Here is a 57,671-nt window from a genome sequence, read left to right as displayed (position 1 = left end):
CGTTTAACTTTAATGTTAACAACTGCTTTAACTATTGCTATAGCAATTAAATTTGTAGGCGCATTATTAATCACTTCTTTATTAGTTATACCTCCTGCGACTGCGCAACATTTTTCAAATTCTCCAGAAAAAATGGTGATTATTGGAATCTTAATAAGCATTTTTTCTGTTACAGGAGGAATATTTTTATCGATGTTTTTTAATGTTCCAGCAAGTCCATCTATTGTATTATTTTCATCTTTTCTTTATTTATTAAGTACTATAAAAATTTTTTTTTCTAAAAAATTTTAATATTTATTTTTAGTAGTATTTATACCTAATTCACTTAAATTTTCGCTTTTTATTATGCTTGGTGCGCTAGTCATGAGGCATGATCCAGACGTTGTTTTTGGAAAAGCAATCACATCTCTAATATTATTAGTTTGTCTTAATAACATTATTATTCGATCTAATCCTAAGGCTATACCTGCATGAGGTGGAGCACCATATTTAAATGCTTCGATTAAAAATCCAAATTTTTCTTTTTGATCTTTTTTACTTAGACCAATAATATTAAAAATTTTTTCTTGCATTTTAAAATCATGAATTCTAACTGATCCTCCTCCAATTTCATATCCATTTATTACTAAATCGTAACTATCGGACATGGCATGATCTAAATCATTAAACATTTTTTTTTCGTGATCTTTTTTAAAAGCGGTAAAGGGATGATGAACTGAAGAAAAATTACCAATTTTATCCTTTTTAAACATAGGGAAATTTATAACCCATAATGGTTTCCAAATATTTTTTTGAAATATTTTAAAATCATCTCCTAATTTTATACGAAGCATACCAAGAGCATGATTCACAACATTTTCTATATCAGCTATGATAAATAAGATATCTCCATTTTTAGCGTTAGTTTGTTTTATAATTTTATTTAATATTGCTTGATTTAAAATGTGGTTGATTGAACTTTGAATACCTTCTTGGCCTATTTCAATTTTTTTAATTTTTATATAAAATAATTTTTTTGCACCAAATTTATTTACATAACTACAGTATTGTTCAATTTTTTTTCGGCTGATTTTTTCACCACTAGGAAAACATAATAAAGCTATTCTGTTTTTTTTTGATAAGTTTAACTTAAAAAATTCTAAAAATTTTTTTTTATTAAAAATATTAAATATATCAATTATTTTTAGAGGGTTACGTAAATCAGGTTTATCTGACCCATATTGATGAATTGCTTGATTATAAGATAATATAGGAAATTTATTTAAATTATAATTGAGTATTTTCAACCAAATTTTTTTTATTAATTGTTCTATAATTTTTCGAATGTTTTTTGAATTTGTGAATGATGCTTCAATATCAATTTGTGTAAATTCAGGTTGTCGATCAGATCTTAAATCTTCATCTCGAAAACATTTTACTATTTGATAATATTTATCAACTCCAGAAACCATTAATAATTGTTTAAATAATTGTGGCGATTGTGGTAAAGCATAAAATTTTCCAGGATAGTTTCGGCTTGGTACTAAATAATCTCTCGCTCCTTCTGGAGTAGATTTAGTCAGCAATGGCGTTTCTATATCTAAAAAATTTTTTTTTGTCATAAAAGTTCTTATTAAATAAGTCACTTTATTTCTAATTTTTAAATTTTCAAGTAAATTAAATTGTCGAAGATCTAAATATCGATACTTTAATTTTAAATCATCACTGTTATTACTTGAATAATCTAATGGTAATGGTTGTGAAATATTAAAAATATTTATTTTTTGGGCTAATATTTCTATTTCTCCAGTATTTAGATTTGGATTTTTATTATTTAAATCTCTTTTTTGAACAATTCCTGTTACTTGCACACATGATTCATTTTTTAAACTTAATGCTTGATTAAAAAGAGTAAGATTTTTTCGTTCAAAAATAACTTGTACAATGCCTGTATTATCTCTGATATCTATAAAAATAAATTGACCAAAATTTCTTATTTTATTTACCCATCCAGATATAACTACGGACTTATATAAATCTATTATTTTAATATTTCCACAATATTTAGTACGCATAAATTCTCTGTAAAATTTATCTTGAATGATATTTTGTTAAAATATGATATTTTTTAAAAATATTTGTTATAGTATTAGTTTTATGGTGTTTTATAAAATTAATTTTTAGAAGAGATGATGAAAAAATTTCAATTTATAATTTTTAGAGAATTATTGTAGTTTTTAAAAAATAATAAATTTTAAAAATTCATATAAATTAACGACTTCTAAAAATAATTCTTCCTTTTGTTAAATCATATGGTGTTAATTCAATAGTGACTTTATCACCTGTAAGTATTCTAATATAATTTTTTCGCATTTTTCCTGAAATATGCGCAGTAATAATATGTTTATTTTCTAATTCTACACGAAACATTGTATTTGGCAATGTATCGATTACTATTCCTTGCATTTCAATATTATCTTCTTTAGACATTTTTTTCTCTAAAATAATAAAAAATTTATATTTAAATTATAACTGATACTAGTCATTTTGACTAGTATGTTTTATGAATATGATAAAGCATGATTTTTAATTAAAAATATTCAAATAACGTTCGCTATCTATCGCTGCCATGCAACCACTGGCGGCAGATGTAATTGCTTGTTTATATACATGATCTGAAACATCACCTGCCGCGAAAATACCAGGGATACTTGTTTGTGTATAATTACCATGCTGTTCTTTTTTGATTTTAATATAACCATTTTCTATTTCTAATTTATTTACAAAAATATCTGTATTAGGAACATGTCCTATTGCAACAAACAACCCAGATACAATGATTTTTTTTTGAATATGTTTTGTAGATTTAATATTGTTAATTATTAAATGTGTAACGCCTAAGATATTTCCGAATATTTCTTGTATAGTATGATTCAAATAAAGTATAACTTTTCCATTTTTTACGAATTCTAATAATCGATTGACTAATATTTTTTCTGCCTTGAAATTGTTTTTACGATGTATTAAATGTATTTTTTTTGCAAAATTTGACAAGTATAATGTTTCTTCTATTGCAGTGTTACCCCCTCCAACTACTGCAATTTCTTTATCTTTATAAAAAAAACCATCGCATATAGCACAAGTAGAGACACCTTTTCCTTTAAATTTCGCTTCTGAATCTAATCCTAAATAGCGAGGATTTGAACCAGTCGCAATAATTACTGAATTAGCTGTGTATTGTTTTTTTTCGCCTAACAAAAAAAATGGATTTTTATTAAATTCTACCGAAATTATTTTATCAGATATAATTTCTGTTTTATATTTGACTGCATGTTCATACATACGATGCATTAATTCTGAACCAGTAATTTGATGTTTATCTCCTGGCCAGTTTTCAATTTCATTAGTATTCATTAACTGACCTCCTTTATTATCTCCAGTAATTAATAGAGGATTCAAGTTTGCTCTTGATGCATATATAGCAGCAGTATATCCTGCCGGTCCTGATCCTAAAATAATGACTTTAGTATGTTTTACAGTTTTCATGTTGTTCCTTTTCATAACAAAAACTTTAAATTTATCATTACAATGATTTTTGTTGCTTTGTAAACTATAATATATTAATTGATATAAAATTTTGTTATTTAATTTTAGTTAATCTAATATTTAAGTAAATATTATATATTAATATAGAAATTATAATTCAAAAATTACTATATAAAATAGTATAGTATATAAAATATATATAAAAATTGTTAGTTATCAAACATCATTAAACAATAGCCAAAATGTTATCATTTTAATTTAAAAGATATAAAATTATGTTAAATCCTTATTTATTACGAAAAGAACTATTTTTAGTTGCAGAAAAATTATCTAAAAAAGGTTTTAAGTTAGATGTTTCATTAATATCTGAAATGGAAAATAAAAGAAAAAAATTACAAGTTCAAACTGAACATTTACAATATCAACATAAGTTGTTATCAAATTTATTCAGAAAATCAAAAATTTCTAAAGAAAATAATGAAAATTTAAAAAATAAAATTATTAAATCTAACCGAAATTTAGATATATTAAAAAATCAATTTAATTTTTTAAAAGAAAAAATTTATAACCTTGCTCTTTCTATACCTAATATTCCGTCTGATGATGTACCAGAAGGATCTACTCCTAATCATAATAAAGAAATAAAATATTGGGGTGATAAAAAAAAATATAATTTTGTTGTTCGAGATCATGTAGAAATAGGTAATAAACTTAATCAAATGGATTGGAAATCTGCAGTGAATATATCAGGATCAAGATTTGTTGTTATGAAAGGAAATATTGCGCTTTTGCATAGAGCATTAAGCCAATTTATGTTAGATGTTCATACTACTCATCATGGATATGTAGAAACATATGTTCCATACTTGGTAAATCATGATGCATTATATGGAACGGGGCAATTACCTAAATTTAGTGATGATTTATTCCATATTAATACTGTGAATAAAAAAAAATATATTTTAATACCAACAGCAGAAGTGCCTTTAACTAATTTGTTTCGGAACCAGATATTAGATGAAAAAAATTTGCCTATTATGTTAACTGCTTATACTCCTTGTTTCAGGTCCGAAGCTTCTTCCTATGGGCGTGATGTTAAAGGTTTAATTCGTTTACATCAATTTGATAAAGTAGAATTAGTTCAAATTGTTAAACCCGAGTTATCTATGGAAACATTAGAAATCTTGACTAATCATGCGGAAAAAATTTTACAACTTTTAGAGCTTCCATATAGAAAAGTTTTATTATGCGCGGGAGAAATGAGTTTTGCTTCAACTAAAACATATGATTTAGAAGTATGGTTTCCTTCTCAAAATAAATATCGAGAAATTTCATCTTGTTCAAATATGGGTGATTTTCAAGCTCGTCGTATGAAAACTCGATATCGAAAAAAAGTTGAAAAAAATAATCATTTTGTACATACGTTAAATGGTTCTGGTTTAGCTATCAGTAGAACACTTGCGGCAATATTAGAAAATTATCAAGAAGAAGATGGTCGGGTAAAAATTCCAAAAATATTACAAACAAAATATATGAAAGATATGCAGTTTATCAGCTAATTATATGTAACAATAAATTATTGGTGTGCAACAATGAATTTAATTTATAATTTTAGTGCTGGGCCAGCTATGATACCTGAAACTGTTCTGTGTAAAGCTAAAAAAGAACTAAAAAATTGGAAAAATTTAGGATGTTCTGTTATGGAGATTAGTCATCGAACTGAAAATTTTTGTCAAGTTGTTAGAGAAGCAGAAAAAGATTTAAAAGATTTATTGAATATATCAGATGCTTATAAAATATTATTTTGCCAAGGAGGAGCTAGAGGTCAATTTTCCGCAATTCCTATGAATTTATTGGGTAAGTTTTCAAAGGCTGATTATATTAATAGCGGTTATTGGTCTAATTCTGCATTTTTAGAATCACAAAAATATTGTAATTCTGAAAATATATTTATTAGAAAAGTAAAGAATCAAAGAACCTATCTTTTAAAACCTGATCAATGGAATATTAATGATGATTCTGCATATGTTCATTATTGCCCTAATGAAACTATAGATGGATTATCATTATATGAAGAACCTAATTTTAAAAATAAAATAATCATTGGAGATTTTTCATCATTTATTTTATCTCGTTCAGTTGATATTAACAAATATGGGGTTATTTACGCTAGTGCTCAAAAAAACATTGGTCCTTCGGGTATTACTATTATTATTATTAGAAAAGATTTAATAGGATATGCTTCTAAATTATGTCCATCTATTTTAAATTATCATATTATAAACCAACATAATTCAATGTTTAACACACCACCTACATTTTCTTGGTATTTGTCAGGTTTAGTTTTTAAGTGGCTTAAAAAACAAGGTGGGGTAAAAGAAATTGAAAAATTAAATAAAGAAAAATCAGATATGTTATATCAGATTATAGACAACAGTAATTTTTATATTAATAATATTAATAAAGAAAACCGATCTCAGATGAACGTGGTATTTCATTTATTTGATTCAAAGTTAAATTCAATTTTTTTAAAAGAATCAGAAAATTTTGGTTTATATGCTTTAAAAGGACATTTTATAGTTGGTGGTATACGTGCTTCAATTTACAATGCTATGCCACTTGAAGGCGTGAAAAAATTAGCAAAATTTATGTTATTTTTTGAAAAAAAATACGGATAAAAAATTATATTTTATTTTCTATTTTAAAAGAGTGTATGTGTATTATGCAAAAATTTTTACAAATGAAACCAGTGTCTTATATAGATGGTGTAATTAATTTACCTGGATCAAAAAGTATATCAAATAGAGCGTTATTATTATCATCCTTAGCTAATGGTGTAACCACTCTTCATAATTTGTTAGATAGTGAAGATACTCAATATATGTTATCTGCGTTAAAAAAAATAGGTATTTTTTATTCTTTATCAGATGGAAATAAAATTTGTCATATTACAGGTAATCATCAGTCATTTAAAGTCTCTAATTCTATTTCATTATTTCTAGGTAATGCAGGAACAGCTATGAGACCGCTTCTTTCTGTATTTTCATTATATAAAAATGATGTGATATTAACTGGAAATAATAGAATGAATGAAAGACCTATTAAACATCTTGTGAATGCTTTACAACAGGGTGGCGCAATTATCGAATATAAAAATAATTTAGGTTATCCTCCAATTTTGATTAAAGGTGGTTTTATAGGTGGTTCAATTATATTAAATGGAACTATTTCTAGTCAATTTTTAACATCATTATTAATAGTTGCTCCTTTGGCCATAAAAAATACAACTATATTTATAAAAGGAAATTTAGTTTCTAAACCATATATAGATATCACAATAAATTTAATAAAATTATTTGGTGTATATATCAAGCATGATACGTATTCCGTTTTTTATATTGAAGGTAATCAGGAATATCAAACACCAGGTAATTATACAATTGAAGGAGATGCTTCTTCAGCCTCTTATTTTTTAGCTGCTTCCGCAATAAAAGGTGGATCTGTTAAAGTTATTGGGGTAGGAAAAAAAAGCATTCAAGGTGATGTAAAATTTGCTAGTGTTCTTGAAAAAATGGGAGCAATTATTAATTGGGGAGATTCTTTTATAATATCTACTAAAAACACATTAACAGCAATAGATTTGGATATGAATGATATTCCTGATGCAGCAATGACTGTTGCTATAGTAGCTTTATTTTCTAAAGGAACGACTATTATAAGAAATATATACAATTGGAGAGTTAAAGAAACAGATCGATTATCTGCTATGACAAATGAATTAAAAAAAGTAGGCGCAATAGTTAAAGAAGGAAAAGATTTTTTATCTATTACTCCTCCTAATAATTTCAATTTTTCTGAAATTAATACGTACAACGATCATCGTATGGCAATGTGTTTTTCGTTGTTATGTTTATCTGATGTAGGTGTTAAAATAATGGATCCAAATTGTGTAATTAAAACTTATCCAGAATATTTTCAAGATTTTTTGACAATTTGTAAAAATTAATAATACACATTTTTCGTTGAAAAAATATTTAATAAATAAAATTTTTTATTTAAAGTAGATTATATAAAAATATGAAAAAAAATATTCCTGTAATTACAATTGATGGCCCTAGTGGGGTTGGAAAAAGTACTTTATGTAATATCATAGCAAACAAATTAAATTGGTATATTCTAGAATCTGGTGTAATATATAGATTATTAGCAGTAATGATATTAAAAAAAAATATTCCTATTATTGAAAAAAATATAGTTTGTTTTTTAAAAAATTTAGATTTTTCTTTATTAAAAAAAAAATAAAATTTCTAAAGTAATTCATTGTCAAATAGTTGGAGAAATAGCTTCTAAATTAGCTACTTATCCTAAAATTAGAAAATTTTTACTTTATCAACAAAGATATTTTCGTAAATTTCCTGGTTTAATAGCAGAAGGAAGAGATATGGGCACTGTAGTATTTCCAGACGCTATTATTAAATTTTTTTTAAATGCTAATTTAGAAACTCGTGTATATCGAAGAATACAACAGCTTAAAAAAATAGGATTATCCATTAATTATCAAGAATTATTTCAACAATTAAAAAATCGTGATGAACGTGATCAAAATCGATTAATTTCTCCTTTATACCCGTCAAAAGATGCTATAATATTAAATTCTACTAATATGAAACTTTCTGAAGTAATTGAATATTCTATGAAAGAAATTAAAAAAAAAATAGTTATATGATTTCTATAAATTTAAAATCTAAATACTAAAAAATCAACTCTATAATAAGGATTATTATAAGATATATCAAACAAGCTCATTTTAGCATGAAGTTAAAATGAACATTAATAAAAATTTTTTAATATTATTAATATGAATGAATCTTTTGCTCAATTATTTGAAGAATCACTAAAAGAAATTAAAACACGTCCTGGTTCTATTATTCGGGGAGTTATTGTTGCCATAGAAAAAGATACAATTTTAGTTGATGCTGGTCTTAAATCTGAATCTGCAATACCATTAGAACAATTTAAAAATTCTCAAGGTTTAGTTGATGTAAAAGTTGGAGATTATGTTGATGTTGCTTTAGATGCTATCGAAGATGGATTTGGAGAAACACTTTTATCTCGTGAGAAAGCAAAAAGACATGAAGCTTGGTTAGTTTTAGAACAAGCACATGAGACATCTAAGACGGTAACTGGTATTATTAATGGCAAGGTGAAAGGTGGTTTTACTGTTGAATTAAATGATATACGAGCATTTTTACCCGGTTCCTTAGTAGATATTAGACCTATTCGAGAAACTATTCATCTTGAAGGAAAAGAATTAGAATTTAAGGTAATAAAATTAGATCAAAAAAGAAATAATGTAGTTGTTTCACGTAGAGCTGTTATTGAATCAGAAAACAGTGCTGAAAGAAATCAGTTGCTGGAAAACTTGCAAGAAGGAATAAAAATTAAAGGCATTGTAAAAAATCTTACAGATTATGGAGCTTTTGTAGATTTAGGAGGTGTAGATGGATTGTTGCACATAACAGACATGGCGTGGAAAAGAGTAAAACATCCTAGCGAAGTAGTAAATGTTGGTGATGAGATTTATGTTAAAATTTTGAAATTTGATAAAGAAAAAACACGTGTATCTTTAGGGCTAAAACAATTAGGCGAAGATCCATGGATAGCTATTTCTACACGTTATCCTGAGGGTGTTAAATTAAGTGGTCGTGTCACAAATCTTACAGATTATGGTTGTTTTGTTGAAATTGAAGAGGGTGTAGAAGGTTTGGTGCATGTGTCAGAAATGGATTGGACTAACAAAAATATTCATCCTTCTAAAGTGGTTGTTGTGAATGATATAGTAGATGTTATAGTTTTAGATATTGATGAAGATCGACGTCGAATTTCACTTGGATTAAAACAATGCAAAATTAATCCGTGGCAGGAGTTTTCTGAAACTCATAAAAAAGGAGTTCATGTTGCTGGTAAAATCAAATCTATTACAGATTTTGGTATTTTTATCGGTTTAAAAGGAGGTATTGATGGATTAGTTCATTTATCTGATATCTCTTGGAAAATTTCCGGCGAAGAAGCAGTAAAAAATTATAAAAAAGGTGATGAAATTTCAGCGGTAGTGTTACAAGTGGATGCAGAAAGAGAACGTATTTCGTTAGGTATTAAACAATTGGAAGAAGATCCTTTTAATACATATATCGCGAATTTTAAAAAAGGAATGGTAGTTAATGGAAAAATTAAATCTGTTGATAATAAACAAGTTATTTTAAACTTATCAGAAGGTATTGATGGAAATATTAAATTTTCAGATTCTTCTATGCAATATGCGGAATTTATTGAAACATTTAAAATTAATGATAATATTTTAGTAAAAATATCTAATTTTGATCGAAAAAATAGAAATGTTAATTTGAATATTCATATTGCAGATAATAATGACAATAAAAAAGATATAAAAAATAAATCAAATAATAAACAAAATGATGAAAAATTTTCTAATGTAATGACTGAGGCTTTTAAAGCTGCTCAAAATACTGAATAATTAATTAAAAAAGTGCATAATACGTTTATAATAGTTAATTGTATAAAGTAAATGAATTTTTAAAATAGAGGATATATGACAAAGTCAGAATTATTCGAAAGAATTGCAAAAAAAAAATTCATATTGAAAATAAAGTAATAGAACTTGCTATAAAGGAAATTCTAGAACAGATGTCTTGTGCTTTAGCTAATGGAAATCGCATTGAAATTCGAGGATTTGGAAGCTTTTCTTTGCATTATAGAACTTCTCGTATAGGTCGGAATCCTAAAACTGGAGAAATAGTTCAATTGAGTGGAAAACACGTGCCTTACTTTAAACCAGGTAAGCAATTAAGAAATCGAGCTAATATATATAAATAAAATATTTAATATTCTATTTTTAGAAACTAAGTCAATATATTATAAAAAACTTAGTTTCTATAATGTATTATATTTAATATCATTTAAATATTCTTAAAGAACACTAAAATGAAAAAAAAAATTATTGTAGCAAATTGGAAATTAAACGGTAATATTCAAACTATTTCTAATTTTTTAGAGTATGTAAAATTAAAAATTTCGCTTTATTTAAAATGTAATACTGTTGTAATTGCTCCTTCAACAATATATCTTGAAAGAGTGTATAGAGATATAAAAGATATTAATATTTTTCTTGGTGCTCAAAATGTAGATGTAAATAAACAAGGTGCTTTTACAGGTGAAACATCTATATTAATGTTAAAAGACATCGGCGTTAAATATGTTATTGTTGGTCATTCTGAAAGACGATATTTCCATGGTGAAAATAACAAATTAATTACACAAAAATTTGGTTTAATTAAAGAGTTGAATTTAATTCCTATTTTATGCATAGGAGAAAGTGAAACCGAAAAAAAACAAAATAAAACCAAAGAAATTTTAAGAAATCAATTAAATATGATTCTTGAAAAATTTGGAGAAAAAGCGTTCGAAAATACGATTATAGCATATGAGCCTATTTGGGCTATTGGAACTGGCGTCTCAGCAGACCCTATATACGTTCAATTAATACATAAATTTATAAAAGATTATATTAATGAATGTAATATAAAGAATCAACAAAACATAATTATTCAATATGGTGGTTCTGTTAATTCTAAGAATGCTAAAAGTTTTTTAGAACAACCTGATATTGATGGTTTATTAGTTGGTAGTGCTTCTTTAATATATGAGGAATTTTTTAACATTCTTGAAATAGCAAATAATATTTCATTAAAATAGTTAATTATCTATAAATTTTTTATAAATCCAACCACCTAAATTTATACCTAAAATTGGTGCAATAGTAGGTATTAAAAAATATGGGAAATAATTATTATTTGAAGTATAAAAAGCTATTTTTTTCCATCCTGTTAAACTTAAAAATATTCTAGGACCTAAATCATGCGCAGGATTTAAAGTAATATTATATGACGCACCTAAAGATACATGAAGAATTGTAACTAATATCCCTATTAAACATGGATTAAATTTTTTTTGAATAACACAAAAATAATTTTTTTTGTTAATTCCCATAAGTATAATAATAAAAATTATTGAAATAATAATTTGTATTATTAAATCATTTATAAAAGTATAATTTTTTTTAGGATAAACACAAAAAATTGAAGCTAATTCAATACTTTCTTTGGTTCCTCTTAAAATGTTGTATTTACGCTCAAAAGCTATCAATTTATTATAGTATATATAATATATTAATATTGTAAAAAAAAAAGAACCAGAGACTTGAGAAATAATATAAGGAATTACTTTTTTTTTATTAAATTTATAAAATAACCAAAAAAAAATAGTAATAGCCGGATTTAAATGAGCACCGGATATTGAAAAACTCAAATAAATTGAGAAAGAAACTGCACACCCCCACATAATACTTGTTTCATATTGATTAAAATGAATATTTGTTAATTTTGAGGCGGCTAAACATCCAACTCCTAAAAATATTATTAAACCTGTTCCTAAAAATTCAACGATGCATTGTTGAAATATATTTTTTTTACTACATATGTTCATTATTTAAATACCTATATAATTTTATTATTAAAAAATTTTAAGTAAATAATAAAATTTAACATTTAGAGCGCCGGAAGAACCGGCACTAATTTTATATTAATAAAGTTTTTTAGCGGTAATTAACCAATCTTTTTTAAAAGTGCGCTTCATATTTTTCAACGCATTTGTTATATCGTTAAATACCATTTTTTCATTTTGTACGCCTACGCATTTACCCTGATAACCTTTCATTAATAACTCTACAGAATAAGCACCCATTCTAGACGCTAGTATACGATCATATACTACTGGGGCGCCGCCTCTTTGAATATGACCTAATATAGTTGCTCTAGTTTCACGATGAGTTTTCTTTTCAATATATTTAGCTAATTCTTCTACATCACATATATATTCTGTAATTGCAACTATTGCGTGTTTTTTTCCTTTTTCAATTCCTGCTTTTATTTCTAATACTAATTCTTCTTTAGAATATTTTATTTCTGGAAGAACGATAAACTCACAACCACCTGCAATAGCAGCGGCTAATGTCAAATCTCCACAGTATCTTCCCATAACTTCCACAATAGAAATACGTTGGTGAGATGAAGATGTATCCCTTAGTCTATCGATAGCTTCAACGACTGTTTCTAAAGCAGTAAAATAACCAATTGTATAGTCAGTTCCGGCTACATCATTATCTATTGTACCTGGAATGCTAATACATGGCATACCCATTTTGGTTAATTTTTGAGCCCCTATATAAGATCCATCACCTCCAATAACAACAAGTGCATCTATTTTTCTTTGTTTTAAATTGTTAATAGCTATATTTCGTACTTCATTTTTACAAAAATCAGAAAATCTAGCAGAACCAAGAAAGGTGCCACCTCGATTAATCATATCCGATACACTATATCTATCCAGTTTTATCATTCGATTTTGATACAATCCTAAATATCCATCATAAATTCCAAATATTTCTAATTTTTTACTTAATGCTGTTCTTACTACTCCCCTAATTGCTGCGTTCATACCAGGAGCATCGCCACCACTGGTTAATACTCCAATTCTTTTAATCATAATCATCTCGTTTTTAACTACTATAAAAAACTATTTTTTATATGTTTAATATTTTAAAATACATTTTTATTAAATATTTTTAAATAATATATTAATTTTATATTGAAATTGAGAATTAAAAACATTAAAAAATTTTAACTAAATTTTATTATATAGTTTAAATATATATTTTTTTTCAAAGGTATATCTTCTCTGTGTGGGATAAGAGATAAAATATTTTATATATTTATTGGTTTTACGTCGAAAATGTATTTTAAATAATTTATTTTAAATAATACCATTTAGTAGGAATGTATTTCTCATTGAATTCTAAAATAATTGGAACAGCAGTTGGAATTTCTAATTCTATGATTTTTTTATCATTGATTTTATTTAAATATTTCATTAATGCTCTTAATGAATTTCCATGAGCTACAATGAGTATATTTTTTTTTTCTTTTAATTGCGGATAAATAAACTGATCCCAATAAGGAATAACTCTTTGTATTGTTTTTTCTAAACTTTCTCCTCTAGGAAGTTTATTAGTATCAATATTAGCATAACGTATATCATTGCCTGGAAAACGTTTATCTTTGATATCTATTATAGGAGGGTTAACGTGAAAACTTCGTCTCCATAAAAGAACTTGTTCATGACCATACTTTTGAAGTATTTCATTTTTATTAAATCCTTCCAACATACCATAGTGTCTTTCGTTTAAACGCCATGATTTTTTAACTGGTATCCAAGGTTGATTTAATATTTTTAAAATATATTGCAAAGTATATATTGCTCTTTTTAACATCGAAGTATGTGCATAATTAAAAAAAAATTTTTCTTTTTTTAATAAAAAACCTGCGTTTTTAGCTTCAATTTTTCCGTTTTGACTGAGTTCTGCGTCATGCCATCCAGTAAATTTATTTAATTTGTTCCATTCACTTTCACCATGTCTAATTAAGACTACTTTGTTCATTATTTAGTCCTTGATGTTTTATGCTAAAATATATACATAAGATATATGTTTTATAAAAATATTTTAATCAATTTTTATTAGTATGTCATTATTTCTTTAAAATAAAATATATTTTATGTTTAAAATATGAAATATAATACTGAAGATAAAAAACATTTAAATAAAATATATGAATAAAAGTACAGTGTAGTATTTTTAAATACTGTACTTTTAATATAATAAAGCTTTAAATTTTCTTAAATATTAATTAAAATCCGATTAAAATCTTCTAATATATTTTTTATTGTATTTAAAAAACTTACAGATTCTTTTCCATCAATTAAACGATGATCATAAGATAATGCTAAATACATCATTGGAAGAATTTTAATTTTTCCATTTACTGCCATTGGTCGTTCTTTGATAGCATGCATTCCTAATATAGCAGATTGAGGTGGATTTATAATGGGCGTAGACATTAAAGATCCAAAAATACCACCATTAGTTATAGTAAATTGCCCTCCAATTAATTCTTCTAATTTTATTTTGTTATTTAAACTTTTTATAGAAAATTCTTTTATTTTTTTTTCTATATCTGCCATAGACATTTTATCGGCATCTTTTAAAACTGGTGTGATTAAACCTCTCGGTGTTGAAACAGCAATGCTAATATTAAAATTTTTATAAAATATAATATCTGTTTTGTCAATGGTAGCGTTGATTTCTGGAAAAGCTTTTAATGCTTCTACTACTGCTTTTACAAAAAAAGACATAAATCCAATACGTACATTGTATTTTTGTTCAAAAGCTTCATTATATTTTTGTCGAAAAGAAATAATTGATTCCATATTTACTTCATTAAAAGTAGTAAGCATAGCAGTATTGTTTTTTGTTTCTAATAATCTTTCTGCTATTTTTTGACGCAATCTAGTCATTTTAACTCTATATTCATTACTTGAATTGCTCAAAATATTATTTGAATCATAATTTTTTGTAATGTTTTTTTCGATATCTTGTTTCCTAAATATAGCATTGAGTTTTCTAGGTGCAATAGAGTATTGATCAATATTGTTAATTTTTGCAAATCGTCTAGCTGAAGGAGTCAAATGACTTTTCGAATATTTATTTGAGGTAATATTAATATATTTATTTTTATTAGGAATTTTGATTTGATTTATGGAAGTGATATTTTCTTTTATTGTTGTATCTATTTTTTTTTTTTCAATGTTATTTGATTTAGTAATATTGCCTATTATTTGGTTCGATTTAACAATGGCACCTTCATTTTCTGAAATAATATTTAATATCCCATTACATGGAGATGATATCTCTAACATTATTTTATCTGTTTCAAGATCAACTATATTTTCATCACAATATACTATATCTCCTCTTTTTTTATGCCATTTTGCTATTGTTGCATCGCTGACAGATTCTGGTAGATCTGGAACAAGAATATTAATTATGTTCATTTTTATTCCTATTATTTAAGTAATTTTTAAATTTAACGCATTTTTTATTAATTTTTTTTGTTCTTTCTTATGTAGTTGAATATGACCTACTGCAGAAGATGCAGAAGACGCGCGACCAACATAATTAAATTTTGAAGACGATGGTAAAATTTGAGATAAATAATTTTTTATATAAAACCATGCTCCTTGATTTAATGGTTCTTCTTGACACCAAATAAAATCTTTAACATAAAAATATTTTTTTAATATATTTGATATTTCATTAGTTGGAAAGGGATATAGTTGTTCGATACGAATTATTGAAACGTTTGTAATATTATGTGTGTCTTGATATTCTAAAAGATCGTAATATATTTTACCAGAACAAAAAATAATACGTTTAATTTTCTTTAAATCATCATTAGTATTATCTATTATTTTTTTAAAATTATTATTTATTATATCTTGTAAAGAAGATGACGCCATAGGATGTCGTAAAAGAGATTTAGGAGTAAAAATAACTAATGGTTTATAAATATTTTCAAAAATTTGTCTTCTTAATAAATGAAATATTTGTGAAGATGTAGTAGGTATACATATTTGCATGTTATTTTGTGCGCAAAGTTGAAGAAATCGTTCAATTCTACCTGAAGAATGCTCCGGTCCTTGTCCTTCATATCCATGAGGTAAAAAAATTACTAAATTAGATATTCTATTCCATTTTTGCTCACTAGAACTAATAAATTGATCAATGACAATTTGAGCTCCATTAACAAAATCTCCAAATTGCGCCTCCCAGATAGTTAAAGTATTTGAAGGATATAAAGAATATCCATATTCAAATGCTAAAACGGCTTCTTCTGATAAAACAGAATCCCAAATTTCAAATTTTCCTTGATTATTTTGAATATTTTTCAATGGTATATAAATAGATCCGTTATTTTGATCATAAATACAAGAATGACGGTGAAAAAATGTTCCTCTTCGAACGTCTTCACCTGAAATACGACATGAAATACCTTCATTAAGTATTGTTGCATATGCTAAAGATTCGGCTGCACCCCAGTCGAATAGTTTATTTCCTTTAGACATTTCGATTCTATCTTGATAAATTTTTTTAACTCTTCTATGTATTTTGATAGATTGAGGAATAGTATTAATACAATATAACAACTGTTCAATTTCTTTGAAATTTAATTTTTTTGATTTTTTTTCTATTTTAAAATGAGGAATTTTTTCATGTGGAAAGTATATAACTTCTTTTATACAAAAAATTTCTTGTCCTGTTTCTAATTTAGAAGAATATTTTTGTATTATGTGATGTATATCATTTGGGGTAATTAATTTTTTATTGATTAATGAAGTAGAGTATATGTCAGTAACAGTAGAATGATTTTGAATTTTTTTATACATAATAGGCTGCGTTACGAAGGGGTCATCTACCTCATTATGACCATGTCTTCTGTAACATACTAAATCTATAAATACGTCTTTATTAAATGTTTTTTTAAAATCTAAAGCTAGTTGAGTTACAAAAATAGAAGATTCTATATCATCAGCATTTACATGAAAAATAGGTGCTTGAATTAATTTTGCAATATCAGTACAATTTTTACTAGACCGAAGATGTCTAGGATTGGACGTAGTAAAACCAATTTGGTTATTGATTACAATATGAACAGTACCACCTACTTCATAACCTTCAGTTTTAGACATATTTAATGTTTCTTGTACAACGCCTTGACCAATAATTGAAGCATCTCCATGAATACTAATAGATAAAACTTGGTTTTTTAGATGTTTTGATTTATCTATAGAGGCTCGTGTTATACCAAGAATTACTGGATTAATTATTTCTAAATGCGATGGGTTGTATTCTAATTTTAAATTAATTACTTTATTTTGATATTTAATTTTTGAGAATCCACCCATATGATATTTAACATCTCCACTTTGTTCCGTACATATGTTATTTTTCCCAGAAAATTCATCAAATAATATTTGAGGATTTTTATTCAATACATTAACTAATACGTTTAATCTACCTCTATGCGCCATACCTATAATAATATCCAAAATATCATTTTTCTTTGAATAACGTATTATTTCATGTAATATTGTAATAAGTGTTTCAGCCCCTTCTAAAGAAAAACGTTTTGCACTAGAAAATTTTTTACCTAAATATTTTTCTAAAGTTTCTGCATAAATTATTTCTTTTAAAAATTGTATTTTTTTTTCTTTTGATATTAAGTTTTCTTTAAAATATAATTCTATATATTCTGTGATCCATCTTTTTTGATATATATTATCAATATACATATATTCAAAACCTACGGAACTACAATATTTATCATTGAGTTTGTTATATAAATCTATTACTTTTATTTTATAACTCGAATTTTTTTGAAAATTAATTTTTATTGTTTTTTGCAATTCATCTTTGTTAAATTTGTAAAAAAAAAGTTCTAAATATGGATATTTTTTTTGATTTTTTAGTTGAATAGGATCTATTAAAGCTTTTTTATAACCTTTCTTTTTAAAAAAATTAATCATTTGATTAATTTTGTAATCGAACTGATTATTATTTTTTTTATTTGATTCTGTATATTCTTTTTCTTTGTTGTTTGTCGATATTTGATTTAAACAATCATTTTTTTTTATGATTTTTTTGTCATAAATGGATAAATTTATAAATTCTTCTTGCCACGTAGGATTAACGGATGACGGATTTTTTAAAAATTCTTGATATATATACTCAATATATTTTTGATTATTTGAAAATAACCAAGAAGAATAAAATAAATCTTTTATCGTATTTTTATTCATAATTTTTATCTAAAATTTTAACAAATTATTTATTTAACTTAAATAATACTTTATGATAATTACGCAGGATTATAAATATCAATAAAAGCAACATCTAAATTATATGTTTTATGTAACCACTTACCTAAAGATTTGATTCCATCTCTTTCACTACAATAGTGTCCAATAGAAAAAAAATGGATACCTAATTCTTTGGCAATATATATTGTTTCTTCAGACACTTCACCGGTTAAAAAAGCATCAATTCCATATTTATATGCTTGTTTAATAAAATTTTGACCTTTCCCACTGCACCATGCTATGTGCTGAATATAATCTGGAGCGTTTTTATAAAAATGCGTAGGTTTTTTTTTAAAAGTTTTTTCTATCGTTTTTGAAAACTCAAAACCACTTATTTTAGATGGCAAATCACCCCATAAAACGTATGGTAGGATTTCACCTTTTATAGAAATATTTAATTTTTTAGCAATTTGTACATTGTTACCTAATTCTGGATGAATATCTAATGGTAAATGCCAGCTATATAAATTGATATTATGAGTAAGTATAGTTTTTAACCTATTTTTTTGTATATTATGAATATATTTTGATTCTTTACCCCAAAAAAGCCCATGATGAACAATAATAGTATTAGCTTGATAATGTAAAGCTGCATCTAATAAATCTTGACAAATACTAACGCCTGTAATAATTTTGTTAATTATTTTATCTCCTTCTACTTGCAATCCATTCGGTACTATATCTTCACTCTGATTATTGAATAATTTATTATTAATAATTTTTTCTAAAATAAAATTTTCCATATATTTAATCTTTGTTTTTGTTATAAAATGATTTAGCTAATTTATATTCTAATAAAAATTTTTGTTTGCTATTTTGATAGTTTACAATTGGTTTTGGATAATCTATTTGACACTTACTTTTAATTATCCATTCATATGGATTATGAATATAATTATTTGGTACTATTTTAAGTGAAGGTAAATATTTTTTTATAAAAGCACCTGATTTATCAAAAATTTCAGATTGACGTGACGGATGAAAAACACGTATATAAGATGTCGAATCACTACCAATTGAAGCAGACCATTGCCATCCTCCATTATTTAATGCATAATCGCCATCAATTAAATGAGACATAAAATATTTTTCACCATATCTCCAATTGATTAAAAGATTTTTTACTAAAAAACTTGCTGTAATCATTCTTAATCTATTATGCATCCATCCTATTTGATATAATTGCTTCATAGCTGCATCTACAATCGGAAAACCAGTTTCTCCATTTTTCCAAGAATTCAAATAATTTATATTATTTGACCAATTTATTTTTTTTTCCCATTTAAATAATGATTGAGATTTACTAAGCATAGGAAAATTAATTAGTAAATGATAATAAAATTCACGCCATATTATTTCATTTATCCAAGGCGTATGAAGTGTATCAATCAAAGGTTTTTTTTTATATTTTTTAAATAGAATTTGTAAACAATATCTTATAGATATTATTCCAAGAGATAAATATGGAGAAAGCATACTTGTGCCATTCAAAGATGGAAAGTTTCTTTTTACCAAATAATCTTCAATTTTATAAGTGTAAAAAAATTTTAGTTTTTTGATAGCTTCTTTTTCTCCAATAGGAAATAAATTTTGATTAAAATTTATATGAAAATTTTTAGAAAAATATATTCGATCTATATTATTTTTATTACACAAAATTCTTTTTTTAGGAATAGGAAAACATATAGGAACATTTTCTGATAAATAATTTATTATTGTATGTTTAAAAAAATAAAATTTTTTATAAGGTTGACCATTTTTATTTTTTATTTTATTAGGATTTATTAAAAGATTGTCGTGAAAACCTTTTATAGAAATACCTTGCATAGATAATTTTTGTGTTATTAAATAATCTCTATCTTTTTCATTCGATTCATATTGGTAATTATAAAATAAACTATTAACTTTATGTTTTCCGCAAAAATAAAATAAATATTCTATAGAACTTAAAAAATCAGTGCATTCATAATAATATAAAATAATATTTAATTTTAATAATTCTTTTTTTAGGGATATTAAATTTTGATAAATAAAAGATATTTTTTTAACAGAAACAAAGTGTTTTTTCCATTGTTTTGGAGTAGAAATAAATAAACATATCACTTCATCTATATTAGATAAACATGCATTATGTAAAGCTGTATTATCATGTATTCGAAGATCATTTCGAAACCACATTAGATTTTTATTCATTATTTTTACTTTTAAATTTTTATATTTATAATACACAACATATTGTAATTTTTATTGAAAATTTTAATTGTTTTTTTAAAATCAATATATTAATAAATGATAGATGAAACATTTTTAAAATTTATTCATTATAATTGAAATTCAAATAAATTTATAAAAATTTTAATAAATTTAATATATGTCATTTGATAATTTTTTTAAAAATAGTTTTGAATTTATATATTTATATTAAAATTGATTTTTAAAAAAATTTTAAAATAAGCCTTATTTGAATATATGGAGAAAAATATGGAAAAAATAGGTATTTTTTTTGGTAGCGATACTGGTAATACAGAAAAAATAGCAAAAAAAATGCATCAAGAAATTGGTAAAAATAACTCTGTTTTATATGATATTAGCAATTCTTCTAAAAAAGATATAGAAAGTTTTAATAATTTAATTTTTGGAATACCTACTTGGTATTATGGCGAAGTACAATGTGATTGGGATGATTTTTTACCTATTTTAAAAAAAATAAATTTTTTAAACAAAAAAATCGCTCTTTTTGGATGTGGCGACCAAGAAGATTACAGTGAATATTTTTGTGATGCATTAAGTGTAGTATATAAAATTATCAAACAAAATAAAGCACAAATAATTGGTGAATGGTCGACAAAAGGATATGATTTTACTACTTCTAAAGCTTTATTAAATAAAGATTATTTTATAGGTTTAACTTTAGATGAAGATCGTCAATCAGATCAAACGAAAGATCGTATAAAAAAATGGATAAAAAATATTATCTTAAAATTTTATTAAAAATTATCAATATTTTTTAGAAAATTTAAAGTTTATTTATCATTTATGAGATAAAACAATATTATTATTAAAATAAATTTACTCGATTTATCACAAGAAAAAATAAAAAATATCGTATAATTTTTTATAAAAAAATATTTTATTTAAAATATTTAATTTAAGCTTAAATTTTAAAAATACTAATTTATTAAAAATTTTTTATTTAATTTAAAAAAATATGTAATTAAACAATTTTTATTGAAATCATTTAATTCAAATAAGATAAGGAAATTGGTATATCTAGTTTTTTATTTTGAATAGATAATAAAATATTTAAATATAATCATAATAAACAATAACTAATTTTTAAACAAAATAATTCAATTCATAATATTTTTAACAGAAATGTATTTAAATACAATTGTTTTATAACTGATCAATTTAATAGTTTTAATGAATATAACACATTTCATAAAAACACATTAAAATAGCTTTTAATAATACGAATATTATATCTTAAAATATTAGAAAAAATCTAAAATAACTCGTATAGGAGGTTTTTATAAGTGATAATATTTTTTTTATTAAATTAACTAAGGTAATAAAAAAATCATTGTTGCTATTTTATAGATTTTCAGCACGCAGTATTAAGTAAAAACTTAATACTGCTATTTCATAAATTATAAATATAATATTATTTTTCAGCAACTAATGTAACCAAATCTAAAACTTTACTAGAATAACCAGTTTCATTATCATACCAAGAAATTAGTTTAGCGAAATTTTTATTTAATGATAAACTTGCTTTAATGTCAAATATTGAAGTTAATTCCTCTCCATTAAAATCTGAAGATACTGCATCATTTTCTGTATATCCTAAAATTCCCTTCATTTCTTCTGTTGATGCCTTCTTAATTACAGAACATATTTCTTCATATGTTGCTGATTTTTCATAACGAACTGTTAAATCTACAACAGATACATTAGGTGTAGGAATGCGAAATGCTATACCTGTTAGTTTTCCATTTAAATTTGGTAAAACTTTCCCTACGGCAAGAGCTGCACCAGTTGAAGAAGGAATGATATTTTGAAAAACTCCCCTTCCTCCTCTCCAATCTTTATTCGAAGGTCCATCAACAACTTTTTGAGTAGCAGTAGCTGCGTGAACAGTAGTCATCAAGCCTTCAATAATATTAAAATTATCATCTATTACTTTTGATAAAGGAGCTAAACAATTAGTTGTACAAGATGCATTAGATACAATTTTTTCACCTTTATATTTATCAAAATTAGCTCCTCTAACAAACATTGGAATATTATCTTTCGATGGGCCAGTTATTACAACTTTTTTAGAGCCAGCTAAAATATGTTGATAAGCGGTTTCTTCAGTTAAAAAAAGACCTGTAGATTCAATTACTACATCAATTGATAAATTATCCCACATTAATTTTTTAGGATCTTTTATTGCAGTGATTCTAATAGTTTTTCCATTAACAATAATACTCTGATTTTGTACTTCAATTTTTTGTTTAAAAATACCATGTGTAGAATCATATTTTAACATGTAAGCTATATATTTAGGATCCATCAAATCATTTATTGCTACAATTTCAATGTTTTTACGTTTTTGGGCTAACCGAAATAAAACACGCCCAATACGACCAAATCCATTTATTCCTACTTTAATAGTCATAATTTCACCGTTTTTTTATGAATAAATTAATGTTACATTTACAAAAATTTTAATTAAAAATGTTGCTGAATAATTTTACAAAACTAAAATTTTTTTAACATCTTACTAGGATCTATTTTTGAAGCGTAATATGCTGGATACCAATTTGTAATAATTCCTATTATTATAGTACTAATAAAAATGATAATTATATCTGATAAATTTAGCTGTAATAATAAAAAATTATGATAATAAATATTGTTTACTAATAAGTTATTACTAAAATTTTTTTCTAAAAAAAACATAATTTTTTCACTGTTTAAAACAGTTATAATTCCAGATATTAAACCAATTAAACTTCCTATAAAAATAGAACGAAATCCATAATATAAAAAAATTAATTGGATTAACATATTATTTGCACCTATACTACGTAAAATAGAAATATCTTTTATTTTTTTAGAAATAGATAGTAAAGAGATGGATATAACACCAAATGTAGAAATAATTATTAGTAAAAACAATAGAACATATATTATCATTTTAATTTTTTTAATATCATCATATATATATTTATAATCTTTTATCCAAGTATATAAAAAAATAGGAATGTTAATTTTTTTAGCTACATCTAAAATAATTTTGTTAGCCTCTAAAGGAGTAGACATGTATAATTCAATAGTATTAATATTATTTTCTATATTAAAATTATTTTTAAAAAAAGAAAAAGGAATTAATCCTATATTATCGTTTGAAATACCATTAGAATGAAATATAGACTTAATTTGAAAAGAAAAAATTTTTATTTTATTTAACTGAAAGGAAAACTTATTATCCAAAATAATTAGATTAATCCAATCTCCTTTTTTGGCTAATAAATCTTTACACAAAGAAGAAGAAAGAATTATTTGATTTTTTTTAAAATTATTTAACTTTAATAACTGATTATTTTGTGCTTGAAAAGAAAAATATTTTTTTATATATTTTATTTTTTTAAAGCTTTTAATATTTAAAAATTTAATTTTATTTTTTTTTAATAACACTCCATTCATTAAAATATATGGTTCGGAATAATCAATTCCTGATATACAATTAATTTGTTTTATAATTTTTTTCCAATAAAAAAATGGATGATTTGTTGATTTTATAATACCATGAGGCAAAGATGATAAAATATTTTTATTAATTAATATTTTAAAACCATTTAAAGCACTAATACTTATTATTAATATAAAAACGCTAATAGAAACTCCTATTTTAGACAAAATAGAAATTAAAAACATTGTGTGATTCTTATTATTTTGAAAATACAATCGTTTTGAAATAAAAAAAGGTAAAAAATTCATTTAATGTTTTTATATTTTAGCTGACCATTTTTTATTTCAAATAAAACATCTACTTTTTTTGAAAAAAAAAGATCATGCGTTACAATTAAAAAAGAAGTATTTAAATTACTATTTAGTTCAAATATTAAATCAAAAATTTTTTTTGAATGATAAGAGTCTAAATGACTAGTGGGTTCATCCGCTATTATTAACTTTGGTTTATTAATAAAAGCGCGAGCAATAGCTACGCGTTGTCTTTCGCCGCCAGACAGCTCAGATGGATATTTATAAATTTTTTTTTCTAAATTTACTTTTATTAACATTTCATGTGCGTCTTCTTTTGCTTGTTCAATGTTTTTATTATTAATAAGTAATGGCATAGCAACATTTTCTAGAATATTAAAATCTAAAAGTAAATGATGAAATTGATATATAAATCCTAAATTTAAATTTCTTAATTTAGCTATTTGATTAGATGAAAGTGAATTTAACGGTATACCATCAAATACAATAGTGCCAGAAGTAGGTTTTTCTAAACCACTAATTAAGTGTAAAAAAGTACTTTTTCCCGATCCTGATTTTCCAACAATAACTGCGATATGACTTTTGTTGAGATAAAATGATGTTTCTTTTAGAATATGAACGTTTTTTATACCATCTTGATAAGATTTAGTTAGATTGATACACTTTAAAATTATGTTATTCATTAGATAAAATTTTAGAAGGTGTTAATTTAGTAATATTCCAAGCGGGATATAATGTAGATAAAACAGAAATTAATATAAATGTAATATTAACTAAAAAAATTTGAAATGGAAAAATGTTTATTTGAATATCAGTATTATTAAAAACCGAATGTATTAACGAATTTAAAATATTTTTTTGAAAAATTAATACAAAACTAATTAGCATTCCAAATAAATTTCCAACAATAGCGGTGCTAGCTCCTAATGTAATAAAAATTAACATAATTTTTTTACGACACAATCCTTGTGTTTTTAAGATTGCAATAATGTTTTGTTTTTCTACTATACTTACTGTTAAAGTAATAACTACATTAATTCCTACAACTAATAAAATTGAAATTAAAAAAAATAATATAATATATTTTTCAGTATTAAACGCTCTAAATAATTCATTGTGTTTTAGTTTCCAATCTAAAAAAAGTAAATTATTTTTGTTTATTTGCATTGTATTTATATCAAAAGAAAATGGGTTTTTTAACCAAATTCTCCAACCAGTAATATAATTTTGATGGTAATTTAAAAAATTTAAAGCAACTTTACTATGCATTAATATTTGATAATTATCAATTTCATTTTTGGTATAAAATATATTAGTTACTTTAAATGTTTGGTTATTTAAAAGATTTTTCAAAAAATGTTTTTTATTACTAGGAAAAACGATTAATTTAATTATATCGTTAATGTTAATATTTAATTTTTCTGCTAATTTTTTTCCAATAATAATATTATTTTCGTTAGATTTGAACATGTGTAAATTATTCAGGACATTATAGTCTTTAAAAACATTATAATTTTTTTCTTTAAAAGAAATAATTTCACCTATAGTTATGTTTTCTTTATTTTGAATGAAAACTTTACTACTAATAAAACTAGATATTTTTTGAATATTTTTTGATTTTAAAATATTTTTAGGAAATTTTTTTTCATTAATACAATAATCTCGATTAGTAATAATTATATGAGGTATAAATGATAAAATATTTTTTTTAAATTCATTTTGAAATCCATTAAATAAGGCTACTGTAATAATAATAGACGCTACGCCAATACTAATACCTATAATAGATAAAAAAGTAATAATTTTTTTAAAACTTGTTAAACGAGAATTCCATAAATAACGTAAACCAATAAATATATATACAGGCTTATACATTAATAATATCTTTTATAGTTGAAATATTTTGTAATATTTTTTCATTAATAAATCAATTTTTAATAAAAAATAAATCAATTAAATAAAAATTATATTTTATCATAATTAAAAAACATTTTTAAATATAAAAAAGTATTAAAATTTAAATAATGTGTTGAATGATAAAATATTTTTTTTAAAATCAACTAATTATGATGTGTTTATTTTAAAAATTTTAATATTATTATTATTTTAATTTATAAAAATAAATTACATTTTATGTTTTAAAATATTTTTAATATTAAAGAAATTTAATCTTTACAACCATTTTCATTGAAAATTATTTATTAAAAATATTTTAATTATTATTTATAACGCATTGATTAATAAATATAATTTTAAAAATTTTTAAAATTTTACAAATATATTTTATTAAAAAAAGCAATAATTTTAAAATAATTAAATTCAATTTTAATTAAAAAATTTTCATTTTATTTTAAAAATATTCTACTATGAAAATATTCTTACAAAATATAGAAAACGAAAGTTCTTTTAATTATAAATATAAAGAATTACCCAATTTTTTTAAAAAAAATACAACGGAAAAGAATTTTAATAAAATTTTTTCTTTTTTATATAATTTTTCAGGAAAAGTTATTTTTTTTATAACAAAAAAAGAATGTTTAATAACAATTTTAAAATTTTTAAATTTAAGAAATATTTATCCTAAATATATAAAAAGTTTTTATGATATTAATAATAAGAATAATTTTTTTTATATTATAGGGAATTTATATAATAGTTTTATAGATACTAAAAAAAATTTTTTATTTGTTTCTACACAAGAAATATTTAACATTTTAAATAATACAAATATTTCATCAAATAATAATAAATGTTTATATCAATTAAAAATCAATGATCTTATTATACATATACAACACGGAATTGGAAAATACAAAGGATTAACTACAATAAAAACTGCAAGTTTTGAATCTGAATATCTAATAATTTTATATGCAGAAGAAAATAAATTATATGTTCCTATTTCATATTTACATCTTGTTTCTCCATATGTTGGAAACTTAGAAAAAAACATTGCTTTAGATAAATTGGGAAATGACAGATGGGATAAAGAAAAAGGAAAGATTACTAAAAATTTATGTGATTATGCCGCAGCTTTATTAAAAATTTATGCCAATAGATTATCTCAAAAAGGTTTTTCATTTAAAATAAATGAAAAAGAATATGATCTTTTTTGCAAAAATTTTCCGTTTAAAACAACTTCAGATCAAGAACTTGCTATAAAATCTGTTTTAAATGATATGTATAAAAATATTCCTATGGATAGATTGATTTGTGGTGATGTAGGTGTTGGAAAAACAGAAGTAGCTATGCGTGCAGCTTTTATATGTATATCAAATCAAAAACAAGTTGTTGTTTTAGTCCCGACAACATTATTAGCAGAACAACATTTTAATAATTTTTTAAAACGATTTTATAATTGGTCTTTAAATATAGAGATATTATCTAGATTTAGAAATGAAAAAGAAAAAGAAAAAATTTTAAAAAATATTGAAATTGGAAAAATTAATATATTAATAGGTACTCATAAAATTTTATTTGAAAATATTCAATGGTATAATCTAGGTCTATTAATTATCGATGAAGAACATCGATTTGGTGTAGTTCATAAAGAAATAATTAAAAAAAAATATTCTCATATTGATATATTAACTTTAACTGCCACACCAATTCCTCGTACATTAAATATGGCGATGAGTGGTATAAAAGACTTATCTATTATATCCAATCCTCCCGAAGAAAGAAAAAAAATACAAACTTTTATAGAAGAATATAATCCTAATTTAATAAAAAAAGCAATTTCAAAAGAAATCTCTCGAGGTGGACAAGTATATTATGTATACAATAAGGTTCGAGGAATTTATGATATAGCTTCTAGATTATTTAATTTAGTTCCTTATGCAAAAATCAAAGTTGGTCATGGTAAAATGAATCATATTGAGTTACAAAGTATAATGAATGAATTTTATCAAAATCGTTTTAATATATTAGTTTGTACAACCATTATAGAAAGTGGAATTGATATACCTAAAGCAAATACTATTATTGTTGAGAATTCAGATCATTTTGGATTATCTCAATTACATCAACTTAGAGGTAGAATTGGACGGTCTAATCATCAAGGATATGCTTTTTTTATCGTTAACAATTTAAAAAAAATTACATTAGATGCAAAAAAAAGACTAGATGCAATTGCTCTTACAAATAATTTTGGAAGCGGATTTAATTTATCTAATAGAGATTTAGAAATAAGAGGAATAGGAGAATTACTTGGAAAAGAGCAGAGTGGACATATAAATGGTATAGGAATTAATTTATATATGAAGCTATTAAATAAAACTATTAAACTTTTTCAAAAAGGAGAAAAAACAATATTATTAGAAAATTTAATTAAAAAATCAAATATTGAACTTCATGCACCTTCGTTATTACCAAATAATTATATCTCAGATATAAATCAAAGATTATTTTTTTACGAAAAAATTGAAAATGCTATTAGTGAAAAAGAAATTAAAAAAATATATTTTGAAATTTTAAGTCAATTTGGAAAATTGCCAATATTTGCGGAAAATTTATTTTTAATTGCTAAAATCAAATTATTAGCAAAAAAAATTTGTATTTCACATATTAAATCTAATCGAAATATAGGAATTATAAAATTTAATAAAAATAGCTTAATTAATATGAAATATTTACTTTCAATTTTTCAAAAAGAACCTCATCTTTGGAAAATGATTAATTCAACTAAAATAAAATTTGTTCATAATTTTCAAAATGATTTTTTACGTTTAAATTGGATTTTTCATTTATTAAAAAATTTAAAACTTTCAGACAATTAAAATCGATTTAAAAAAATTCAAGATTTAATTATAAATACAATATTTATTGTATATTTAAATATATATAGAAAGGAAATATATGAAACAAATTGTTTATATTGCTAATTCCATGAGTCAAGATATAGAAATTTGGGATTTGTATCAAAATGGAAATATGCAACTCATTCAAAAAATTGAAACTGATGGTCAAGTACAACCAATAAATTTAATTAAAGATAAAAATTTATTATATGCTGGTGTTCGTCCTGACAACCGTATACTTGTATATACTATAGAAGAAAATGGAATGTTGAAAAAAAACAGCCAAATCTACATCCCCGGAAGCCCTAATTATATTTCTTTTTGCTCTCATAAAAAATTTTTGTTTTGTAGTTCATACCATCATAACTCTTTAAGTGTTATACCTTTAAATAAATATGGAATACCTCAGGATCCAATACAAATTATCTATAATATTAAGGGTTGTCATAGTGCATTATTTAATACTAAATATAACATGTTATTTATAACTTCATTGAAAGAAGATTGTATTTATTTATATTATTTAACAAAATATGGTATATTGAAAAGTACAGAACAAAAATTTATTCAAACTAAAATTAATTCTGGTCCACGTCATATTGTATTTCATCCTAATAATCAAGATTTTATTTATACTATAAATGAATTAAATGGTACTGTAGATGTTTGGAAAATATATATTCATCAAAATGAGGCAAAGGTAAAAAATATACAAAATATTTCCATAATAAATAATGTGATGTGTAATACATATTGGTCTGCTGATATTCATCTGACATCATGCGGTAGTTTTTTATATGTTTCTGATAGAACATTAAATTCTATTTCGTTATTTCACGTCAATCAAATCGATGGTACAATTGTATTTATTAATATTTATTTTACAGAAACACAACCTCGAACATTTTGTATTGATGAAGATAACAAATATATGATAGTAGCCGGTCAAAAATCTAATAAATTTAGTTTATATAGTATTCATAAAAAAAATGGAGATTTGAAAAAAATTCATACGTATTCTACGGGAAAAGAACCATTATGGACAATGATCTGTAAAATTTAAATAAGTTTAAATAAATAAAGTATTTTCATTCAAAGACTGTGTAATAACTTTGATAAGTTTTTTTAAATTATTTATACTGATGATATATGGTGGGACAATATAAATTAATTTTTTAAAAGGTCTTATCCAAACACCATTTTTTACAAAAAATTTTTGTATCCGCTCTAAATTAACGTGTTGTTTACATTCAACTACACCTATAGCACCTAAAACACGAACATCAATAACCCTAGGATGATGAAGTAAAGGTAATAAATTTTTAAATAGTTCTTTTTCAATATTAATAATTTGTTTTTTCCATTCGTTTTTTTCTAATATTTTTATATTAGCATAAGCCACAGAGCACGCGAGTGGATTACCCATATAAGTTGGTCCATGCATAAAACAGCCAATATCACTATTACTGATAACATCAGCAATGTTTCGAGAGGTGATAGTTGCTGCTAATGTTATTGTTCCACCAGTCATTGCTTTTCCTATACATAATATATCAGGAGTGACATTGGCATGTTGAAATGCAAAAAATTTTCCAGTTCTACCAAATCCTGTGGCAATCTCATCAAAAACTAATGGAATTTTATACAATTTACATAATTTTTCAACTTTTTTTAGAAACATAGGATGATAAAACTTCATACCTCCAACACCTTGAACTATCGGCTCTAATATTACGCCAGCTATATTGAATCTATTTTTTTCTATGATTTTTTGAAACGATATAATATCATTAGAATTCCATTCTTCATTAAAATTGGAAATAGGAGGATTTGCAAATAAATTTTTTGGCAAAAATTGATTATATATTTTATGTATGGAATTTTCTGGATCGGAAATAGACATAGCACCAAAAGTATCACCATGATATGAATTTTTAATAGTTAATATCTGAGTTCTATTTTCCCCTAAGGATTGCCAATATTGTATTAACATTTTTATTGCTACTTCAATAGCTATTGAACCAGAATCCGATAGAAAAACACAATCTAATTTTTCTGGAGTTAATTGAATTAATTTTCTACATAATAGAATAGCAGGCGGATGACTTATACCTCCAAACATAACATGAGACATTTTTTTTATTTGTTTTTTTAAAGCTTTATTTAGTATAGGATGATTGTATCCATGTATGGCAGACCACCATGAAGACATTCCATCTATTATGTTTTTTCCATTTTTTAATTTTAAATATACTCCTTTTGCTGATATTACAGGATGACAAAAAAGTGGATTAATAATAGAAGAATATGGATGCCAAATATGTTTATGATCAAATAATATATCAGATTGACTCATTATAATTTATGTATAAAAATATTGAATACTTTATTATAAGGGTTTAATTAAATAAAATCATATTTTTTTGGAGATTATATGAAAGAAAAATGGACTCTTAAAAAGACAAAAATATTATTTGAAAAACCTTTTTTTGATCTTATTTTTGAGGCTCAAAAGAAACATCGAGAACATTTCGATCCAAATAAAATACAAATTAGCACATTATTATCTATTAAGACGGGAGCATGTCCAGAAGATTGTAAATATTGCCCACAAAGTGCTAGATATAAAACAGGATTAAAAAAAGAACCGTTATTAGAATTAAAACAAATTTTAAAATCTGCAAAGCAAGCAAAATCTTCAGGTTCTACTCGTTTTTGTATGGGTGCAGCATGGAAAAATCCAAATGAAAAAGATATTCCATATTTAGAAAAAATTATCAAAGAAGTAAAAAAAATAGGTATGGAAACTTGCATGACTTTAGGATCAATTAACAGTATTCAAGCAAAAAAACTATCAAATGCTGGTTTAGATTATTACAATCACAATTTAGATACATCTGCTAATTTTTATAAGAATATTATTACAACAAGAACATTCGAAGATCGTTTAAAAACTTTAGAAGTAGTTCGTGATGCTGGAATGAAAGTATGTTCTGGAGGAATTATCGGATTAGGAGAGCAAAAAAAAGATAGAATGGAGTTATTGATTCAATTATCCAATCTTCCAATACAACCTGAAAGTGTTCCAATAAACATGTTAGTTAAAATTCCAGGAACTCCGATGGAAAACAACATAGATGTTGAACCGTTTGATTTCATTAGGGTTATAGCAGCTACTCGTATAATGTTACCCAAATCTTATATTCGATTATCCGCAGGTCGAAAAAATATGAATGATCAAACACAAGCCATGTGTTTTATGGCGGGAGCAAATTCTATTTTTTATGGATGTAAATTATTAACTTCAAATAATCCAAAAAAAGAAAGTGATTTAATGCTATTCAAAAAGTTAAATATATTTCCTGAACATAAAAAACAGCATGCAAAGGAATTAAATGATTTTAATTTGATGAATGTAAAAATAAATAAAGAAAAATATTATAATGCTGCAATTTAAGAATATTTTTGGAAAATTTTAAATGATATTAAATTTAAACAAATTGAATAAATAATAAACTATTATATTTTTTGTATTTATTAAGTGATAAAATACACAGGATAACTGGTTTAAGTTACTTTATTTTTAATATATTATATATATATTTAATATTTTTAAAAATTTCTTGTATTTTAAACAAATAAATTATATTTTAATAAATTAATGATAATAAAAAAATTTTTTGTTACTGGAACTGACACAAATATAGGAAAAACTACCATAAGTAGTATTTTATTAAAAAAAGCAAAGAATTATGGTTATAAAACAGCTGGATATAAACCCATATCTTCAGGAATGAAAAAATATAAAAATATAGCTTCTCATCTTTCAAATAATAAATATCAATTAATTAATCAAGATGCTTATATTTTACAAAAAAATAGTTCTATTTATTTAACTTATAAAGAAATTAACCCAATTTCATTTTTAGAAAGTGCCCCACCTAATATATTAAGTTTGATTAATGGTAAAGAGATAAAAATAAAAAATTTATCCTCAGGTTTAAAAAAAATTTCTTTAAAATCTAATTGGATTTTAATTGAAGGTGCTGGTGGATGGTTTACACCTATATCAAATAAATATACTTTTTCAGATTGGGTGAAAATAGAAAAATTCAAAGTTATTTTAATTGTAGGTATAAAACTGGGTTGTATTAATCATGCTATTTTAACTGAACAATCTATTCTTTCTAATAAATTAACATGTGTAGGATGGATTGCTAATAATATTTATCCAAAAAATAAATACACTTCATATTATATCCAAACTTTGTTAAGTTATATTAAATCACCGTTATTAGGAATTGTTCCTTATTTAAAAAATACAGATCAAATAAATATTGATAAAATTAAAATTAAATTACCTACATAAAATATGTTCTGACGTAATTAATATTATGTTTAACAAAGATGGATATATTATAAAATTTACATATAAACAGGATATTCAGAACAAAGTTTTAAAACTTGACTTTTTATTTCAAAAATATTTTTTGTATTTTGAATATCGTTCAAAATATTTATAATCCAATATGCAACTTGGGATACTTCTGATTCTTTAAACCCTCTTCTTGTTACAGCAGGTGTTCCAATACGTATTCCAGAAGTAATAAACGGACTTTTAGTATCATTTGGAATTGTATTTTTATTAACAGTAATATTAGCTTTTCCTAAAGCAATATCGGCATCTTTTCCTGTAATTTTTTTATTAGTTAAATTTATTAAAAATAAATGATTAAAAGTATTTCCTGAAATTATTTCATATCTTTCTTTTAAAAATATTTCAACCATGATCCTAGCATTCTTTAATATTTGTTTTTGATATGTTCTAAAACTGGGTTCTAAAGATTCTTTAAAAGCAACTGCTTTTGCTGCAATTACATGCATAAGTGGTCCGCCTTGACCACCCGGAAAAACAGATAAATCTAATCGATTATAAAAAATATCAGTTCCATTTTTAGCTAGAATAAGACCACCCCTCGGTCCTGCTAATGTTTTATGTGTAGTGCTCGTTACAACATGCGCATAATCTATCGGATTAGGATAAAGTTTTGCGGCAATTAACCCCGCTACATGGGATATGTCAACAACTAAATAAGCGTTAACTTCATCTGCAATATTACGCATTTTACACCAATCACAAATCCCAGAATATGCTGAAAAACCACCAATTATCATTTTAGGTTTATGTTTTTTAGCTAATTCAGACATTTCTTTATAATTAATTTCTCCATTTTGATCAATTCCGTATGTTATTGATTGATATAATTTTCCTGAAAAATTCACGGAAGCACCATGTGTTAAATGTCCTCCATGAGTTAAATTCAATCCTAAAATTACATCCCCAGGCATTAATAGCGCTGTGTAAACAGCAAAATTAGCTTGAGACCCTGAATGAGGTTGAACATTTGCATAGTCAGCATTAAATATTTTTTTTGCACGATCAATAGCTAATTGTTCTATAATATCTACATTTTCACAACCACCATAATAACGTTTTCCAGGATAACCTTCTGCATATTTATTAGTTAATTGAGATCCTTGTGCTTGCATTACATAAGTGCTAGTATAATTTTCTGATGCAATTAACTCTATATGATTTTCTTGTCGGTTTCGCTCTTGATGCATAGCTGTCCATAATTCCGGATCGTATTTTTTAAAATCACTGCTTTTATTAAACATACTTTTCCCAAATTAAAAATTATAATAAATGGTCAAAATAATTAATTTTTAATAAAGAATTAATTTCTAAAAATATCACTAATTTTAAGCATTAATTCATTTTTTAAAAGATAAAATTCTTTTTTTGTTTCTAGTTCTTTTATCAAATAACATTGTTTTTTGATTTCGTTGGATCCTATTAAAATAACAATACGAGACAATGATTCAATAGCGTGTTTAATTTTTTTTGAAAGACTCAGATTTGAAAAACTTACAAATATTTTCAGTTCAGAATATATATCTCTTATTTCTTCTGATAAATTTATAGCATGAATTTTATTTTCTTCTCCTATAAAGATAATATAAATATTAATTTTTTCTACTTTAGACGTAATATTTAATGATTTTATTAATAAAATTAAACGTTCAATTCCTATAGCAAATCCTATTGCTGGTTTTTTTTCCCCTCCTAATTCTTGAATTAAAGCGTTATATCTTCCTCCTGCGCAAATAGTGTTATGTGATGATTCTATCTGATTACTTTTCCATTCAAATACAGTATCATTATAATAATCTAATCCCCGTATTAAATTAGGATTATATTTATATTTAATACCGTATAAATCGATCATATTACATAAATTATTAAATTGTCCTAATGATTCTTTATTAATAAAATTAATTAATAATGGAGCTTGTTTTAATAAATTTTGAACATTTAAATTTTTAGAGTCTAAAATTCGAAATGGATTAGAATATAAACGTTCTTTAGATTGTTTATCTAAAAAAGATTTATTTTTTTCAAGAAATGAAACAAGTTGTTTTTGATATTCTAAACGATCTAATTTCGAACCAATAGAATTTATTTCTAAAAACATATAAAAATTAATACCAAGTATTTTCCATAAACGATGAGTTAATAAAATTATTTCCAAGTCAATGTCTATTGTACTTAAACCAAAAACTTCTGCACCTAATTGATAAAATTGACGATACCGACCTTTTTGAGGGCGTTCATACCGAAACATAGGCCCTAAATACCAGAATTTTAATTTTTTTTTATTTAATAGATTATTTTGTATTATAGCTCGTACGCAACCTACAGTCCCCTCAGGTCGTAAAGTTAAACTATTTCCTTTTCTATCGGTAAATGAGTACATTTCTTTTTCTATAATATCTGTAACGTCACCAATAGCTCTTTGAAAAATTTCTGTTTTTTCTAATATAGGAAGCTTGATTTCTTCGTAAGAATAGTTATTTAATACTTGTTTAAAACTTTTTTCTAATCTATGCCAAATATCTACGTCTTCATCAAAATAATCATGCATTCCTCTAATTGAATTAATTTTTTTATTCACTCTCGTCTCTTGTTATATAAATATATTTGAAAATTTTTAATATTTAAATATTATTTTTATTTATAATTTTGATTTTTTTAATTTCACTTGATTTTTTTCGAATATACATTTCTAATTCTTCTACTATATTTTTATTACTAATTTTGTTTTTTTGACGTATTCCATCTTTATATAGTCCACTTGTTTTATATCCACCAGTAACTCCTAGAGTAGACATTTTAGCTTCTCCTATGCCGTTTACAACACATCCGATAATAGAAACATTCATGAAAGTATCAATATCTTCTAGTCGTTTTTCCAATTCTTCTACTACTTGAATCACATCAAATTCTTGCCGTGAACAGGTAGGACATGCAATAAAATTAATTCCTCGAAATCTAATTCCCAAAACTTTTAAAATATCATAACCTACCTTTACCTCTTCAATAGGATCAGCTGCTAAAGAAATTCTAAGAGTATCTCCAATACCACTTGATAATAATGAATAAATTCCAATAGACGATTTAACTGTTCCATTTCGTAAACTTCCTGATTCTGTTATCCCAATATGTATTGGCTGTGTAATTTTTTTTGATAATATTTTATTAGCTTTAACTGCAGAAAAAACATCTGATGCTTTTACACTAACTTTAAATTGATTAAAGTTTAAACTATCTAAATATTCTATATGTCTTATCGCAGACTCTACTAAAGCTTTTGGTACTGGAGATTTATATTTATGTAGTATATCACTTTCCAGCGAACCAGAATTAACACCAATTCTAATTGGAATATTATTATATTTCGCACAACTAACTACTTCATTAATCTTTCTTTTTTTACCGATGTTGCCAGGGTTGATTCTTAAACAATCAGCACCATATTTTATGGATTTAATAGCTAATCTATAATCAAAATGTATATCTGCTATTAATGGAATATTTGTTTTTTTTTTGATTATTTTAAAAGCTTCCGCTGCTTCTTCTGTTGGCACAGAAACTCTTACGATATCAACTCCTACTTTTTTCAATTGATTAATTTGGTTAATTGTATTTTCAATATCTGTTGTTTTTGTATTTGTCATAGATTGTACAGAAATTGGTGCATTATTTCCAATAGGTACATTTCCTACATAAATACGATCAGATTTTCTTCTCTTAATAGTTTTGTATTTATTCATTTTATTATATTATCTTGTTAAGATTAGAAGAAGTTTCTAATATTAAATTATAATTCATTAAAGAATATGTAAATTAATATATTATTTTAAGTTTATAAATGATTTTTTAATGCGATTAATTATATTTCCTGTTAATTGACCACAAGCAGCATTAATATCTTTTCCTCGATTTTTTCGAATTGTTGTATTAAATCCCTTTTGTCTTAAAATATTTGCAAAAATATTAATTTTACTTGGAGTACTAGATATAAAATTTGAATTTTTGAAAGAATTCCAAGGAATAAGATTTATTTTGCTAGGTATTTTTTTTAAAATATAAGCTAATTCTTTAGCGTTGACAATTGAATCATTAATATTTTGAAGCATTACGTATTCTATAGTAACTCCATTTCGATTTGCATTAGAATGTTTTAAATATTTAGATACTGAGTTTAAAAGTGGTTCAATATTATATTTTTTATTAATGGGCATAATAAGATTTCTAATATAATTATTAGAAGCATGTAAAGAAATTGCTAAATTAATATCAATTTTTTGATTTAATTTATCAATTGCTGGTATAATTCCTGAAGTTGATAAAGTAATACGACGTTTAGATAATCCAAAACCATTTTTATTTAAAATAATTTTTAATGCTGTAACAACATTATTAAAATTTAATAATGGTTCCCCCATTCCCATGAATACTATATTAGTTAATTTTTTGTTTTTTAATTTTTTTTTAGCTTGTAAAATTTGAGAAATAATTTCAGAAACTGTTAAATTTCTATTAAATCCTTGCTTGCCTGTAGCACAAAAATCACATTTTAAAGCACAACCAATTTGTGATGAAATACAAAGAGTAGATCTTTTTAATTCTGGTATGTAAACTGTTTCTATTTTCTGATTCTGTAAAGATGTAATCCATTTTATAGTGCCATCCGAGGATATTTTTTCTTCGGAAAAATTCGATATACTTATACAAGAAATTTGATGTAGTTTTTTTCTAATATTTTTACTAATATTTAACATTTTATTAAAATCATAACAGTTATGATTATAAATCCACTTCATTATTTGTTCAGCAGTAAAATTTTTAGCCCCAATAGATGCTAAAAATGATTGAATTTTTTTAGGACTTAAATTTAGCAAATTTAACTTAGAATTAAAAATATTTAAATCAATATTTGTATTCATTTTTTGATATCCAATTAAAAATAATTATTAAAATAACTTTAATTAATCTTTAATTGTTATAACATAAAGTAATTTAAAATATTTAAAATATTAAATATATTTAAATTATGATATTATTATTTTTTATAAAACATATTTTAAAACAAATATATTATTTTTTTAAATTTAGGAGAATTTAATGCACCCTATGTTAAACATTGCAATTCGAGCAATTCGTAAAGGAGGGAATATTATTGCGCAAAATTATGATGCTCAAAAGTTTATTAGAGAAGATTTTGAAAAAAAACAATATTTTATTAAAAAAGTAATGTATAAAACATATCAAGTAATTAGTGAAATTATTTATAAATATTATCCAAACCATATTATTATTCAAAAAAATACTAATTATACAATCACTGATAAAAAAATTTTATGGATTATTAATGAACTAGATGGAAAAAAAAATTTTATTAAAAATTTTCCACATTTTTGTATATCAATAGCGGTGATAATAAAAAAAAATACAGAAATTTCGGTAATATATGATCCAATAAAAAATGATTTATTTACATCTGTTAGAGGTCAGGGTTCCCAATTAAATGGATATCGAACTCGATGTACTAATCTAAATGCTCTAAGTGACACCACAATATCAACAAATTTAACATTTCAAAATATACAATCGCAATCTTATTTTAAGATATATCAAAAGTTAATTTTATCTGGTATTTCATTTAGATGCACTGGCTCAACTTTATTAGATTTAGCATATGTATCTTCCGGTAAAATAGATTGCTTAATTATCAATTATAGTTTATTAAATGTTACCAATTTTATTGCAGGACAATTACAAGCTCGTGAATCTGGATGTTTAACAAGCGATTTTCAAGAAAAAAGCATTAATTGTATTTTAAATTTTACTAGTAGCCCTAAATTTATTAAATCTATTACTGAAAAAATTCGTGAATGTTACATTTCAACAACATAATAGTAATATAATTATATTGTTTATGATTTATTATAAATACACCATTTATTTTTAATAAAAAATGCTGACCATCCTGTAAATTTACCTTCTTTTTTAGAAGCTATATATTGTGTTTTATTTAGTTTGTCAAAACAAACTAACACTTTATTTCCTTCTTCATCTATTTTTGGAGCATCAGCTAAATAATGCAATTTTTCAGGCAATAAATGTTTAAATTGAGCTAATTCTTCTATAAAAGGAGATCTAGTTTCTCTTGATTTCGGGAAAGTATTAGCAGCAAAAAATATACCAGATATTCCTTCTCTTAATACAAACCATGCATTGGATTTAGAACACATTATATCCGGAAATGGAATCGGTTCTAATTTTGGTTTTGATATTTCACCATTAGGTAATATTTTTCGTGTATTTTTGCATACCGTGTTAGAACATATAAAAAATTTTCCAAATTTTCCTATTTTTAACACCATATTGCATTTACATTTGTCACAATATAATTTTTTAGATAAATAAACTGGACTTTCAAACTTACCTTTTTCGATATAATATATTGTGCATATAGGACTATTTTCACAAATATAAATTTTTAAATTTTTATTGATCAAATAACTATCCATGATAGTATTGCATTTTTCACATTTTTTTTTAAGTTCTTTTGTATTAATACAATTTTTTTTAGTTAAATCAATATCATTTAATGCAATTAAATTTATAGTATTTTTACAACGTTCTTTAGATGTTAAATTATATCCTGAACAACTTAAAAAAACACCTGTAATAGCTGTTTTTATACCCATTTTTTTATTACAATCAGAACAATGTAAATCTGTTAAAATAGTAATATTATTTATCATTCCGCCTTCTTCTGAAGGTTTTTTTGCTTGTTCAAATTGTCTTAAGAAATTTTCAAAAAACATATTAAGCACATTTTTCCAAGAAATTTTATTGGAAGATATTTGATCAAGTTTTTTTTCCATACGTGCAGTAAAGTTATAGTCAACTAAATCAGCAAAATATTTTTTTAATTGAGTAATAAGAACTTCGCCAATTTTGGTAGCATAAAACTTGTTTTGTTTAACTTTTAAATATCCTTTATCTTTGATTTTTGTTATTATACTTGCATAAGTAGAAGGTCGTCCAATGCCTTTTTTTTCTAACTCTCGAACTAATGATGCCTCATTAAATCTTGGAGATGGTTTTGTAAACATCTGATTTGGTATAATTTTTTCTATGAATAAAATATTATCTATTTTAAAATCTGAGATATTATATTTAATTAATTCTGTTTTTTTAAATATCTTTGTCCAACCTTTAAAAAGTGTTATATTTCTAGACGATTTTAACTTAAATTGATCTGTTACTACTTTTATTGTAATAGATTGATATTTTTCTGGCTTCATTTGACAGGCTATAAATTGTTTCCAAATTAATTGATACAACTTAATAGCATCAGCATGTATTTTGTTTTTATTAATAATAGTTAATTCTACATCTGTAGGGCGTATTGCTTCATGTGCTTCTTGAGAATTTTTTTTATTCAAATATATATTTGGTTTTTTAGGCAAAAAATCAATACTATAATTATTTTTTATGTAATTTCTTGCTTTTTTAATTGCATTACCACTTAAAAAACAAGAATCAGTTCTCATATAAGTTATATATCCTTCTTCATATAATTTTTGAGCTAAAAACATAGTTTTTTTTACACTAAATCCTAAATTGAGGCTGGAGGATTGTTGTAAAGTCGATGTAATAAAAGGAGCGAGTGGTTTTCTATATAAAATTTTATTTTTTTGATCAGTAATAGAAAAAGATTGTTTTTTAAGTTTTTTAATTATTTCTTTTACTTCTGCTTTACTATTTAAAATAAGTTTTTTATTTTTATAATGTGTTACTTCCAGAGTAATATTTTTCTTTTCAGATGACATTAAGATAACATTTAATTTCCAATATTCTTTTGGTATAAAATTTCTTATTTCATTTTCCCGTTCTACAACAATTCTTAGGGCTACGGACTGTACTCGTCCAGCAGATAAACCTCTGCAAATTTTTTTCCATAATAAAGGAGAAATCATATACCCTACAATTCGATCCATAAATCTCCGAGCTTGCTGCGCATAAACTCGATACATGTTAATCTGGCCGATATTTTGAAAAGCTTTATCAATTGCATGCTGAGTTATTTCATTAAACACTACACGTACAAATTTCGAAGAATCTCCTCCAATAACTTCTTTCAAATGCCAAGCTATTGCTTCTCCTTCTCTATCTAAATCTGTAGCAAGATATATTCGGTTAACTTGATTTGCAATATTTTTTAATTCATTAATAATTTTTTCTTTTCCAGGCAAAATATGATATTGAAAATTCCAATTTTTATATGGATCAATTCCCATTTGCTGAATTAATCGTTCTTTTTCATAATTTTTCGAGTAAGAATTTTGAGTGCTTTTCCTTTTTTTAGACTGATTGCTGGATAAGTCTCGAATATGACCAACACTAGATTTTACTATATAATTATCACCTAAATATTGATTTATAGTTTTTGCTTTAACTGGTGATTCAACTATAACTAGAGATTTATACATGATTTTAACCCAATGAATAATATAAATATCGTATGTTATTATTTAATTTAAATTTACATGAATATAAATTTTGTTATTTTTAAATGTTTAAACAAAAGATTTTTTTGGTTTTTATAAAAAACTTTGATTTTTTTATTTAACTTTATTGTTTAATTAAATTACATAAATTTTTTAAAGGTATATGATTTAAATTTTTCCACCGTCCTTCTTTTAAGTTTTTTGGTAAAAAAATATTTCCATATCGCACTCTAATTAGTTTACTTACTTGGCATTGTATTGCATTAAAAATTAATCTAATTTCACGATTTTTACCTTCACATAAAACACCTTTAAACCACTTATTTTTTTTTGTATGATTTGAAATTAATTCAATACTCTTAAATGAAATATAATTATCTTTAATTTTAACTCCTTTTTTTAAAATATCTATTATGTTTGCATTTATTTTTCCGCGAACACGTATGTAATATTCACGTTCAATTTGATTTTTCGGGTGCATAAGTTGATGAGCCAACGAACCATTGTTTGTAAATAACAATAATCCTTTAGTATTTATGTCTAATCGACCAACACTAATCCATCTGTTTAAATATAAAGTAGGTAATTTATCAAATACAGTTGATCGTTTTTGAGGGTCGCTTTTAGTGCAAATTTCACCTTCAGGTTTATTATAAATAATCATTTTTAATTTTTTATTTTGTTTAAAAAATATCTGTTTTTTATTTAAAAAAACTTTTTCAGATTGATTTTTATCGAAATATTGACCAATAACTGCTTTTTTATTATTTATCAATACATTGCCCTGTTGGATTATTGATTCTATATAACGACGCGAACCATATCCAGAATCAGCAAGTATTTTTTGTATTTTTTCCTTCATTGAAAACGCCTTTTTATATCTTGAAAAAAATTTATTGGAATTAATGTTAATAATATTCCTATTAAAAGTGGTAAAATAAACCATAATTTATAGAAAAAAAATATTTTTTTATAAAAATAAACTTCTAAAATATAAGAAATTAAGGGAAAAATTAAAAAAACAGTAGAAGCATAAAATGAACTAACTTTTTTTTGCAAGTAAAAATAGGATAAAATACCAAAAATACCCGAAAAATCTCCAAGATAAAAAATAGCTAAAATTGATTGTTTTGAAAATAAATAAATATTAGGATGCTCAAAAAACCAAGACACAATAGATAAAAATATTCCGGATATCAAAGATGGTAGCGCATTGAATGTAATGATAGAAATATTAGTACATCTTTTTTGACATTCTATATAAATTAAAGCATGACTAAATAATGCTAATACTAAAGCTATAATACCTTTCCATTGAAAAAAATTTTCTGATTTTAAATCAATTAATAAAATAAAAAATAATGTGATTAAAGAGATAAATATACCAATTTTTTTGATTAAATCTATTTTTTTTTTAAAAAAAAAAGAAGAAAAAATTAATACAATAACTGGCATACTTGAAAAAATAACTGAAGAAATAGAAGAACTTACATATTTACCTCCATATAACATTAGTGTAAAAGGTATTGAAAAATAAAAAAAAGAAATAATAATTTGAAAATTTCTTTGACCATATGGAAATAATAAAGGTGTCTTGGTAATACAAGACAGTATAATTAATAAAGGAGAAGCAATTAAAAATCGTATGCCAGTAGCAAATAATGGAGGAATTGTTTCTACAGCAATTTTCATAGCTATCCAAGTAGTTCCCCATGTAATAGAAACTAAGGCAAATAATAATATTATTATTATTTTTTTCATTTTACACTTCCAATAATAAAATTATTTATATTTATATTAGTTTATTCTGAATAAAAAATTTTTAAAAGATAAATCCAATATTATAAATAAAGTTTATAAAATTTGAATTGAATTATTTAATTCAATCGATTATTGTAAAAATTGTAAAATATTAACTTTTAATTAAAATTTTAAAAGGTGTTTCATGCAAAATATATTTAAAAAACTTTATCAGTTAAAATTTTTAACAAAAGAAGAAAGTTATAAATTATTTAAATCTATTATTGCTGGTAAAATAAACGAAATACAATTATCATCTCTTTTAACAGCTATGCATGTCCGCGATGAATCAGTAGATGAGATACTAGGTGCAACTTACGCTTGTTTAGAAACAATGAAGTTATTTCCTAGACCTAATTATGTTTTTTCTGATATAGTCGGAACAGGTGGAGATAATAAAAATACAATTAATATTTCAACTGCTAGCGCTTTTGTTGCATCTTGCTGTGGATTTAAAATTATCAAACACTGCAATAAAGGTGTATCAAGTATTTCAGGTTCATCTGATTTATTGAGAAAATTTAAAATTAATTTAAATCCATCTTTAAACAATGCTTTAAAAACTTTAAATCAATTAAATATTTGTTTTTTATTTGCACCTAATTATCATCACAGCTTTCAACATGCGTCCAATATTCGAAAAATTTTAAAAATTAAAACTATTTTTAATTTATTAGGACCATTTTTAAATCCTTCTCAACCTTCCTATACAGTAATAGGTGTTTATAAAAAAAGTTTAATTCATCCAGTAATTGAAATTTTGCAAAAGCTAAAATATCAGCGAGGAATTGTACTCCACGGCGATGGAACTGATGAAGTAACATTGAATGGTATCACATATATTTCAGAATTATTAAATAAAAAAATTTATTCATATCATTTAGAAGCAAAAGATTTTGGCCTAAAAGAGCATCCTAAAAAAACATGTATAGCGAGTTCTACAGAAGAAAGTTATGATATTATTAAAAAAGTTATGAAAGGTAAAGGAGATAAATTACACGAAGAATTAATTGCTGCAAATGTTTCACTTTTATTGAAAAATTTTGGATATACAGATTTAAAAAAAAATACACAAATGATATTAAATAAAATTCGAAGTGGTGACGTTTATAAACATATAATTAAAATTTCTAATATGTTAAAAGAAGATAAATATGCAAGAAACAATACTGAATAGAATTATTAAAGATAAAATAGATTGGATTAAATATCGAAAAAAAAAAGAAATTTTCCAAGATATTAAAAAAAAATTGAACACAAAAACTCGTAATTTCTATGATGCATTAAATAATAAATATCCTGCTTTTATATTAGAATGCAAAAAATCATCTCCTTCTTTAGGAATTATTCAAAAAAATTTCAATTTAATTGCTATTGCTAATATATATAAAAAATATGCTTCTTCTATTTCAGTTTTAACAGATGAAAAATATTTTCATGGAGATTTAAAATTTATAAACATTGTAAAAAATCATGTTTCCCAACCAATTTTATGTAAAGATTTCTTTATTGATCCATATCAAATTTATTTAGCTCGATATTATAATGCAGACGCTATTTTACTTATGTTGTCTATTTTAAACGATCAGCAATATATTATTTTTTCTGAAATAGCAAAAAAATTAAATATGGGAATTTTAACTGAAGTTAATAATATTGAAGAAATAAATCGTGCTATTAAATTAAATGCTAAAATTATTGGGATTAATAATCGTAATTTACATGATTTATCTATTGATTTAAATCGTACTCGAAATTTAGCTCCATTAATTAAAAACAGAATAATTATTAGTGAATCAGGAATAAAAAACAATTTTCAAATAAGAGAATTAAAAAAAATTGTTAACGGTTTTTTAATTGGAACAAGTTTAATGTCAAAAAAAGATTTAGAAATAAGCACTAAATCTTTAATCTATGGTCATAATAAAATATGCGGACTAACTCGTTCCGTTGATGCTAAAGCAAGTGAAAAATATGGTGCAATTTATGGAGGTTTAATTTTTGCAGAAAATTCACCTCGTAAAATTACAAAACAAATTGCAAAAAATATTAGCTTTAATAGCAATTTAAGATATATAGGAGTATTTCAAAATCAAAATATAAATACAATTTTAGAAGTATCTAATGAATTATATTTATATGCTATACAATTACATGGTAATGAAGATCAAAAATATATTGATTTATTAAGAAAAAAATTGCCTAAAAATATTAAAATTTGGAAAGCATTTTCCATTAAATCAATACTTCCTTTGTTAAATTGGAATCATATAAATAAATATATATTTGATTCAACTTCTGGAGGAAGCAATACAGCATTTAATTGGTCAATTTTAAGAAACTCTATGTTACATAATGTCATTTTAGCAGGTGGAATTAATATTAAAAATTGTATATATGCATTAAAATTCAATTGTTTTGGATTAGATTTAAATTCTGGAGTAGAAATATCACCAGGCATTAAAGATCATAAAAAAATAAAACTCATTTTTCATAGATTAATATCTTAAGAAGTTGTTTTTATAAATAGAGGAATAACTTTAAATGGCATTACTTAATCCTTATTTTGGCGAGTTTGGAGGCATGTATGTTCCTCAAATATTAATGCCGGCTTTATATGAATTAGAACAAAATTTTATTGATTCAAAAAAAGATTTAAATTTTCAAAAAAATTTTTTATATCTTTTAAAAAATTACGCAGGAAGACCAACACCATTGACTTTATGTAAAAATTTAACAAAAGGCACAAAAACACGTATTTATTTAAAAAGAGAAGATTTGTTGCATGGTGGTGCACATAAAACCAATCAAGTATTAGGTCAAGCGATGTTAGCAATTCAAATGAACAAAAAAGAAATTATTGCTGAAACTGGCGCTGGCCAACATGGTGTTGCTACTGCTATTGCTTGCGCATTACTAAATTTAAAATGTCGTATATATATGGGCTTTAAAGATATTGAGCGCCAAAAACCAAACGTATTCCGTATGAAATTAATGGGTGCTGAAGTTATATCTGTTAAGAGTGGTTCTGGAACCTTAAAAGATGCATGCAATGAAGCATTAAGAGATTGGTCGCATAGTTATAAATCTTCACATTATATGATAGGAACAGCAGCCGGGCCTCATCCCTATCCAAAGATAGTAAAAGAATTTCAAAAAATAATAGGTGAAGAAACAAAAAAACAAATTTTAGAGCATGAAAACAAACTACCAGACTCTATCATCGCATGTGTTGGTGGTGGATCAAACGCTATCGGTATATTTTCTGATTTTATCAATGAAAAAGTTCGTTTGATTGGTGTAGAACCAGCTGGTCAAGGTATCAATACAAAAAAACATGGTGCACCATTAAATCGTGGAAGACAGGGAATTTATTTTGGAATGAAATCTTATTTAATGCAAAATGAAGAAGGTCAAATTCAACAATCTTGGTCTATTTCTGCCGGTTTAGACTTTCCTTCAGTCGGCCCTGAACATGCCTGGCTTAATAGTATCAAACGCGCTCAATATGTTGCAATTACTGATAAAGAAGCATTAGAAGCATTTCAAATTTTATCTAAAAAAGAAGGTATTATTCCTGCATTAGAATCTTCTCATGCAGTAGCTTATGCATTAAAAATGATGAATCTTAAACCAGATAAAAATCAAATTTTAATAGTAAATCTTTCTGGTCGAGGAGACAAAGATATTTTTACAGTAAGTGATATTTTAGAAAATAGGAAAAAATTGTGAATCGTTATCAAAAAACATTCAAACAAAAAACTTCACGTAAAGAAGGATGTTTTGTTCCATTTTTAATTATAGGTGATCCTTCTTTAGAAACATCAATGAAAATTATTGATATATTAATTTCAAACGGAGCAGATGCACTAGAATTAGGAATTCCATTTTCAGATCCATTGGCAGATGGTCCTATTATTCAAAAATCAAATTTACGTGCGTTATCTAAAAATTATGGGATATTCAAATCTTTTGAAGTAATTCAAAAAATACGTAAAAAATATTTAACCCTTCCCATAGGTATATTACTATATGCTAATCTTATATATAGTCAGGGAATTAGAAATTTTTATAGACAATGTAAAATATGTGGTTTAGATTCTGTATTAATAGCTGATGTGCCTATTGAAGAATATAATATTTTTTATCAATATGCCAATGAATTTAATATCGACTCTATTTTTATATGTCCTCCTGATGCAGATGATCATTTTTTATCTAAACTTGCTCTATATGCGAAAGGATATATTTATTTATTATCTCGACCTGGAGTAACAGGGATTGAAAATCAAACAATTACACTGTCAAGTAAATTTATAGAAAAAGTAAAAAAATATAATTCTTTACCATTATTACAAGGTTTTGGAATTAAAAATTCTCTTCAAGTGAAACAATCAATTATGTCAGGTACTAATGGTGTAATATGTGGATCAGCTATTATAAATATTATTGAAAAAAACTTAAATCAAGAAAAAATAATGATGAAAGAAATCAAAAAATTTAGTCTTCAATTAATACGATCTACAAAATTTATTTAAATAATTTTGTATATTTTTAAAAATATATTAATCTAAAATAATATGTATTATCTTAAATTTTTATATAATGTTTACAGGGGATATACATATGTTTATTACAATACGTGAATTATGCAACGATACATATCACTTTGTATCTAGAGAAATAAAAACTATTTTTTTTATATCAATTATAACTACTTTGATAACTATTTTAATAAATATGTTAATTAAACCTGATATAAATATTATTGCTCTTATAGAAAATAATAAATTTATTAACTCTTACTCTGTGTTTGATTTTATAAATAATCTTAACGAATATGAAAAAAAAGAACTTTTAAAATATTCGCTATTTAAAATGATTGAATTTTTAACTAGTAAAACCTTTTTATTAAGTAGTATAATTACTTTAATTACATATTTATCTTCTAATAAAAAACAACCTATTAAAATTTCCATGATTTTTTTTGCTAAAATTTTACCAAGTTTATTTATACTTAATTGTATTACTAATATTATCATTCAAATAGGTTTTATGTTTTTTGTTCTTCCAGGTATATTTTTATCAGTATTACTTGCATTATCACCTATTATTTTGTCATTTCAAAAAAATACTTTAGTAGATTCTATACGTCTAAGTATTTCTATTTCTTGGAAACATATAAATATTATAGGTACAGGGGTATTATTTTGGATGTGTATAAAATTTATTTTAACTAAAATTTTACTGAATATTCACTTAATCAATAAAGATGTTTTTTCCTTGTTATTAAATATCAATACAAACGTATTTTTTTCTATTTTAATAATATATTTATTTAGATTTTATATGTTATTTTTAAGAAATTAAAACAAGAAATTTCAGGTCTTAAATTATGCCAAAAACACTAAATTTATTACCAATAATAACTTTTTTTATATTCTATAAAATTTATAATATTTTTATAGCATCTATGTTTTTAATTATTATGTCAGGTATTATTTTTATATTAAATTCAGTTATCGATAAAAAAATAGATAAAATTAATTTAATTAGTTTCCTTTTAGTTTCTATCCTTGGCTTTTTAACGATATTTTTTCATAATAGTCAGTTTATCAAATGGAAAATCACAATAATTTACATGTTTTTTTCTATTGCGTTACTTATCAGTCAATTTTTTCAAAAAAAACCAATAATACAAAAATTTTTAGAAAAAAACATAAAAATTTCTGATATTTTTTGGAAAAAAATCAATTTTTTTTGGGCATTATTTTTTTTATTTTGTAGTATTTTAAATATTTATATAGCATTGTGTTTTTCAGAAGAAACTTGGGTGAATTTCAAAGTTTTTGGACTATCAATTTTAATGTTTTTTTCTATTTTAATTACAAGTATTTATATAAATTATAAAACTTTAAAAAATAAATAATTTTTTTATATAATTTTAATATAAACAAAGTGAATATTTTAATAATGCTTAAAAAAAACAAATTATTACCACAAGGAACAATCGTATTAAAAACTCTCGCGATGCCATCAGATACTAATGCAAATGGAAATATATTTGGTGGATGGATAATGTCTCAAATGGACATGGGAGGAGCTATATTAGCCAAAGAGATATCTGGAGGGAAAGTTGTTACTGTAAAAGTAGAAGGAATAACTTTTTTAAAGCCTGTATCAATCGGAGATGTTTTTAGTTGTTATGCAGATTGCATTAAAATTGGTAAGAGTTCAATGACGATTAATGTAGAAGTGTGGATTAAAAAGATTTATTCTAAACCATTAGGACAATATTACTGCGCTACAGAAGCAAAATTTATTTATGTAGCAATTAATAAAATAGGAAAACCTCGGGAATTATTGCCTATGAGTATCATCTAATTATAAATCTTTTATAGCTAATACAATGATTTTAAAAATATACTCAATCAAATATAAAACTTTTTTATAAAAGTATAAATAGGACCTTCAAATGAATGGACATTTTCTATGATTCCAGCACATGCCTAGTTGTATTAATATATTGGTTACTGATTGTGAACATTACTTACTGCATTTTAATTAAACGTCGTAGTATACCTTCTTCTATGTCTTGGCTTTTGACTATTTATGTCATCCCATTTATGGGAATCGCAATTTGGTTTTTTTTCGGTGAATTTTATTTAGAAAAAAGACATAAAAGAATAGCGAAAAAAATCTGGTCTCTATCTAATCAATATCTTATTCAACTTAAATCTTGCAAATATATTTTTTCAATTAAAAATAGTGAAGTTGCCACTTCTTTATTTCAATTATGTAAACATAGACAAGGCATGTCTGGTATTAAGAATAATAAAATTACATTATTAACTGATAATAAAAAAATAATTAGTATTTTAATTCGTGATATCTGTTTAGCTCGCAAAAATATTGAAATGGTATTTTATATATGGAAACCAGGAGGACTTGCTGATGATGTAGCAATGGCTCTTATTGATTCTGCAAAAAGAGGAATACATTGTAGATTAATGCTAGATTCAGCTGGCAGTCTTGATTTTTTTAGAAGCCCTTGGGTTCAAAAAATGAAAAAATCTGGAATTCAAATTGTAGAAGCATTAAAAGTTAATTTAGTACGTATGTTTTTACATAGGTTGGATTTGAGACAACATAGAAAAATAATATTAATTGATAATTATATCTCATATTCTGGAAGTATGAATTTAGTAGATCCACATTTATTTAAAAAATCTTCCGGAGTTGGTCAATGGATTGATTTAATGACCAGAATTGAAGGGCCCATTGCAACAACAATCGGTATGGTTTATTCATGCGATTGGGAAATTGAAACAGGTTGTAAAATTTTACCTCAATTACCCAACAAAGAAATGTTAAAAAATACATTGAATCAAAACTCTAGTGTTCAAGTAATTGCATCTGGACCTGGGTTTCCAAAAAATGTAATTCATCAGGCTTTATTGACAGCAATTTATTCATCTAGAAATGAATTAATTATGACCACTCCGTATTTAGTTCCCAGTGATGATTTATTACATGCCATTTGTACAGCAGCACAAAGAGGTGTAAATGTTAGTATTATTATACCATTATATCATGATTCTGTTTTAGTAAAATGGGCAAGTAGAGCTTTTTTTAGTGAATTATTAGAGGCTGGAGTAAAAATTTATCAATTTAAAGATGGATTATTACATAGTAAAAGCATATTAGTTGATCGGCAATTGAGTTTAATTGGTACAGCTAATTTAGATATGAGAAGTTTATGGTTAAATTTTGAAATTACTTTAATTATTGATGATGCTCATTTTAGTAATACATTATCTTTAGTGCATCAAGAATATATTTCTAATTCTGAACTATTAGATAAAGATATTTGGTCAGCTCGTGAATATTGGGAAAAAATATTAGAAAAAATTTTTTATTTTTTAAGTCCATTATTATAAATGTTTATTTAGAATCTGTATAAAAAGTTAAACAAATATATTTATATAAATTATTTAAAATTTTAAAAAAGTTGTATATTCATTTAAAAATTAAAATAACTTAAATAATTATGTTGGGGTTTATAAAAACCCCTTCTATATTTTAAATAGTATAAAATTCTTAAAAACATACACATAATACTTATAAATACTTTATATGTTATATTAAATAAAATTTAGAATAATTGTATTATATGCATTTTTTTAAAAAATTTTTACTTAAACAATAAGTGGCCCATTTTTTCAGCTTTTGTCTTTAAATAACAATTGTTTTTTTTGTTTTTTTTAGTTATAAGAGGTATTCTTTCTACGATGTCAATTCCAGCGGAAATCAGCATATCTACTTTATATGGATTATTAGTTAATAATCGAATTTTTTTGACGTGTAAAATATTAAAAATATCCGCACATAATGAAAAATCTCGATCATCAGCAGAAAATCCAAGTTTTAAATTAGCCTCAACAGTATCTAATCCATGATCTTGTAAAGAATATGCTTTAATTTTATTAAGCAGTCCAATATTTCTACCTTCTTGTCGATGATATATTAATATACCTATTCCTTCATCTGCAATTTTTTGCATTGCCATTTTTAACTGATCTCCACAATCACATCTTAAACTAAAAAAAGCATCGCCTGTTAAGCATTCAGAATGCACTCTAGAAAGAATAGGTTGATTTATTTTTATATCACCATAAACAAGAGCAATATGATTTTTTCCATTCTTTTTTTCTTCAAATCCAAAAATAATAAAATCTCCCCATCGAGTAGGTAAAATAGCTTTTTCTACTTTAATTAATTGCATAAATACTCCGTTTTTTAATATTTTATAAATTTTAATTTAGATGACTATAAAAAATACTTTTATATATAATATTATTGCATAGATTCTATTATAGAATTCAATTTTTTCATGGGATTTTTCGATGTAGTAACAGATCGCCCTATCACTATATAATCAATTAAAAATTTTTTTGCTTGTTTAGGAGTAATAATTTGAGATTGATCAAAAGAAAAATCATCAGAACACCTAATCCCTGGGGTAATAATTTTATATTTACTACCACATATTAATTTCACTTTTTCTGCTGCTTTTCCAGGGCATACAACGCCATCTAAACCACAATCTCTAGACAATTTAGATAGAATTAAAATATAATTTTGTAAAGATATTTGAATACCAATATCTTTTAAATCTTTTTCTTGTAAGCTAGTTAAGGCTGTAATAGCAATTAACAAAGGACGTTTTTTAAATGATTTTAATGCTTTTTTAGCAGATATAAGCATTTTTTTTCCACCAGAAGCATGTACGCTTAACATCCATACACCCAAATCCGCTGCTGCTTTTATAGCATTAAACACAGTATTAGGAATATCATGGAATTTTAAATCTAAAAATACATTAAACCCCAATTGATGTAATTCATTAATAAATTTTTTTCCTAAAATTGTAAACATTTCTTTTCCAATCTTTAAATAAAATAAAGATGGATCAAGTAAATGTACTAATTTCATAGCTTCTTTTCTATTATAAAAATCTAATGCAATAATAATTTTAGGAATATTAGAATAATTAAATTTTAACACTATTTAACCTCGTTTAAAATAGTTTGCATTATCGATAAATTTTCAATAAATTAAGTTTTTAAAAAAACATAATAATAATATTAATATATTATTAATTTTGAAAACTAGCATGATATGATGAACGTACAAAAGGTCCGCAATAAGCATTTTTAAAACCAATAGAAATTGCTTCTTTTTTAATGTTTTCAAACTCAAAAGGTGATATATAACGTTCTACTGGAAGATGATTTTTGCTAGGTTGAAGATACTGACCTATTGTTAATAATGTAACGCCGCTGGAATAAAGATCTTTCATAACTTGAGTAATTTCCTTATCTTTTTCACCTATTCCTAGCATTAAACCTGATTTGGTAGGAATTTTATTGTATTTTTTTTTAAATGATTCTAATAATAATAATGAATTTTTATAATTTGCTCCTGGACGTATTTTTTTATAAAGCCTAGGAATACTTTCTATATTATGATTAAAAACGTCCGGTAACTCTGTACCAAAAATTTTTAATACTAATTTAATTCTTCCTCTGAAATCAGGAACTAATATTTCAATTTTTACTTTATTTTTATTTCTAATAGAGTTCATGCAATTAACAAAATGTTGTGCTCCTCCATCATATAAATCGTCTCTTACGACTGAAGTAATTACTACATAATTAATTCTCATATCCAATATAGTATTTGCTAATTTTATAGGTTCTTCTAAATTTATATTTTTAGGAGTTCCATGTAACACTGCACAAAATGGACAATTTCGAGTGCATATAGCGCCTAAAATCATGAAAGTTGCAGTTCCATTATTAAAACATTCGAACAAATTTGGACAGTTAGCTTCTTCGCAAACGGAATATAAATCATTGTCTCGCAAAGCACGTTTCATCTGATCAACACGATATGTATTAGTAGGAAATTTAATTTTAATCCAATCTGGTTTTTTTGCTGAAATATTTTTAATAGGTATTAAATTTATTTTTTTTTTCATAAATTTTATCATCGCTAAATTTAAAGAAGATATATTATTACTGAAAAAAAAATATTTTTAAAAGATTTTAAATTTTTTAAAAATATGGTTTTTGTATAATTTTAACGTTTAATAAGTTAGATAACTTTTTAACTAAAATAACTTGAATATCTTTTAGTGTTAAAGAAGAATTGAATTCTTTTATTTGTGTAACTTTTATATGCATATCTCCGCAAGGGTGAATATACTCAAATGGAGCTAAATCCATATCAACATTTAATGATAAACCATGCAAAGTACAACCTTTTTTAATTCTCAAACCAAAAAAACATATTTTTTTATTATTTATATAAATTCCAGGAGCTTTTGGTCTAATATATGCATTGATACAAAAATAATTTAAAGTATCTAATATTAAGGTATGCATAATATCTATTAATTTGCGAATATTAATTTTCCGACGTTTTAAATCAATTAAAAAATATAATATTTGCTGTCCAGGGCCATGATATGTAATTTGACCACCTCTATTAGTGGTAAATATAGGAATATTATTAATGTAATTATCTTGAATAGATATTTTTAAATTATTACTTGTCAATAAGCCTTGAGTAAAAACAGGATAATGTTCTCCAAACCAAATTTCATCAAATGTAAAACTATTTCGTTTTTCTGTAAAATCATTCATTTCATTAGAAATTTTAATCCAATCTATCAATCCCACATTTTTAAAAAAAATAATTTTATTTTTCAAAGATATTTCCAAAAATTATATTTAACAAAAAAAATATTAAAAATTAGTGCAATAGTTCATTGAAAATTGATTTGATTCCCACACTAAAAAATTCTATTCCTAAAGACATCAACAATAAACCCATTACACGTGTAATAATATTAATTCCTGTTTTTCCTAATATTTCCACTACACATGGGGCAGCTTGAAAACATAACCAACAAACTAATGAAAATAAAAAGATAGATATAGTACATCCCACTAAATTAATCCAAGTAGAATAATATGTACTCCATACGATAGTTGAACTAATGGCACCTGGTCCTGCAATTAAAGGCATTGCCAATGGAACTACACTAATATTTTCTTTGAATTTTTCTTTGTCTGATTTAACTTGTTTGTTTTTTGTAAATTTTCCATTAATCATAGAAAAAGCAATTCCCATAATTAATAAACCTCCCGCAATTCGAAATGAATTAATAGATATTCCAAAAACACTTAAAATACTATCACCTAAAAATAATGATATTAATAATATTAAAAACGCAGAAAAGTTTGCTATTAAATTAGTTTTTTTCCGCTCTAATTTAGTTTGATGAGTAGTCATGGTAGTAAAAATTGGAATCATTCCGATTGGATTAACTAGTGCACATAAACTTATAAAAAACTTTATATATATAGAAAAATCAAAAATTGAAATATGCATGTTACACTCTTAATTAATATTAAAATTCTTGTCATTTTATTGATTATGACTTTTAAAAAACTAAAATAAAGAAATTGTTAAAATATTTAAAAAAAATATAAAAAATTATTTTAATTTAAATTATTTATAAATATTAAATTCATATTTAATTATCAGGTTTGGCAATAATACTTCTTGTTTTTAGACGAATTTCAAATAATGTTATTTGAATTAAGTCAGAAATTTTATAATGTAAATTTCCATTAATAAATACCTTGCCTATTTCTTGATTTAAGATTAGTTCTTCTCTAATAGGATGCAAAAACAATGCAGGAATAAAAACGTTTGCACCATTTTCTATAATCTTAGCTCGAATTCCACTTCTAGACACATCAATAATTTCGGCAGAAAATTTTCTGTTTTGATATTCTTTTTTTTGTAAAAGTAATGTGTAAAGCCAATCTGAAATATCTCTTTCAGCTATTCTATTTCGACGTCTTTGCTCACTAATTTTAAATTTAAATTCTTCACTAGGTTTAATACTTGATTCTTTTTTAATAATTGATTTTAATAAACGATGATTAATTATATCACTATATTTTCGAATAGGAGATGTCCAAGTTGCATACTCTGAAAATCCTAATGCAAAATGTGGGCTAGGAGTAATGCTAAAATCTCCAAAAGATTGATATCGGCGAATACGATTATTAATATAATTATTTGAAAGAACATTTAAAACACGTCTTAAATTACAAAATCCTTTTAATGTCCTGATTTCTTTGGAATTAAATTTTAAATTATAGTTTTTTAAAAATGAGACTGCATTCTCCGCATTAGAAGAATCGAAGCCGGAATGTATATTATATATTCCAAATCCAAGGTTTCTAGATAAAAACTTTGCACCTACAACATTTGCAATAATCATTGATTCTTCAATTATTTTATGAGCAATTCGTCTTTTTTCAATAACCACATTTTTTATTATTCCAGGTTCTTCAAATTGAAATCTATATTCTAAACTATCTTTAAATAATACTGCATTTAATGTTCGCCATTTTATCCGTGATAAACATAATTTATATAAAAGCAAAATTTGTTTTTGAATAGATCTTTTTGATGGTGTCCATAATCCTTTTTTTTCAATCCAATTTGATACATCTTCATAAGATAATTTTTCTTTAGATATAATCCACGCTAAGAAAAAATCAGCTGTATTTAAAATATTTCCATCCTTCTCAATTATTATAGAACAAGCTAATACTGGACGTCGTTCATTTGGAATTAATGAACATATATTCTCTGATAATTCCCTAGGTAGCATAGGAATATTAAAACCTGGTAAATAATTTGTAAAACCTCTTTCATAAGCGGCAATATCTAATTTACTTCCAAGTTCTATATATGAAGTTGGATCTGCAATAGCTACAGTTAAGAAAAATTGTCCATTATTAGTTTCTTTAATAAATAAAGCATCATCAATATCTTTTGTATTGAAATTGTCTATTGTAATAAAATCAAGATGTGTTAAATCTTTTCTATTAAATTGATCTTTTAACAAAAAATCTTTTTGTTCAATTAAAGGTGCTTTTTTTTCAAGATTATAACGCGATAAAGTTACCCACCATGGTGTTAAAGGATCGTTTTTTTTTACTATTTTTTCAATTAATTCAGCGCAAAATATAGAATGACCATTAAGTTTATGTTTGACTAAATTAGCTACTACCCAATCACCAGTTTCAAACAAATTAATATAATTGTTTTTGGGATAAAATATTACAATTGAATCTTTTAAAAAAGGAT

The 57,671-nt window shown here is 24.2% G+C and carries 50 protein-coding genes and 1 pseudogene (2 of these 51 only partly in view); 23 read left to right on the top strand and 28 right to left on the bottom strand.

Going from position 1 to position 57,671, the window contains the following annotated elements:
* On the top strand, positions 1–291 hold the final stretch of the coding sequence (gene znuB, locus RJT32_RS01595; protein WP_343154008.1) for a zinc ABC transporter permease subunit ZnuB. It extends 507 nt beyond the left edge of the window; the window shows 291 of its 798 coding nt (coding positions 508–798); its start codon lies beyond the left edge, outside the window; it ends in the stop codon at positions 289–291.
* On the opposite strand, the gene aspS is transcribed toward znuB, so the two are convergent.
* The 3 genes from aspS to trxB form a co-directional block, all read right to left on the bottom strand.
* On the bottom strand, positions 288–2,054 hold the full coding sequence (aspS, locus tag RJT32_RS01590) for an aspartate--tRNA ligase (protein ID WP_343154007.1): 1,767 nt from the start codon (positions 2,052–2,054) through the stop codon (positions 288–290). The two genes, znuB and aspS, sit on opposite strands and share 4 nt — an antisense overlap.
* Before the next feature lie 196 nt (positions 2,055–2,250).
* On the bottom strand, positions 2,251–2,469 hold the full coding sequence (infA, locus tag RJT32_RS01585) for a translation initiation factor IF-1 (protein WP_343154006.1): 219 nt from the start codon (positions 2,467–2,469) through the stop codon (positions 2,251–2,253).
* 96 nt (positions 2,470–2,565) lie between these two features.
* The gene (trxB, locus tag RJT32_RS01580; protein WP_343154005.1) at positions 2,566–3,525 is read right to left on the bottom strand and encodes a thioredoxin-disulfide reductase; all 960 of its coding nucleotides are present in this window, start codon (positions 3,523–3,525) and stop codon (positions 2,566–2,568) included.
* A gap of 275 nt (positions 3,526–3,800) precedes the next feature.
* Here trxB and serS point away from each other — a divergent pair, with 275 nt between their 5' ends.
* The 8 genes and pseudogenes from serS (at position 3,801) to tpiA (ending at position 11,298) form a co-directional block, all read left to right on the top strand.
* Entirely contained in the window at positions 3,801–5,084 is a 1,284-nt protein-coding gene (gene serS, locus RJT32_RS01575) for a serine--tRNA ligase (protein WP_343154004.1), read from the top strand.
* A gap of 33 nt (positions 5,085–5,117) precedes the next feature.
* A complete protein-coding gene (gene serC / locus RJT32_RS01570) occupies positions 5,118–6,203 on the top strand; it encodes a 3-phosphoserine/phosphohydroxythreonine transaminase (protein WP_343154003.1) in 1,086 nt (361 codons plus the stop codon).
* A gap of 44 nt (positions 6,204–6,247) precedes the next feature.
* Positions 6,248–7,531 carry a 3-phosphoshikimate 1-carboxyvinyltransferase gene (gene aroA / locus RJT32_RS01565; protein WP_343154002.1) on the top strand — a complete coding sequence of 428 codons (1,284 nt, stop codon included), beginning with the start codon at positions 6,248–6,250 and terminating at the stop codon, positions 7,529–7,531.
* A 71-nt stretch (positions 7,532–7,602) separates the two neighbouring features.
* Entirely contained in the window at positions 7,603–7,827 is a 225-nt protein-coding gene (locus RJT32_RS01560; RefSeq protein ID WP_343154001.1) for a (d)CMP kinase, read from the top strand.
* A gap of 1 nt (position 7,828) precedes the next feature.
* Positions 7,829–8,251: a (d)CMP kinase gene (gene cmk / locus RJT32_RS01555; protein ID WP_343154526.1), complete on the top strand. Its 423-nt coding sequence runs from the start codon at positions 7,829–7,831 to the stop codon at positions 8,249–8,251.
* A gap of 132 nt (positions 8,252–8,383) precedes the next feature.
* A complete protein-coding gene (gene rpsA, locus RJT32_RS01550) occupies positions 8,384–10,060 on the top strand; it encodes a 30S ribosomal protein S1 (protein WP_343154000.1) in 1,677 nt (558 codons plus the stop codon).
* A 75-nt stretch (positions 10,061–10,135) separates the two neighbouring features.
* Positions 10,136–10,419: pseudogene (gene ihfB, locus RJT32_RS01545) on the top strand (integration host factor subunit beta).
* Positions 10,420–10,527: 108 nt separating this feature from the next.
* On the top strand, positions 10,528–11,298 hold the full coding sequence (tpiA, locus tag RJT32_RS01540) for a triose-phosphate isomerase (RefSeq protein ID WP_343153999.1): 771 nt from the start codon (positions 10,528–10,530) through the stop codon (positions 11,296–11,298).
* Here tpiA and RJT32_RS01535 read toward each other — a convergent pair whose 3' ends face one another.
* The 7 genes from RJT32_RS01535 to phrB form a co-directional block, all read right to left on the bottom strand.
* Positions 11,299–12,087 (bottom strand): MIP/aquaporin family protein, encoded by a 789-nt coding sequence (locus tag RJT32_RS01535; RefSeq protein WP_343153998.1) that lies wholly within the window; start codon positions 12,085–12,087, stop codon positions 11,299–11,301.
* A 96-nt stretch (positions 12,088–12,183) separates the two neighbouring features.
* Entirely contained in the window at positions 12,184–13,146 is a 963-nt protein-coding gene (pfkA, locus tag RJT32_RS01530; protein ID WP_343153997.1) for a 6-phosphofructokinase, read from the bottom strand.
* A 262-nt stretch (positions 13,147–13,408) separates the two neighbouring features.
* Positions 13,409–14,098 carry a 2,3-diphosphoglycerate-dependent phosphoglycerate mutase gene (gene gpmA, locus RJT32_RS01525; RefSeq protein ID WP_343153996.1) on the bottom strand — a complete coding sequence of 230 codons (690 nt, stop codon included), beginning with the start codon at positions 14,096–14,098 and terminating at the stop codon, positions 13,409–13,411.
* 236 nt (positions 14,099–14,334) lie between these two features.
* Positions 14,335–15,549: a dihydrolipoyllysine-residue succinyltransferase gene (gene sucB, locus RJT32_RS01520; RefSeq protein ID WP_343153995.1), complete on the bottom strand. Its 1,215-nt coding sequence runs from the start codon at positions 15,547–15,549 to the stop codon at positions 14,335–14,337.
* 15 nt (positions 15,550–15,564) lie between these two features.
* Positions 15,565–18,354, bottom strand: coding sequence for a 2-oxoglutarate dehydrogenase E1 component (locus tag RJT32_RS01515; protein ID WP_343153994.1), 2,790 nt, complete (start codon positions 18,352–18,354; stop codon positions 15,565–15,567).
* Positions 18,355–18,413: 59 nt separating this feature from the next.
* Positions 18,414–19,157, bottom strand: coding sequence for a Nif3-like dinuclear metal center hexameric protein (locus RJT32_RS01510; protein ID WP_343153993.1), 744 nt, complete (start codon positions 19,155–19,157; stop codon positions 18,414–18,416).
* 4 nt (positions 19,158–19,161) lie between these two features.
* Positions 19,162–20,607, bottom strand: coding sequence for a deoxyribodipyrimidine photo-lyase (gene phrB, locus RJT32_RS01505; RefSeq protein WP_343153992.1), 1,446 nt, complete (start codon positions 20,605–20,607; stop codon positions 19,162–19,164).
* A gap of 288 nt (positions 20,608–20,895) precedes the next feature.
* Between phrB and fldA the strand changes: the two genes are divergently transcribed.
* Positions 20,896–21,405 carry a flavodoxin FldA gene (fldA, locus tag RJT32_RS01500; RefSeq protein ID WP_343153991.1) on the top strand — a complete coding sequence of 170 codons (510 nt, stop codon included), beginning with the start codon at positions 20,896–20,898 and terminating at the stop codon, positions 21,403–21,405.
* Between the two features lie 673 nt (positions 21,406–22,078).
* Here fldA and gap read toward each other — a convergent pair.
* The 4 genes from gap to RJT32_RS01480 all read right to left on the bottom strand — a co-directional run bounded on the left by gap (position 22,079) and on the right by RJT32_RS01480 (position 26,280).
* Positions 22,079–23,077 carry a type I glyceraldehyde-3-phosphate dehydrogenase gene (gene gap / locus RJT32_RS01495; RefSeq protein ID WP_343153990.1) on the bottom strand — a complete coding sequence of 333 codons (999 nt, stop codon included), beginning with the start codon at positions 23,075–23,077 and terminating at the stop codon, positions 22,079–22,081.
* An 83-nt stretch (positions 23,078–23,160) separates the two neighbouring features.
* Positions 23,161–24,339: an FtsX-like permease family protein gene (locus tag RJT32_RS01490; RefSeq protein WP_343153989.1), complete on the bottom strand. Its 1,179-nt coding sequence runs from the start codon at positions 24,337–24,339 to the stop codon at positions 23,161–23,163.
* A 59-nt stretch (positions 24,340–24,398) separates the two neighbouring features.
* On the bottom strand, positions 24,399–25,088 hold the full coding sequence (gene lolD, locus RJT32_RS01485; RefSeq protein WP_343153988.1) for a lipoprotein-releasing ABC transporter ATP-binding protein LolD: 690 nt from the start codon (positions 25,086–25,088) through the stop codon (positions 24,399–24,401).
* Complete coding sequence (locus RJT32_RS01480) at positions 25,081–26,280, bottom strand: ABC transporter permease (RefSeq protein WP_343153987.1); 1,200 nt, start codon at positions 26,278–26,280, stop codon at positions 25,081–25,083. The genes lolD and RJT32_RS01480 overlap by 8 nt, the downstream gene beginning before the upstream one ends.
* Before the next feature lie 491 nt (positions 26,281–26,771).
* Between RJT32_RS01480 and mfd the strand changes: the two genes are divergently transcribed.
* Positions 26,772–29,183, top strand: coding sequence for a transcription-repair coupling factor (mfd, locus tag RJT32_RS01475; protein WP_343153986.1), 2,412 nt, complete (start codon positions 26,772–26,774; stop codon positions 29,181–29,183).
* Between the two features lie 79 nt (positions 29,184–29,262).
* Positions 29,263–30,267: a 6-phosphogluconolactonase gene (gene pgl, locus RJT32_RS01470; RefSeq protein WP_343153985.1), complete on the top strand. Its 1,005-nt coding sequence runs from the start codon at positions 29,263–29,265 to the stop codon at positions 30,265–30,267.
* 6 nt (positions 30,268–30,273) lie between these two features.
* Here pgl and bioA read toward each other — a convergent pair whose 3' ends face one another.
* Positions 30,274–31,560, bottom strand: coding sequence for an adenosylmethionine--8-amino-7-oxononanoate transaminase (gene bioA, locus RJT32_RS01465; protein WP_343153984.1), 1,287 nt, complete (start codon positions 31,558–31,560; stop codon positions 30,274–30,276).
* A gap of 78 nt (positions 31,561–31,638) precedes the next feature.
* Here bioA and bioB point away from each other — a divergent pair, with 78 nt between their 5' ends.
* Together bioB and bioD are read left to right on the top strand one after the other, a co-directional pair.
* Positions 31,639–32,661: a biotin synthase BioB gene (gene bioB, locus RJT32_RS01460; protein WP_428994353.1), complete on the top strand. Its 1,023-nt coding sequence runs from the start codon at positions 31,639–31,641 to the stop codon at positions 32,659–32,661.
* A 204-nt stretch (positions 32,662–32,865) separates the two neighbouring features.
* Complete coding sequence (gene bioD / locus RJT32_RS01455) at positions 32,866–33,573, top strand: dethiobiotin synthase (protein WP_428994352.1); 708 nt, start codon at positions 32,866–32,868, stop codon at positions 33,571–33,573.
* 56 nt (positions 33,574–33,629) lie between these two features.
* Here bioD and glyA read toward each other — a convergent pair whose 3' ends face one another.
* The 4 genes from glyA to rlmN all read right to left on the bottom strand — a co-directional run bounded on the left by glyA (position 33,630) and on the right by rlmN (position 38,555).
* Entirely contained in the window at positions 33,630–34,883 is a 1,254-nt protein-coding gene (gene glyA, locus RJT32_RS01450; RefSeq protein WP_343154514.1) for a serine hydroxymethyltransferase, read from the bottom strand.
* A gap of 59 nt (positions 34,884–34,942) precedes the next feature.
* Positions 34,943–36,220 (bottom strand): histidine--tRNA ligase, encoded by a 1,278-nt coding sequence (gene hisS / locus RJT32_RS01445; protein ID WP_343154513.1) that lies wholly within the window; start codon positions 36,218–36,220, stop codon positions 34,943–34,945.
* A gap of 43 nt (positions 36,221–36,263) precedes the next feature.
* Complete coding sequence (gene ispG / locus RJT32_RS01440; RefSeq protein WP_343154512.1) at positions 36,264–37,379, bottom strand: flavodoxin-dependent (E)-4-hydroxy-3-methylbut-2-enyl-diphosphate synthase; 1,116 nt, start codon at positions 37,377–37,379, stop codon at positions 36,264–36,266.
* 81 nt (positions 37,380–37,460) lie between these two features.
* Positions 37,461–38,555 (bottom strand): 23S rRNA (adenine(2503)-C(2))-methyltransferase RlmN, encoded by a 1,095-nt coding sequence (gene rlmN / locus RJT32_RS01435; RefSeq protein WP_343154511.1) that lies wholly within the window; start codon positions 38,553–38,555, stop codon positions 37,461–37,463.
* A 178-nt stretch (positions 38,556–38,733) separates the two neighbouring features.
* On the opposite strand from rlmN, the gene RJT32_RS01430 reads away from it, so the two are divergent.
* A complete protein-coding gene (locus RJT32_RS01430) occupies positions 38,734–39,525 on the top strand; it encodes an inositol monophosphatase family protein (protein ID WP_343154510.1) in 792 nt (263 codons plus the stop codon).
* Positions 39,526–39,545: 20 nt separating this feature from the next.
* On the opposite strand, the gene topA is transcribed toward RJT32_RS01430, so the two are convergent.
* From topA to RJT32_RS01415, 3 genes are all read right to left on the bottom strand, one after another.
* On the bottom strand, positions 39,546–42,113 hold the full coding sequence (gene topA, locus RJT32_RS01425) for a type I DNA topoisomerase (protein ID WP_343154509.1): 2,568 nt from the start codon (positions 42,111–42,113) through the stop codon (positions 39,546–39,548).
* 142 nt (positions 42,114–42,255) lie between these two features.
* A complete protein-coding gene (locus tag RJT32_RS01420; RefSeq protein WP_343154508.1) occupies positions 42,256–42,993 on the bottom strand; it encodes a pseudouridine synthase in 738 nt (245 codons plus the stop codon).
* Complete coding sequence (locus tag RJT32_RS01415; RefSeq protein ID WP_343154507.1) at positions 42,990–43,892, bottom strand: DMT family transporter; 903 nt, start codon at positions 43,890–43,892, stop codon at positions 42,990–42,992. The genes RJT32_RS01420 and RJT32_RS01415 overlap by 4 nt, the downstream gene beginning before the upstream one ends.
* A gap of 184 nt (positions 43,893–44,076) precedes the next feature.
* Here RJT32_RS01415 and trpD point away from each other — a divergent pair, with 184 nt between their 5' ends.
* From trpD to cls, 8 genes are all read left to right on the top strand, one after another.
* A complete protein-coding gene (gene trpD / locus RJT32_RS01410; RefSeq protein WP_343154505.1) occupies positions 44,077–45,108 on the top strand; it encodes an anthranilate phosphoribosyltransferase in 1,032 nt (343 codons plus the stop codon).
* Positions 45,086–46,441, top strand: coding sequence for a bifunctional indole-3-glycerol-phosphate synthase TrpC/phosphoribosylanthranilate isomerase TrpF (gene trpCF, locus RJT32_RS01405; protein ID WP_343154503.1), 1,356 nt, complete (start codon positions 45,086–45,088; stop codon positions 46,439–46,441). The genes trpD and trpCF overlap by 23 nt, the downstream gene beginning before the upstream one ends.
* A 34-nt stretch (positions 46,442–46,475) precedes the next feature.
* Complete coding sequence (gene trpB, locus RJT32_RS01400) at positions 46,476–47,663, top strand: tryptophan synthase subunit beta (protein WP_343154502.1); 1,188 nt, start codon at positions 46,476–46,478, stop codon at positions 47,661–47,663.
* Positions 47,660–48,469 (top strand): tryptophan synthase subunit alpha, encoded by an 810-nt coding sequence (trpA, locus tag RJT32_RS01395; protein ID WP_343154501.1) that lies wholly within the window; start codon positions 47,660–47,662, stop codon positions 48,467–48,469. The genes trpB and trpA overlap by 4 nt, the downstream gene beginning before the upstream one ends.
* Positions 48,470–48,557: 88 nt before the next feature.
* Complete coding sequence (locus RJT32_RS01390; RefSeq protein ID WP_343154500.1) at positions 48,558–49,301, top strand: YciC family protein; 744 nt, start codon at positions 48,558–48,560, stop codon at positions 49,299–49,301.
* 25 nt (positions 49,302–49,326) lie between these two features.
* Positions 49,327–49,860, top strand: a complete 534-nt coding sequence (locus RJT32_RS01385) for a septation protein A (protein WP_343154499.1) — start codon at positions 49,327–49,329, stop codon at positions 49,858–49,860.
* Positions 49,861–49,904: 44 nt separating this feature from the next.
* The gene (gene yciA, locus RJT32_RS01380; RefSeq protein ID WP_343154498.1) at positions 49,905–50,315 is read left to right on the top strand and encodes an acyl-CoA thioester hydrolase YciA; all 411 of its coding nucleotides are present in this window, start codon (positions 49,905–49,907) and stop codon (positions 50,313–50,315) included.
* A gap of 95 nt (positions 50,316–50,410) precedes the next feature.
* Positions 50,411–51,871 (top strand): cardiolipin synthase, encoded by a 1,461-nt coding sequence (cls, locus tag RJT32_RS01375; RefSeq protein WP_343154497.1) that lies wholly within the window; start codon positions 50,411–50,413, stop codon positions 51,869–51,871.
* Between the two features lie 254 nt (positions 51,872–52,125).
* Here cls and ribA read toward each other — a convergent pair whose 3' ends face one another.
* From ribA to rnb, 6 genes are all read right to left on the bottom strand, one after another.
* The gene (gene ribA, locus RJT32_RS01370; protein ID WP_343154496.1) at positions 52,126–52,716 is read right to left on the bottom strand and encodes a GTP cyclohydrolase II; all 591 of its coding nucleotides are present in this window, start codon (positions 52,714–52,716) and stop codon (positions 52,126–52,128) included.
* 71 nt (positions 52,717–52,787) lie between these two features.
* Positions 52,788–53,498, bottom strand: coding sequence for an orotidine-5'-phosphate decarboxylase (pyrF, locus tag RJT32_RS01365; protein ID WP_343154494.1), 711 nt, complete (start codon positions 53,496–53,498; stop codon positions 52,788–52,790).
* A 91-nt stretch (positions 53,499–53,589) separates the two neighbouring features.
* Entirely contained in the window at positions 53,590–54,486 is an 897-nt protein-coding gene (gene lipA / locus RJT32_RS01360; protein ID WP_428994351.1) for a lipoyl synthase, read from the bottom strand.
* 64 nt (positions 54,487–54,550) lie between these two features.
* Positions 54,551–55,207 carry a lipoyl(octanoyl) transferase LipB gene (lipB, locus tag RJT32_RS01355; RefSeq protein WP_343154492.1) on the bottom strand — a complete coding sequence of 219 codons (657 nt, stop codon included), beginning with the start codon at positions 55,205–55,207 and terminating at the stop codon, positions 54,551–54,553.
* A gap of 43 nt (positions 55,208–55,250) precedes the next feature.
* Complete coding sequence (locus RJT32_RS01350; RefSeq protein WP_343154491.1) at positions 55,251–55,892, bottom strand: YchE family NAAT transporter; 642 nt, start codon at positions 55,890–55,892, stop codon at positions 55,251–55,253.
* A 145-nt stretch (positions 55,893–56,037) separates the two neighbouring features.
* Positions 56,038–57,671 carry the 3' portion of an exoribonuclease II gene (gene rnb, locus RJT32_RS01345; protein ID WP_343154489.1) on the bottom strand. 307 nt of this gene lie beyond the right edge of the window, so the window shows 1,634 of its 1,941 coding nt (coding positions 308–1,941); the start codon falls outside the window, past its right edge; the stop codon is at positions 56,038–56,040.

It is taken from the genome of Buchnera aphidicola (Aphis aurantii) (genome assembly GCF_039388985.1).
GTDB classification, from domain to species: Bacteria; Pseudomonadota; Gammaproteobacteria; order Enterobacterales; family Enterobacteriaceae; genus Buchnera; species Buchnera aphidicola_BL.
Note: the sequence above shows the minus strand (reverse complement) of the source record. Positions and strands in the feature narration are given on the sequence as shown.

Bases quoted from the DNA above. Each gene is read 5' to 3' on its own strand.
- aspS (WP_343154007.1), bottom strand. From the start codon at position 2,054: ATGCGTACTAAATATTGTGGAAATATTAAAATAATAGATTTATATAAG.
- infA (WP_343154006.1), bottom strand. From the start codon at position 2,469: ATGTCTAAAGAAGATAATATTGAAATGCAAGGAATAGTAATCGATACA.
- trxB (WP_343154005.1), bottom strand. From the start codon at position 3,525: ATGAAAACTGTAAAACATACTAAAGTCATTATTTTAGGATCAGGACCG.
- serS (WP_343154004.1), top strand. From the start codon at position 3,801: ATGTTAAATCCTTATTTATTACGAAAAGAACTATTTTTAGTTGCAGAA.
- serC (WP_343154003.1), top strand. From the start codon at position 5,118: ATGAATTTAATTTATAATTTTAGTGCTGGGCCAGCTATGATACCTGAA.
- aroA (WP_343154002.1), top strand. From the start codon at position 6,248: ATGCAAAAATTTTTACAAATGAAACCAGTGTCTTATATAGATGGTGTA.
- RJT32_RS01560 (WP_343154001.1), top strand. From the start codon at position 7,603: ATGAAAAAAAATATTCCTGTAATTACAATTGATGGCCCTAGTGGGGTT.
- rpsA (WP_343154000.1), top strand. From the start codon at position 8,384: ATGAATGAATCTTTTGCTCAATTATTTGAAGAATCACTAAAAGAAATT.
- tpiA (WP_343153999.1), top strand. From the start codon at position 10,528: ATGAAAAAAAAAATTATTGTAGCAAATTGGAAATTAAACGGTAATATT.
- RJT32_RS01535 (WP_343153998.1), bottom strand. From the start codon at position 12,087: ATGAACATATGTAGTAAAAAAAATATATTTCAACAATGCATCGTTGAA.
- pfkA (WP_343153997.1), bottom strand. From the start codon at position 13,146: ATGATTAAAAGAATTGGAGTATTAACCAGTGGTGGCGATGCTCCTGGT.
- gpmA (WP_343153996.1), bottom strand. From the start codon at position 14,098: ATGAACAAAGTAGTCTTAATTAGACATGGTGAAAGTGAATGGAACAAA.
- sucB (WP_343153995.1), bottom strand. From the start codon at position 15,549: ATGAACATAATTAATATTCTTGTTCCAGATCTACCAGAATCTGTCAGC.
- RJT32_RS01515 (WP_343153994.1), bottom strand. From the start codon at position 18,354: ATGAATAAAAATACGATAAAAGATTTATTTTATTCTTCTTGGTTATTT.
- RJT32_RS01510 (WP_343153993.1), bottom strand. From the start codon at position 19,157: ATGGAAAATTTTATTTTAGAAAAAATTATTAATAATAAATTATTCAAT.
- phrB (WP_343153992.1), bottom strand. From the start codon at position 20,607: ATGAATAAAAATCTAATGTGGTTTCGAAATGATCTTCGAATACATGAT.
- fldA (WP_343153991.1), top strand. From the start codon at position 20,896: ATGGAAAAAATAGGTATTTTTTTTGGTAGCGATACTGGTAATACAGAA.
- gap (WP_343153990.1), bottom strand. From the start codon at position 23,077: ATGACTATTAAAGTAGGAATAAATGGATTTGGTCGTATTGGGCGTGTT.
- RJT32_RS01490 (WP_343153989.1), bottom strand. From the start codon at position 24,339: ATGTTTTTAATTTCTATTTTGTCTAAAATAGGAGTTTCTATTAGCGTT.
- lolD (WP_343153988.1), bottom strand. From the start codon at position 25,088: ATGAATAACATAATTTTAAAGTGTATCAATCTAACTAAATCTTATCAA.
- RJT32_RS01480 (WP_343153987.1), bottom strand. From the start codon at position 26,280: ATGTATAAGCCTGTATATATATTTATTGGTTTACGTTATTTATGGAAT.
- mfd (WP_343153986.1), top strand. From the start codon at position 26,772: ATGAAAATATTCTTACAAAATATAGAAAACGAAAGTTCTTTTAATTAT.
- pgl (WP_343153985.1), top strand. From the start codon at position 29,263: ATGAAACAAATTGTTTATATTGCTAATTCCATGAGTCAAGATATAGAA.
- bioA (WP_343153984.1), bottom strand. From the start codon at position 31,560: ATGAGTCAATCTGATATATTATTTGATCATAAACATATTTGGCATCCA.
- bioB (WP_428994353.1), top strand. From the start codon at position 31,639: ATGAAAGAAAAATGGACTCTTAAAAAGACAAAAATATTATTTGAAAAA.
- bioD (WP_428994352.1), top strand. From the start codon at position 32,866: ATGATAATAAAAAAATTTTTTGTTACTGGAACTGACACAAATATAGGA.
- glyA (WP_343154514.1), bottom strand. From the start codon at position 34,883: ATGTTTAATAAAAGCAGTGATTTTAAAAAATACGATCCGGAATTATGG.
- ispG (WP_343154512.1), bottom strand. From the start codon at position 37,379: ATGAATAAATACAAAACTATTAAGAGAAGAAAATCTGATCGTATTTAT.
- rlmN (WP_343154511.1), bottom strand. From the start codon at position 38,555: ATGAATACAAATATTGATTTAAATATTTTTAATTCTAAGTTAAATTTG.
- RJT32_RS01430 (WP_343154510.1), top strand. From the start codon at position 38,734: ATGCACCCTATGTTAAACATTGCAATTCGAGCAATTCGTAAAGGAGGG.
- topA (WP_343154509.1), bottom strand. From the start codon at position 42,113: ATGTATAAATCTCTAGTTATAGTTGAATCACCAGTTAAAGCAAAAACT.
- RJT32_RS01420 (WP_343154508.1), bottom strand. From the start codon at position 42,993: ATGAAGGAAAAAATACAAAAAATACTTGCTGATTCTGGATATGGTTCG.
- RJT32_RS01415 (WP_343154507.1), bottom strand. From the start codon at position 43,892: ATGAAAAAAATAATAATAATATTATTATTTGCCTTAGTTTCTATTACA.
- trpD (WP_343154505.1), top strand. From the start codon at position 44,077: ATGCAAAATATATTTAAAAAACTTTATCAGTTAAAATTTTTAACAAAA.
- trpCF (WP_343154503.1), top strand. From the start codon at position 45,086: ATGCAAGAAACAATACTGAATAGAATTATTAAAGATAAAATAGATTGG.
- trpB (WP_343154502.1), top strand. From the start codon at position 46,476: ATGGCATTACTTAATCCTTATTTTGGCGAGTTTGGAGGCATGTATGTT.
- RJT32_RS01390 (WP_343154500.1), top strand. From the start codon at position 48,558: ATGTTTATTACAATACGTGAATTATGCAACGATACATATCACTTTGTA.
- RJT32_RS01385 (WP_343154499.1), top strand. From the start codon at position 49,327: ATGCCAAAAACACTAAATTTATTACCAATAATAACTTTTTTTATATTC.
- yciA (WP_343154498.1), top strand. From the start codon at position 49,905: ATGCTTAAAAAAAACAAATTATTACCACAAGGAACAATCGTATTAAAA.
- cls (WP_343154497.1), top strand. From the start codon at position 50,411: ATGGACATTTTCTATGATTCCAGCACATGCCTAGTTGTATTAATATAT.
- ribA (WP_343154496.1), bottom strand. From the start codon at position 52,716: ATGCAATTAATTAAAGTAGAAAAAGCTATTTTACCTACTCGATGGGGA.
- lipA (WP_428994351.1), bottom strand. From the start codon at position 54,486: ATGATAAAATTTATGAAAAAAAAAATAAATTTAATACCTATTAAAAAT.
- RJT32_RS01350 (WP_343154491.1), bottom strand. From the start codon at position 55,892: ATGCATATTTCAATTTTTGATTTTTCTATATATATAAAGTTTTTTATA.